The 56,935-nt window shown below is 70.3% G+C and carries 48 protein-coding genes (1 of these 48 cut by a window edge); 12 read left to right on the top strand and 36 right to left on the bottom strand.

What is annotated here, in order from left to right; all coding sequences use genetic code 11:
- From ispG to ACFQZY_RS06220, 8 genes are all read right to left on the bottom strand, one after another.
- Positions 1-990, bottom strand: partial view of a flavodoxin-dependent (E)-4-hydroxy-3-methylbut-2-enyl-diphosphate synthase gene (gene ispG / locus ACFQZY_RS06255; RefSeq protein WP_377414021.1) — the 5' portion only. 279 nt of this gene lie to the left of the window's left edge; 990 of the gene's 1,269 nt are visible here — the first part of the coding sequence; its start codon is at positions 988-990; its stop codon lies beyond the left edge, outside the window.
- 2 nt (positions 991-992) lie between these two features.
- Positions 993-1,613: a helix-turn-helix domain-containing protein gene (locus ACFQZY_RS06250; protein ID WP_377414019.1), complete on the bottom strand. Its 621-nt coding sequence runs from the start codon at positions 1,611-1,613 to the stop codon at positions 993-995.
- The gene (gene pilW, locus ACFQZY_RS06245; protein ID WP_377414016.1) at positions 1,606-2,412 is read right to left on the bottom strand and encodes a type IV pilus biogenesis/stability protein PilW; all 807 of its coding nucleotides are present in this window, start codon (positions 2,410-2,412) and stop codon (positions 1,606-1,608) included. Before pilW ends, ACFQZY_RS06250 begins: the two co-directional genes overlap by 8 nt.
- Complete coding sequence (gene rlmN / locus ACFQZY_RS06240; RefSeq protein ID WP_377414014.1) at positions 2,409-3,545, bottom strand: 23S rRNA (adenine(2503)-C(2))-methyltransferase RlmN; 1,137 nt, start codon at positions 3,543-3,545, stop codon at positions 2,409-2,411. The genes pilW and rlmN overlap by 4 nt, the downstream gene beginning before the upstream one ends.
- A 21-nt stretch (positions 3,546-3,566) precedes the next feature.
- Positions 3,567-3,992 carry a nucleoside-diphosphate kinase gene (gene ndk, locus ACFQZY_RS06235; RefSeq protein ID WP_377414012.1) on the bottom strand — a complete coding sequence of 142 codons (426 nt, stop codon included), beginning with the start codon at positions 3,990-3,992 and terminating at the stop codon, positions 3,567-3,569.
- Positions 3,993-4,080: 88 nt separating this feature from the next.
- Complete coding sequence (gene rluB / locus ACFQZY_RS06230; RefSeq protein ID WP_377414010.1) at positions 4,081-5,364, bottom strand: 23S rRNA pseudouridine(2605) synthase RluB; 1,284 nt, start codon at positions 5,362-5,364, stop codon at positions 4,081-4,083.
- Positions 5,361-6,185, bottom strand: a complete 825-nt coding sequence (gene scpB / locus ACFQZY_RS06225; protein ID WP_377414008.1) for an SMC-Scp complex subunit ScpB — start codon at positions 6,183-6,185, stop codon at positions 5,361-5,363. The genes rluB and scpB overlap by 4 nt, the downstream gene beginning before the upstream one ends.
- Positions 6,186-6,318: 133 nt before the next feature.
- Positions 6,319-7,338, bottom strand: coding sequence for an RluA family pseudouridine synthase (locus ACFQZY_RS06220; RefSeq protein WP_377414006.1), 1,020 nt, complete (start codon positions 7,336-7,338; stop codon positions 6,319-6,321).
- A 28-nt stretch (positions 7,339-7,366) separates the two neighbouring features.
- Between ACFQZY_RS06220 and ACFQZY_RS06215 the strand changes: the two genes are divergently transcribed.
- Positions 7,367-8,179: an outer membrane protein assembly factor BamD gene (locus ACFQZY_RS06215; RefSeq protein ID WP_377414004.1), complete on the top strand. Its 813-nt coding sequence runs from the start codon at positions 7,367-7,369 to the stop codon at positions 8,177-8,179.
- Here the strand turns inward: ACFQZY_RS06215 and ACFQZY_RS06210 are convergent.
- Together ACFQZY_RS06210 and ACFQZY_RS06205 are read right to left on the bottom strand one after the other, a co-directional pair.
- On the bottom strand, positions 8,142-10,163 hold the full coding sequence (locus tag ACFQZY_RS06210; protein ID WP_377414002.1) for an ATP-dependent DNA helicase: 2,022 nt from the start codon (positions 10,161-10,163) through the stop codon (positions 8,142-8,144). The two genes, ACFQZY_RS06215 and ACFQZY_RS06210, sit on opposite strands and share 38 nt — an antisense overlap.
- A gap of 25 nt (positions 10,164-10,188) precedes the next feature.
- Positions 10,189-10,392 (bottom strand): YdcH family protein, encoded by a 204-nt coding sequence (locus ACFQZY_RS06205; protein ID WP_377414000.1) that lies wholly within the window; start codon positions 10,390-10,392, stop codon positions 10,189-10,191.
- 45 nt (positions 10,393-10,437) lie between these two features.
- On the opposite strand from ACFQZY_RS06205, the gene ACFQZY_RS06200 reads away from it, so the two are divergent.
- On the top strand, positions 10,438-11,199 hold the full coding sequence (locus ACFQZY_RS06200) for a PP2C family protein-serine/threonine phosphatase (protein WP_377413997.1): 762 nt from the start codon (positions 10,438-10,440) through the stop codon (positions 11,197-11,199).
- A gap of 18 nt (positions 11,200-11,217) precedes the next feature.
- Here the strand turns inward: ACFQZY_RS06200 and ACFQZY_RS06195 are convergent, their stop codons facing one another.
- The 7 genes from ACFQZY_RS06195 to ACFQZY_RS06165 form a co-directional block, all read right to left on the bottom strand.
- Complete coding sequence (locus tag ACFQZY_RS06195) at positions 11,218-11,796, bottom strand: hypothetical protein (protein WP_377413994.1); 579 nt, start codon at positions 11,794-11,796, stop codon at positions 11,218-11,220.
- Positions 11,793-12,911, bottom strand: a complete 1,119-nt coding sequence (gene zapE, locus ACFQZY_RS06190) for a cell division protein ZapE (RefSeq protein ID WP_377413991.1) — start codon at positions 12,909-12,911, stop codon at positions 11,793-11,795. The genes ACFQZY_RS06195 and zapE overlap by 4 nt, the downstream gene beginning before the upstream one ends.
- Positions 12,912-12,918: 7 nt before the next feature.
- Complete coding sequence (lpdA, locus tag ACFQZY_RS06185) at positions 12,919-14,346, bottom strand: dihydrolipoyl dehydrogenase (RefSeq protein WP_377413988.1); 1,428 nt, start codon at positions 14,344-14,346, stop codon at positions 12,919-12,921.
- 65 nt (positions 14,347-14,411) lie between these two features.
- The gene (gene odhB, locus ACFQZY_RS06180) at positions 14,412-15,671 is read right to left on the bottom strand and encodes a 2-oxoglutarate dehydrogenase complex dihydrolipoyllysine-residue succinyltransferase (RefSeq protein WP_377413985.1); all 1,260 of its coding nucleotides are present in this window, start codon (positions 15,669-15,671) and stop codon (positions 14,412-14,414) included.
- Between the two features lie 37 nt (positions 15,672-15,708).
- Positions 15,709-18,579: a 2-oxoglutarate dehydrogenase E1 component gene (locus tag ACFQZY_RS06175; protein WP_377413982.1), complete on the bottom strand. Its 2,871-nt coding sequence runs from the start codon at positions 18,577-18,579 to the stop codon at positions 15,709-15,711.
- 217 nt (positions 18,580-18,796) lie between these two features.
- Positions 18,797-20,830 carry a propionate--CoA ligase gene (locus ACFQZY_RS06170; protein WP_377414543.1) on the bottom strand — a complete coding sequence of 678 codons (2,034 nt, stop codon included), beginning with the start codon at positions 20,828-20,830 and terminating at the stop codon, positions 18,797-18,799.
- Positions 20,730-21,332, bottom strand: coding sequence for an isochorismatase family protein (locus ACFQZY_RS06165; protein ID WP_377413979.1), 603 nt, complete (start codon positions 21,330-21,332; stop codon positions 20,730-20,732). The genes ACFQZY_RS06170 and ACFQZY_RS06165 overlap by 101 nt, the downstream gene beginning before the upstream one ends.
- Positions 21,333-21,484: 152 nt before the next feature.
- Here ACFQZY_RS06165 and ACFQZY_RS06160 point away from each other — a divergent pair, with 152 nt between their 5' ends.
- Positions 21,485-22,543 (top strand): histidine kinase, encoded by a 1,059-nt coding sequence (locus tag ACFQZY_RS06160; protein WP_377413976.1) that lies wholly within the window; start codon positions 21,485-21,487, stop codon positions 22,541-22,543.
- Between the two features lie 31 nt (positions 22,544-22,574).
- The gene (locus ACFQZY_RS06155) at positions 22,575-23,222 is read left to right on the top strand and encodes a response regulator (protein WP_377413973.1); all 648 of its coding nucleotides are present in this window, start codon (positions 22,575-22,577) and stop codon (positions 23,220-23,222) included.
- Positions 23,223-23,234: 12 nt separating this feature from the next.
- Here ACFQZY_RS06155 and ACFQZY_RS06150 read toward each other — a convergent pair whose 3' ends face one another.
- Entirely contained in the window at positions 23,235-24,380 is a 1,146-nt protein-coding gene (locus ACFQZY_RS06150; RefSeq protein WP_377413971.1) for a PQQ-dependent sugar dehydrogenase, read from the bottom strand.
- A gap of 142 nt (positions 24,381-24,522) precedes the next feature.
- Here ACFQZY_RS06150 and ACFQZY_RS06145 point away from each other — a divergent pair, with 142 nt between their 5' ends.
- On the top strand, positions 24,523-25,098 hold the full coding sequence (locus ACFQZY_RS06145; RefSeq protein ID WP_377413968.1) for a C40 family peptidase: 576 nt from the start codon (positions 24,523-24,525) through the stop codon (positions 25,096-25,098).
- A gap of 84 nt (positions 25,099-25,182) precedes the next feature.
- Here ACFQZY_RS06145 and lpdA (ACFQZY_RS06140) read toward each other — a convergent pair whose 3' ends face one another.
- From lpdA (ACFQZY_RS06140) to aceE, 4 genes are read right to left on the bottom strand one after another with little or no spacing between them, the layout of a single operon-like run.
- The gene (gene lpdA / locus ACFQZY_RS06140; protein ID WP_377413966.1) at positions 25,183-26,973 is read right to left on the bottom strand and encodes a dihydrolipoyl dehydrogenase; all 1,791 of its coding nucleotides are present in this window, start codon (positions 26,971-26,973) and stop codon (positions 25,183-25,185) included.
- Positions 26,970-27,563, bottom strand: a complete 594-nt coding sequence (locus tag ACFQZY_RS06135; RefSeq protein ID WP_377413964.1) for an MFS transporter — start codon at positions 27,561-27,563, stop codon at positions 26,970-26,972. Before ACFQZY_RS06135 ends, lpdA (ACFQZY_RS06140) begins: the two co-directional genes overlap by 4 nt.
- 23 nt (positions 27,564-27,586) lie before the next feature.
- Positions 27,587-29,236, bottom strand: a complete 1,650-nt coding sequence (aceF, locus tag ACFQZY_RS06130; protein ID WP_377413961.1) for a dihydrolipoyllysine-residue acetyltransferase — start codon at positions 29,234-29,236, stop codon at positions 27,587-27,589.
- A gap of 36 nt (positions 29,237-29,272) precedes the next feature.
- A complete protein-coding gene (gene aceE, locus ACFQZY_RS06125; protein ID WP_377413959.1) occupies positions 29,273-31,984 on the bottom strand; it encodes a pyruvate dehydrogenase (acetyl-transferring), homodimeric type in 2,712 nt (903 codons plus the stop codon).
- 183 nt (positions 31,985-32,167) lie between these two features.
- Between aceE and ACFQZY_RS06120 the strand changes: the two genes are divergently transcribed.
- From ACFQZY_RS06120 to ACFQZY_RS06095, 6 genes are all read left to right on the top strand, one after another.
- Positions 32,168-34,702 (top strand): PAS domain S-box protein, encoded by a 2,535-nt coding sequence (locus tag ACFQZY_RS06120; protein ID WP_377413957.1) that lies wholly within the window; start codon positions 32,168-32,170, stop codon positions 34,700-34,702.
- On the top strand, positions 34,699-35,325 hold the full coding sequence (locus ACFQZY_RS06115; RefSeq protein ID WP_377413954.1) for a response regulator transcription factor: 627 nt from the start codon (positions 34,699-34,701) through the stop codon (positions 35,323-35,325). Before ACFQZY_RS06120 ends, ACFQZY_RS06115 begins: the two co-directional genes overlap by 4 nt.
- Before the next feature lie 64 nt (positions 35,326-35,389).
- The gene (gene folD, locus ACFQZY_RS06110; protein WP_377413951.1) at positions 35,390-36,241 is read left to right on the top strand and encodes a bifunctional methylenetetrahydrofolate dehydrogenase/methenyltetrahydrofolate cyclohydrolase FolD; all 852 of its coding nucleotides are present in this window, start codon (positions 35,390-35,392) and stop codon (positions 36,239-36,241) included.
- A gap of 89 nt (positions 36,242-36,330) precedes the next feature.
- Complete coding sequence (locus tag ACFQZY_RS06105) at positions 36,331-38,361, top strand: M3 family metallopeptidase (protein ID WP_377413948.1); 2,031 nt, start codon at positions 36,331-36,333, stop codon at positions 38,359-38,361.
- A gap of 60 nt (positions 38,362-38,421) precedes the next feature.
- On the top strand, positions 38,422-39,714 hold the full coding sequence (locus ACFQZY_RS06100) for a hypothetical protein (protein ID WP_377413946.1): 1,293 nt from the start codon (positions 38,422-38,424) through the stop codon (positions 39,712-39,714).
- A gap of 318 nt (positions 39,715-40,032) precedes the next feature.
- Complete coding sequence (locus ACFQZY_RS06095) at positions 40,033-40,527, top strand: type III secretion system chaperone (protein WP_377413944.1); 495 nt, start codon at positions 40,033-40,035, stop codon at positions 40,525-40,527.
- A 55-nt stretch (positions 40,528-40,582) separates the two neighbouring features.
- Here the strand turns inward: ACFQZY_RS06095 and rpiA are convergent, their stop codons facing one another.
- Complete coding sequence (gene rpiA / locus ACFQZY_RS06090; RefSeq protein WP_377413942.1) at positions 40,583-41,254, bottom strand: ribose-5-phosphate isomerase RpiA; 672 nt, start codon at positions 41,252-41,254, stop codon at positions 40,583-40,585.
- A gap of 42 nt (positions 41,255-41,296) precedes the next feature.
- Here rpiA and ACFQZY_RS06085 point away from each other — a divergent pair, with 42 nt between their 5' ends.
- Positions 41,297-42,352, top strand: coding sequence for a quinone-dependent dihydroorotate dehydrogenase (locus ACFQZY_RS06085; protein ID WP_377413939.1), 1,056 nt, complete (start codon positions 41,297-41,299; stop codon positions 42,350-42,352).
- Positions 42,353-42,410: 58 nt separating this feature from the next.
- On the opposite strand, the gene ACFQZY_RS06080 is transcribed toward ACFQZY_RS06085, so the two are convergent.
- The 13 genes from ACFQZY_RS06080 to ACFQZY_RS06020 form a co-directional block, all read right to left on the bottom strand.
- Positions 42,411-43,526 (bottom strand): NAD(P)/FAD-dependent oxidoreductase, encoded by a 1,116-nt coding sequence (locus tag ACFQZY_RS06080; RefSeq protein WP_377413936.1) that lies wholly within the window; start codon positions 43,524-43,526, stop codon positions 42,411-42,413.
- 1 nt (position 43,527) lies between these two features.
- Entirely contained in the window at positions 43,528-44,076 is a 549-nt protein-coding gene (gene rfbC / locus ACFQZY_RS06075) for a dTDP-4-dehydrorhamnose 3,5-epimerase (protein ID WP_377414541.1), read from the bottom strand.
- Entirely contained in the window at positions 44,073-44,972 is a 900-nt protein-coding gene (rfbA, locus tag ACFQZY_RS06070) for a glucose-1-phosphate thymidylyltransferase RfbA (RefSeq protein WP_377413933.1), read from the bottom strand. Before rfbA ends, rfbC begins: the two co-directional genes overlap by 4 nt.
- Positions 44,973-45,011: 39 nt before the next feature.
- Positions 45,012-45,668, bottom strand: coding sequence for a polar amino acid ABC transporter permease (locus tag ACFQZY_RS06065; RefSeq protein WP_377413930.1), 657 nt, complete (start codon positions 45,666-45,668; stop codon positions 45,012-45,014).
- Positions 45,665-47,245 (bottom strand): transporter substrate-binding domain-containing protein, encoded by a 1,581-nt coding sequence (locus tag ACFQZY_RS06060; RefSeq protein WP_377413927.1) that lies wholly within the window; start codon positions 47,243-47,245, stop codon positions 45,665-45,667. The genes ACFQZY_RS06065 and ACFQZY_RS06060 overlap by 4 nt, the downstream gene beginning before the upstream one ends.
- 27 nt (positions 47,246-47,272) lie before the next feature.
- On the bottom strand, positions 47,273-48,085 hold the full coding sequence (locus tag ACFQZY_RS06055) for a class I SAM-dependent methyltransferase (RefSeq protein ID WP_377413925.1): 813 nt from the start codon (positions 48,083-48,085) through the stop codon (positions 47,273-47,275).
- Entirely contained in the window at positions 48,082-48,972 is an 891-nt protein-coding gene (locus tag ACFQZY_RS06050) for a transporter substrate-binding domain-containing protein (RefSeq protein WP_377413923.1), read from the bottom strand. Before ACFQZY_RS06050 ends, ACFQZY_RS06055 begins: the two co-directional genes overlap by 4 nt.
- A complete protein-coding gene (locus tag ACFQZY_RS06045; protein ID WP_377413921.1) occupies positions 48,969-51,014 on the bottom strand; it encodes a SpoIIE family protein phosphatase in 2,046 nt (681 codons plus the stop codon). The genes ACFQZY_RS06050 and ACFQZY_RS06045 overlap by 4 nt, the downstream gene beginning before the upstream one ends.
- A 74-nt stretch (positions 51,015-51,088) precedes the next feature.
- On the bottom strand, positions 51,089-52,069 hold the full coding sequence (locus ACFQZY_RS06040; protein ID WP_377413919.1) for a Bug family tripartite tricarboxylate transporter substrate binding protein: 981 nt from the start codon (positions 52,067-52,069) through the stop codon (positions 51,089-51,091).
- Between the two features lie 69 nt (positions 52,070-52,138).
- Positions 52,139-52,591 carry a hypothetical protein gene (locus ACFQZY_RS06035; RefSeq protein WP_377413916.1) on the bottom strand — a complete coding sequence of 151 codons (453 nt, stop codon included), beginning with the start codon at positions 52,589-52,591 and terminating at the stop codon, positions 52,139-52,141.
- Positions 52,588-54,516 (bottom strand): caspase family protein, encoded by a 1,929-nt coding sequence (locus ACFQZY_RS06030; protein ID WP_377413914.1) that lies wholly within the window; start codon positions 54,514-54,516, stop codon positions 52,588-52,590. The genes ACFQZY_RS06035 and ACFQZY_RS06030 overlap by 4 nt, the downstream gene beginning before the upstream one ends.
- Positions 54,513-56,141, bottom strand: coding sequence for a CHASE2 domain-containing protein (locus ACFQZY_RS06025; RefSeq protein WP_377413912.1), 1,629 nt, complete (start codon positions 56,139-56,141; stop codon positions 54,513-54,515). The genes ACFQZY_RS06030 and ACFQZY_RS06025 overlap by 4 nt, the downstream gene beginning before the upstream one ends.
- Positions 56,142-56,144: 3 nt before the next feature.
- A partial coding sequence (locus tag ACFQZY_RS06020; RefSeq protein ID WP_377413910.1) for a hypothetical protein occupies positions 56,145-56,935 on the bottom strand: 791 nt, incomplete at its 5' end.

Below are 56,935 nucleotides of genomic sequence, written 5' to 3'. Positions count from 1 at the left end.
GTCGATCTGCTTGGCCAGCTCCTGGAAGGTGGTGCTGGTGGTGCGCCCGCAACCGGGGCAGGCGGTGACGCTGGGCACGAACACGCGCAGGCCCAGGGCCTGCAGGATCTCGGAGGCGATCACCACCTCCTGCGTGCGCGACTCGCCCGGCTGCGGCGTGAGCGAGACCCGGATGGTGTCGCCGATGCCTTCCTGCAGCAGGATGCCCATGGCCACGCTGGACGCCACCGTGCCTTTGGTGGCCATGCCGGCCTCGGTCAGGCCCAGGTGCAGGGCGTAGTCGCAGCGCGCGGCCAGTGCGCGGTAGACGGAGATCAGGTCCTGCACGCCGCTGACCTTGCAGGACAGCAGGATCTGGTTCGGGTCCATGCCCAGGGACTCGGCCAGCTTGGCCGAGTCGATGGCGGAAGTGACCAGCGCCTCGTACATCACGGCCTTGGCATCCCAGGGCTGCGCGCGGCGGCTGTTGTCGTCCATCATCTGCGCGAGCAGGTCGGGGTCCAGGCTGCCCCAGTTCACGCCGATGCGCACCGGCTTGTCCCAGCGCATGGCGGCCTCGACCATCTGCGCGAACTGCTTGTCCTTCTTGTCGCCGCGGCCCACGTTGCCGGGGTTGATGCGGTACTTGGACAGCGTCTCGGCGCAGGCCGGGAACTCGGTGAGCAGGCGATGGCCGTTGTAATGGAAGTCGCCCACCAGCGGCACGTCGATGCCCATGCGATCGAGCTGCTCGCGGATGTAGGGCACCTGCTGGGCGGCTTCGGGCGTGTTGACCGTGATGCGCACGACCTCGGAGCCGGCCTGGGCCAGCTCCTTGACCTGGATCGCGGTGGCGATGGCGTCCTGCGTGTCGGTGTTGGTCATCGACTGCACGCGCACCGGCGCATCGCCGCCCACCGTGACCACGCGGGAGCCCCAGGCGATGCGCGCCTGGCGCGAGCGGCGCGGCGCGGGCGCGGCGGCGGTGATGGGCAGGCAGGGCTGGTCCATGCTCACCTCGAGGCGGCGGGCAGCGCCGGCGTGACGGTCTCGACCGCGAGGCCGGGCGTGCTGGCGGCCGGCAGGGCCGGCGTGACGGATTCGGAGACCTGGCCCGCCGTGGCGGCCGGCTCGGAGGCGGCGGGCTGCGGCGCGGAGGCGGCCGGGGACGTCACCGGCGCCTCGCGGCGCAGCGGCACCGCCAGCAGCACCACCGCGGCCACGAGCAGGGCCAGCGCCACCAGCACCGGCGGGCGGCCCAGCCACTCGCGCCAGCCGCCGGAGGCGACCTCGCCCGGTTCCTCGAAGCGCTCGTTGAGCGAGTCGCGGTCGGTGCGCAGGTGCGGCGCGCCCTGCGGCAGGGCCGCGAGCAGCGGCGCCGGGTCGACCTTGAGCTGGCGGCAGATGCTGGCCGTCAGCGCGCGGGCGAAGGTCAGGTCGGGCAGCTGGTCGAGCCGGTCGGACTCGAGGGCCTCGAGCTGGCGGCTGGGGACCTTGAGGGCCGCGGCCAGCGCCGTCACGTGCACGCCCTGGGCCTCGCGGGCCGCGCGCAGCATGGCGCCTGCGCCGCCCGCACCGAAGGTGCTGCTGGCGGCGGAGGGGGTCAGGTTGTCGGCCTGGGCCGAATCATTCATCAAAGGCTCCACGGTCGTACGCCACCAGTTCTCGGGACTGGGGGTAGCGTTTTCTGAGTTGGTCGCCGAGCTGCTGCATGGCGACGCGGTCGCCGATGCGCTGCTCGACCCGGATGCCGAGCCACAGCGATTCAGCATTCGCGAATTCGCTGTTGTTCAGGCGCCGGATGTAGAACTGGGCCCGCTCGAGCTCGCCGCGCAGGAGCAGCAGGCGCGAGAGGTTGTAGCCGGTCACCGGGTTGGCCGCGTCCAGCTCGTAGGAGCGGGCGAGGCTGCGCTCGGCGTCGCCATTGCGCCCGGCGCGGGCCAGGCACAGGCCCTGGGCCATGAAGGTCTTGGCGCGGCCGGTGTAGGTGGGGTTGGCCAGCGCCTGCTCGAACGCCTGCAGGGCCTCGGCATGGCGCGCCTGCTGGCACATGAGCCAGCCGTAGTTGTGCAGGGTGTCGCCGTCGCGCGAGTCCAGGGCCAGGGCGCGGCGGAAGCTGTCCTCGGCCTGGCGCAGGTCGGCCAGGCGCATGTAGATCAGGCCGCGCAGGTTGTAGGCCGGGGCGAAGCTCGGGTCGCTGGCCAGCACCTGCTTGATCTCGTCGAGCGCGATCGGCGTGCGGCCCTCCTCGAAGTAGCCGACGGCCAGCTCCAGGCGGATGCGGGCGCGGCGGCGCTCGGGAGATTCGTCGGACTCGGTGACCGGGTCGTTGCGGGCGCCCGCGCCCTGGGGGACGTTGCCGCAGCCGGTCAGGCTGCCCAGGATCGCGGCCAGGCCCAGGACCAGGGCCACGGTACGCGTGCGACGGATCATGCAGAACCCTCCTTCACCGGCTTGAGCATCACGGTGCGCTGCTGCGCGATGCGCTCGCCCACGCGGGTGCGGTCCTTGACGTCGCCGGCCAGCTGGCCACAGGCGGCGTCGATGTCGTCCCCTCGTGTCTTGCGCACGGTGGTGACGATACCAGCATCGCTGAGCATCTTGGCGAAGGCGAGCACCTGTTTCTGCGGCGAGCGCGACAGGCCGGAAGCCGGGAAGGGATTGAACGGGATCAGGTTCAGCTTGCACGACACGCCGCGGCCGCCGTGGTGGCGCACCAGGTCGATCAGGGCGCGGGCGTGCTCGGGCTGGTCGTTGACGCCCTCGAGCATGCAGTACTCGAAGGTGATGAAGTCGCGCGGGGCGTGCTCGAGGTAGCGGTTGCAGGCGTCGAGCAGTTCGGCCAGCGGGTACTTGCGATTGAGCGGCACCAGGTTGTCGCGCAGCGGGTCGGTGGGCGCGTGCAGGGAGACCGCCAGGGCGACCGGGCAGTCCTGCGCCAGCCGGTCCATCATCGGCACGACGCCCGAGGTGGAGACGGTGACGCGCCGGCGCGACAGGCCGTAGCCGTGGTCGTCCAGCATGGTGCGCAGCGCGGGCACCAGGGCGGCGTAGTTCTGCAGCGGCTCGCCCATGCCCATCATCACGACGTTGGAGATGACGCGCTCGCTCGTGCCCAGGTGCTTGCGCAGGAAGTGCTCGGCGAACCAGAGCTGGGCAATGATCTCGCCGGTGCTCAGGTTGCGGGCAAAGCCCTGGTGGCCGGTGGAGCAGAAACGGCAGCCCACGGCGCAGCCGGCCTGGGAGGAGATGCACAGCGTGCCGCGGTCGTCCTCGGGGATGAACACGGACTCGACGGCATTGCCACCGCCGACGTCGAACAGCCACTTGATGGTGCCGTCCGAAGACTCTTGTTGGGTGATGACCGGCAGGCCCTCGATGCGGGCGGCGGTCTGGAGCTTGCCCCGCAGGGACTTCGCCAGATCGGTCATCTGGTCGAAGCTGGAGGCGCCCCGCTGGTGGATCCAGCGATACAGCTGGGTGGCGCGGAAGCGCTTCTCACCCAGCGTTTCGCAAAACGCGGCCAAGCCCTCCAGGTCGAAGTCGAGAAGGTTGGCCGTCGTCATTGCATTGCGGTCGCCCGCGGATTAACGCGAGTAGACGTTCATGCCGGGGAAGAAGAAGGCAACTTCCACAGCGGCGGTTTCGGGGGCGTCGGAGCCGTGCACGGCGTTGGCGTCGATGCTGTCGGCGAAGTCGGCGCGGATGGTGCCCTTCTCGGCCTTCTTCGGGTCGGTCGCGCCCATCAGGTCACGGTTCTTGGCGATGGCGTTCTCGCCTTCCAGGGCCTGGATCATGACGGGGCCGGAGACCATGAAGTCCACCAGGTCCTTGAAGAACGGGCGGGCCTTGTGCACGGCGTAGAACTGCTCGGCTTCGCCGCGCGACAGGTGCACCATCTTGGCGGCGATGATCTTCAGGCCGGCGCCTTCGAAGCGGGAGTAGATCTGGCCGATGACGTTCTTGGCGACGGCGTCGGGCTTGATGATGGACAGGGTGCGTTCGATAGCCATTGGATTTCTTTCCTGAGCGTGGATGAATGGAATTGCCGCGGACCCGAAAGTTCGGCAAAGCCCGCAATTTTAACCTTGGGGAAAAACCTTAGCGGCCGCGGCCGCGACGATTGCCGCCACCACCGCCCTGGCCGCCGCCGCGCGGGCCGCCGGGGCCCTGCTGGCGCTGGCGGGTGAAGCTGTCGGCGCCGATGTAGCCGAAGGAGGTCTTCATCGGGTCGGGCTGGCCGCCGCCGGACTTGCCGCCACCGGCGCCGGCACCGCCGCCCCCCGCCTTGCCGCGGCGCTGCTGCCCGCCGCCGTCGCGCGGCATGCCGCCGGGCTGGCCGCCCCGGTTGCGGCCCTGGGGACCGCCGCGGCGGTCCGGCGGCGGGCGCTTGCCGCGGCGCGCGGCGTCGCCGCCCTCGCCCCGGGCCGGCGCCTCGGCGCCCGCGGCCTTCATCAGCTCGCGGATGTCACGCTCGTCCAGCTCCATCCAGGCGCCGCGCTTGAGGCCGCGCGGCAGCACCATGGCGCCGTAGCGGATGCGGATCAGGCGGCTGACCGCATGGCCCACGGTCTCGAACAGGCGGCGCACCTCGCGGTTGCGGCCCTCGGAGATGGTGACGCGGTACCAGGCGTTGGCGCCCTCCCCGCCCCCGTCCTCGATGGAGCCGAAGGCGGCCGGGCCGTCGTCCAGCTGGACGCCGTCGAGCAGCTTCTGCTTCTCCTCGTTGCTCAGGGCGCCCAGCACGCGCACGGCGTACTCGCGCTCGAGGCCGAAGCGCGGGTGCATCAGCTTGTTGGCCAGCTCGCCCGAGCTGGTGAACAGCAGCAGGCCCTCGGTGTTCAGGTCGAGGCGGCCGACCGACTGCCACTTGCCCTGCTGCAGACGCGGCAGCTTGCGGAACACGGTCGGGCGATTCTGCGGGTCGTCATGGGTGACGACCTCGCCCACCGGCTTGTGGTAGGCGATCACTCGGGCCGGCGGCGGCGCGATGCGCACGCGGATCGGCTTGCCGTTGACCTTGATCTGGTCGCCCCACTGGATGCGCTGGCCGATGTGGGCGGGCTCGTTGTTCACCGAGATCCGGCCCTCCATGATCAGCTGCTCCATCTCCAGGCGCGAGCCCAGGCCGGCCTGGGCCAGCACCTTGTGCAGCTTGGGGGAGTCGGCCTGGGGGGCGAGCACGCGCTTGGCGGGGCCGGCGTCGTCGGCCGCCGCGTCCTGGGCGTCGAACTCACCGGACACCACGTCCTCGAAACGCACGGCCTCGGCCGGCTGGCCGGGCGCGGCGCCCGCAGGCTGGGCCGGCGCGGCTTCGGCGGCGGGCGTGGAGTCGGCCTCGGGCAGGTCGGGCGTGGAGCCCTCGTCGGGCAGGGTATCGGTCATGGTGTTCCAGGTTCGGTCGCGGGCGCGGAAGGCTCCGCGTCGGGCACGGGCCCGGCGGCCCGCGCAGTCTCAGGGTTATCGGGGGTGTCGGGCGCGGCCTCGTCGCCGTCGGCATCGACCAGCGCGAGCTGCGCGCCGGCCTGCGCCGGGTCGGCACCGGAGCCGGCGGCCTGGGGCTCGGGCGCCTGGGCGGCTTCGACGGTCCCGGCGGGCGCGACGGCCTCGGGCCCGCCCTCCGCGGACAGCCCCAGGTCGCCCTGCGCGGGCGGCTCGTCGCCGGCCAGCTGCGCCATCAGCTGGGCCTGGTGGGAGGGGCTCTCCAGCTCGGGCAGCTGGTCCAGCGAGGACAGGCCCAAATCGTCCAGGAACTGGCGGGTGGTGGCATACAGCGAGGGGCGGCCCGGGGCCTCCCGGTGGCCGATGACCTCCACCCAGCCGCGGTCCTCCAGCTGCTTGAGGATCAGGGAGTTGATGGTCACGCCCCGGATGTCCTCCATGTCCCCGCGCGTCACCGGCTGGCGGTAGGCGATGATGGCCAGCGTCTCCAGCGCGGCGCGGGTGTACTTGGGCGGCTTCTCGGGGTGCAGGCGGTCGAGGTACTCGCGCATCTCGGGACGGCTCTGGAAGCGCCAGCCGCTGGCCACGCTGACCAGCTCCACGCCGCGCGGCGTCCATTCGTCCTGCAGGTCCTGCAACAGGGCCTTGACCGTGTCGGCGCCGAGCTCGTCGTCGAACAGGGTACGCATCTCGCGCAGCGTCAGCGGCTGGTGCGAGCAGATCAGGGCCGTTTCCAGGACGCGCTTGGCATCCGAGGTGTTCATGTTCGCGTCACGAAGGAAGGTGCCGCGGGGCGCGGCGGGCCGAGGAGCGAGGGCCTCGGGCATCCGGGTGGCGGGAGGGCTGCCCGCGGGGCGTCGGCCGCCTGGGATCGGGGCCGCTCAGGCGCCTTGCGGGTCAGGGCGAAAGCGCCGGGGCATTGTAACGCAGCCCCCAGGCGGCGAGGCCCGCCGCGAGGTCCGCCGGCAACGGGGCGTGGAAGGCCAGCGGCTGGCCCGTCGCCGGGTGGGTGAAGGCCAGCCGGAAGGCGTGGAGAGCCTGCCGCGCCAGGCCCGCGGCGGGCGCACCGCCGTACAGCGTGTCGGCCACCAGCGGGTGCCCGATGTGGGCCATGTGGACGCGGATCTGGTGGGTGCGGCCGGTGCGCAGGCTGGCACGCACCAGGCAGCCCGTATCCGCATTGCCCAGGAGCTCGAACAGGGTCTGGGCCGGCTTGCCGGCGTCGCGCGCCAGGTCGACCACCGCCATGCGCAGCCGGTTGGCCGGGTCGCGGCCGATCGGCGCGTCGACCTCGCGCGCCTGCGGCCCCGACCAGGGCCGGTGGGCCAGCGCCAGGTACTGGCGCGACACCTCGCGCGCGGCGATCAGCCGCACCAGCGCCTCCATCGTCGCCCGGTCGCGGGCCACCACCATCAGGCCGCTGGTGTCCTTGTCGAGCCGGTGCACGATGCCGGCGCGCGGCAGCTGCGCGGCGCGCGGGTCGCGCGCCAGCAGGCCGTTGAGGAGGGTGCCGCGCCAGTTGCCGGGCGCAGGGTGCACCACCAGGCCGGCGGGCTTGTTCACCACGAGCAGGTGGGCGTCCTCGTGCACCACGTCCAGGTCCATGGCCTCGGGCACGAAGGCCTGGCTTTGCGGCGTGGGGCGCAGTTCCACCTCGCCCAGGTCGCCGGCCCGCACCTTCTGCGCGCTGCGTGTGACCGGCCGGCCGGCGATGCGCACCGCGCCGTCCTCCACGAGCTGCTGCAGGTAGCTGCGCGAGAACTCCGGCACCAGCGCGGCGAGCGCGCGGTCCAGGCGCTGGCCGTGCCATTCGGGGGCGATGCGAAAGGGCCGGATCTCGCTGTCCGCGCCCGCGTCCGGGGCCTCGCCGGAGGCCGTTTCCTCCCCGGTGTCGAGGGGGTCGGTCGATATAATCAAAGTGCCCTTTTTCTTGAAAGCCTGCGCGATGCTGCGTGCGAAATTATCGGCGGTCCCCGCCCTGTTGCTGGCCGCCGGCCTCACGTTGCTGGCCGGGTGCGCGTCCACCTCGGACGACAAGACCGCCAACTGGAGCCCGAACCGCATCTACGCCGAGGCCAAGGACGAGATGGCGGCCAACGCCTACGAGAAGGCGATCCAGCTGTACGAAAAGCTCGAGGGCCGCGCCGCCGGCACGCCGCTGGCGCAGCAGGCCCAGGTGGAAAAGGCCTACGCGCAGTGGCGCGCCGGCGACGCGGCCGAGGCCATCGCCACGCTGGACCGGTTCATGCGCCTGCACCCCGCCAGCCCCGGCGTGGATTACGCGCTGTACCTCAAGGGCCTGGTGAACTTCAACGACAACCTCGGCCTGTTCTCCTGGATCGCGCGCCAGGACCTGTCCGAGCGTGACCAGAAGGCCGCCAAGGAATCCTTCGAGGCCTTCAAGGACCTGGTGACGCGCTTTCCCCAGTCCAAGTACGCACCCGACGCCCAGGCCCGCCTCGTCTACATCGTGAACTCGCTGGCGCAGTACGAGGTGCATGTCGCCCGCTACTACTACAGCCGCGGCGCCTACGTGGCCGCCATCAGCCGGGCCCAGGCCGCCGTCTCCGAGTACCAGAACGTGCCCGCCGTCGAGGAGGCCCTGGCCCTGCTGGTCAAGTCCTACGAGGCCCTGAAGCTGACCCAGCTGGCCGACGACACCCGCCGCGTGCTCGCCGCCAGCTTCCCGGCCAGCGTCCACCTCGGCGGCCCGGGCGCCGTCACGGCGCCCAAGGATCCGTGGTGGAAGCTCTGGTGAGCGCCAGCGCGTCGAGCGCCGCCGCGTAATCCTCCGGCGTCGACAGGCGCCGCATCGGCGGCAGCGCCGCCAGCAGCCGCCGGCCATACCCCATCGAGACCAGGCGGCTGTCGCACAGCACCAGCAGGCCGCGGTCGGACTCGCGGCGGATCAGCCGCCCCGCCCCCTGCTTGAGCGCCACCGCCGCCTCGGGCACGTAGTAGGCGTTGAAGGCGTTGCGGCCTGTGGCCTCGAGCCGCTGGGAGCGCGCCTCCACCAGCGGGTCGCCGGGCGGCGGGAACGGCAGCTTGTCGATCAGCACCAGCTCCAGCGCGTCACCGGGGATGTCCACCCCCTCCCAGAACGAGGCCGACGCCACCAGCACGCACCCGGGACGGCCCTGCGTCGCCCCCTCGCGGAACCGCTCGATCAGCCGCCGCTTGGGCCACTGGCCCTGCACCAGCACCTCCAGCTCGCCATCCAGCCGCACCTGCAGCGCGTCGCCGATGGCGCGCAGCGCCCGCAGCGTGGTGGTGAGGACCATGGTGCGCCCGCCCAGGCGGCGTGCGCCCTCCATCGCCAGCGCCGCCACCCGCCCCGGGTGCGCCGGGTCGGCGGGCTTGGGAAAGGGCGAGGGCACGTACAGCGCGGCCTGCCGGGCGTAGTCGAACGGGCTGTCCACCCGCAGCACCTGGGCGTCATGCAGGCCGCAGGGTTCGGTGAACCAGGACAGGCGCGCGTCGTCGCCCAGCGTGGCGGAGGTGAAGACCCAGGCGCGGGAAGTCGCCATCGCACCGCCCTCCTCGTCCACCTTCAGCAGGCGGGTGCGCACCGCCTGCGCGATGTCGAGCGGCGACTCCACCAGCCGCAGCTGCAGGCCGGCGTCGGCCCAGCGCACGGCCTCGTGCGCACAGGGCGCGGCGAAGCGCTCGGCGCGCTGCGCCAGCGAGGCCGAGCGCTCGTGCAGCCGGACGAAGTCGGGGGCGAGCTCGGTGACGGTGTCGAGGGCATCCATGGCCTGGTGGCAGGCCTCGGCCAGGGTCTCGAGGGCCCGCGGCCAGGCGAGCGGGTCGGCGGTGTCGGGGTGCTCGCCGTTCCATGCCAGGCGCAGGGCCGGCCCCGAGGGGGCCACCGCCTGGCGCAGGTCGCGCGCGGCGCGGTCCAGGCGGGCCGCCACCTGCTGCCAGTCGACCAGGCCGCGCGCGAGCTGCAGGCCGGTGGCCAGGAGGTCGCGGCACAGGTCCAGCACCTGCCCGGTCGACAGCTGCGTGCCGAGGAACTGGACGCCAGTCTCATTGAGCTGGTGCGCCTCGTCGAACACCGCCACCCGCACCGTGGGCAGGAGTTCGGCCATGCCCGACTCGCGCACCGACAGGTCGGCGAAGAACAGGTGGTGGTTGATCACGACCACGTCCGCGGCCAGGGCCTCGCGCCGCGCGGCGTTGACGTGGCAGGCGTTGAACTTCGGGCACTGCGCGCCCAGGCAGTTCTCGCGGGTGGAGGTGACCAGGGGAATGACCGCGGAGCGTTCGTCCAGCCCGGGCAGCTCGGCGAGGTCGCCGGTGCGGGTGACCTGCGACCACTCCTCGATCTTGGCCAGGGTCCGCACCGCGGTGCGGTCGGGGAGCATGGCGTCCTCGCGCGCAGCCTGCATGCGGTGCAGGCACAGGTAGCTGGCCCGCCCCTTGAGAAGCGCGGTGCGCACCGGCAGGCCCAGCGCCTCGACCAGGCGCGGCAGGTCGCGCCCATACAGCTGGTCCTGCAGGGTCTTGGTGGCGGTGGACAGCAGCACCCGCTCGCCCGAGAGCAGCGCGGGCACGAGGTAGGAGAAGGTCTTGCCGACGCCGGTGCCGGCCTCGACCACCAGCACCCCGCCGTGCTCGATGGTGCGGGCGACGGCCAGGGCCATCTCGGTCTGGCCCGGCCGGGGCAGGAAATGGTCCGCCGCGCGCGAGAGCGCGCCGCCGGCGGTGAAGGCCTCCAGGACGGCCTGCTCGAGACTCATCGGGGTGCGGCGCCCCTGCGGGCGGTCATGCCGGCTCTTTGGGATCGAGCTGGAGTTCGAGGACCGCGATCTGGTCCCGCAGGGCCAGCCGGCGCTTCTTCAGGCGCCGGAGCATCAGTTCGTCGGTCGGGACCTGCAGGCAGGCGCGGTCGATCAGGGCATCCAGGTCGGCGTGCTCCATCCGCAGCTCGATCAGGTGTCGCTCAGGGGAATGCAGGTTGGTATCCAAGGCGCTTGATAATACCGTGAGGGCAGGAATAATCCCTGCCATTCCATGCCCCAAGGACTCAGACTCACCGCGGCCACCGGCCTGCACAAGGGCGACCGGGACTACCAGCAGGACCAGCTCGCCCTCCTGACCCACCCGCGCACGCCGGGATGCCTGCTGGCGGTCGTGGCCGACGGCATGGGCGGCCGCAGCGGCGGGCGCAAGGCTTCCGACCAGGTCATGCTCACGGCGCGGCAGCTGTTCGAGCGCTTCACCCCCACGCACGACGAGCCGGCCGACCTGATGCGCCAGCTGGTGCGCGAATCGCACATGGTGATCCGGCTGACCGCGATCTCCGCCGAGCAGGAGCCGCACAGCACCATCGCCGCCTTCCTGGTCATGCCGGATCGCAGCTGCCACTGGGTCCACGCCGGCGACTCGCGCGTCTACCACTTCCGCGGCCGCAGCCTCCAGGCGCGCACGCGGGACCACTCCTGGGTGCAGGCGCTGGTGGACCGCGGCGAGCTCTCCGAGGAGGAGGCGCTGAACCATCCGCAGTCGAACATCCTGGTGAGCTGCCTCGGCTCGCCGGAGGACCCGCCGGCCGACCTGCACCGCATCGAGGAGCTCGTTCCCGGCGACACGCTGCTGGCCTGCAGCGACGGCCTGTGGCACTACTTCAGCACCCAGGAGCTGGCCGCGGCACTGGACTCCCTGCCGCCGCGCGAGGCGGCGCATTTCCTGGTGGACAAGGCCCGCGCCCGGGCGGGCGGCACCGGCGACAACCTGTCGCTGGTGATCGTGAAGGTCGGGCGGATCGAGGACTGAGCCGCCCGCGGCACCGCCTCAGGGCGGCACGGGCAGCGGCCGCGCCGCCTCCCGCTTGCGCTCGGCCTGCCGCCGCTGCACCGCCTCCTTGTGCTCGCGGGCGCTGTCCACGCGGGCCGCCCGGGCACGGGCGTTTTCCGCCTCCTGCTGCGGGGTGAAGCGGGGACCGGAGGCCGGCGCGGCGGGCGGCCGCGGCGCGCCGCCCGGGGTGGGGCCTGCCGCCTTGGCCGCGGCGCGCTCCTCGCGCTCGCGCTGCTCGGAGGCGACGCGCGCGCGGCGCTGCGCCTGCTCCTGCTGCGCCTCGGCCTGGCGCTGCTCGACGTCAGCGCGCTGCTGCGCGCCGCGCCGCTGGCGCTCGGCGTCGTCGAGGGCAACTTCCTGGCGGCGCAGGTCGGCCAGCGGGCCGCGCCAGCGCCGGCGGACGTCCTCGAGGCAGTCGGTGACGGCGAAGCGCGTGCGGCAGGCGGCCTCCTCCGAGGCCCGCTGGGCCTCGATGCGCCGGCGCTCGGCCTGGATGCGGGACTTCTCCGAAGCGGGGTCCTGCGCGAGCGCGCCGGCACCCAGCGCCAGCAGCACGATCGCGAGGACGGACTTCATGTGAGCCGCGTGTCGACCACCCGGCGCTCCTCCGCGAGGAACTCGGCGGACTGCATCTCGTTGAGGCGCGAGACCGTGCGCGGGAATTCATGCGACAGGGGCCCTTCGGTGTACAGCTGCTCGGGCGGCACGGCGGCCGACATCACCAGCTTGACCCGGCGGTCGTACAGCACGTCCACCAGCCAGGTGAAGCGGCGGGCCTCGGAGGCCATGTTCACCGGCATGTGCGGCACGTCCGACAGCATCACGGTGTGGAACTGGCTGGCGATCTCCAGGTAGTCGTTCATGGACCGCGGTCCGCCGCACAGCGCCCTGAAGTTGAACCACACCACCCCGCCGGCCTTGCGGCGGGCCTGGATCTCGCGCTTCTCGATGTGCAGCACCGGGTCCTCGTCGTGGCTCTCGGCCAGCTCGGTGAACGCGGCATCCATCTCGGCGTCGGCCTGCGGGCCCAGCGGCGTGTGGTACAGCTTCACATGCTCGAGGGTGCGGCGGCGGTAGTCCGTGCCGTTGTCGACGTTGATGACCTCCAGCTTTTCGTTCAGGAGCTTGATGGCCGGCAGGATGCGGTCACGGTGCAGCCCGTTCGGGTACAGCTCGTCGGGCTTGAAGTTGGAGGTGGTGACCAGGCCCACGCCGTTGTCGAACAGCGAGTCCAGCAGCCGGTGCAGGATCATCGCGTCGGTGATGTCGGCGACGTGGAACTCGTCGAAGCAGATCAGGCGGTAGCGCTTCGAAATGCGCTCACCCAGCACCTGCAGCGGGTTGACGGTCCCCTGCATGTCGGCGAGCTCGCGATGGACCTCGCGCATGAACTCGTGGAAATGCAGGCGCGTCTTGCGGCGCAGCGGCACGGCATTGAAGAAGCAGTCCATCAGGAAGCTCTTGCCGCGGCCGACGCCGCCGTACATGTAGACGCCCCGCGGGATGGCGGGGCGGTTGATCAGCTTCTTCAGCGCGTTGGAGCGCTTCTCCTTGAAATGCGCCCATTCCAGGGCGCACCGCTCCAGGGCGTCCACCGCCCTCAGCTGCGCGGGGTCAGCGGTGTAACCCCGCGCCGCGAGTTCGGCCTCGTAGGCCGCGCGGACGCCGGACGCCTTGGGGACTGCGGACACCGGCTTCTTAGAAGTTCAGCGTGCGCTTGTCGACGGCCAAGGCGGCTTCCTTGGTCGCCTCGGACAGCGAGGGGTGCGCGTGGCAGATGCGGGCGATGTCCTCGCTGGAGGCGCGGAACTCCATCGCCACCACGGCCTCGGAGATCAGCTCGCTGGCCATGGGGCCGACGATGTGCACGCCCAGGATTTCATCGGTGGCGGCGTCGGCCAGGAACTTGACCATGCCGGTGGTGTCGCCCAGGGCGCGCGCACGGCCGTTCGCCAGGAACGGGAAGGTGCCGGCCTTGTACTTCACGCCATCGGCCTTGAGCTGCTGCTCGGTGCGGCCCACCCACGCGATCTCGGGGCTGGTGTAGATCACCCAGGGGATGGTGTTGAAGTTCACGTGGCCATGCTGGCCGGCGATGCGCTCGGCCACCGCCACGCCCTCTTCCTCCGCCTTGTGCGCCAGCATCGGGCCGCGCACCACGTCGCCCACCGCCCACACGCCGGGCAGGTTGGTCTTGCAGTCGGCATCGACCACGACGGCGCCGCGCTCGTCCAGCTGCAGGCCCACGCCCTCGGCGTTCAGGCCGATGGTGTTGGGCACGCGGCCGATGGAGACGATCAGCTTGTCGGCGTCGATCTTCTGGGCTTCGCCCTTGGCGTTGGTGTAGGCCACGGACACGCCCTTGGCGCCGTTCTTGATCTCGCCGACCTTCACGCCCAGCTCGATCTTCAGGCCCTGCTTGTCGAAGGCCTTCTTGGCTTCCTTGGCGATCTGCTCGTCGACCGCGCCCAGGAACGTGGGCAGGCCTTCCAGGATGGTGACGTCCGCACCCAGGCGGCGCCACACCGAGCCCATCTCCAGGCCGATCACGCCAGAGCCGATCAGGACCAGCTTCTTGGGCACGGCGCCCACGCGCAGCGCGCCGTCGTTGGACAGCACGTTCTTCTCGTCGAAGGGCACGCCGGGCAGCGCACGGGCGTTGGAGCCGGTGGCGATGATGACGTGCTTGGCGACCAGGGTCTCCTCGGTGGCGCCGGTGACCTTGATCTCGTTGGCGCCTTCGGCGGCTTTCACGAAGGAGCCGCGGCCGTGGAAGAAGGTGACCTTGTTCTTCTTGAACAGGTACAGGATGCCGTCGTTGTTCTGCTTCACGACCGCGTCCTTGCGGGCGATCATCTTCGCGACGTCCATCTTCACGTCCTTGACGGAGATGCCGTGGTCGGCGAAGTGCAGGTTGGCGTGCTCGAAGTGCTCGGACGATTGCAGCAGGGCCTTGGAGGGGATGCAGCCGACGTTGGTGCAGGTGCCGCCGGGGGCCGGGCCGCCCTTGTCGTTCTTCCACTCGTCGATACAGGCGACGTTGAAACCGAGTTGCGCGGCGCGGATCGCCGCGATGTAGCCGCCGGGGCCGCCGCCGATGACGACGACGTCGAATTGTTTGCTCATGGTGATTCTTCCTGGATGCCTCAAAAGGGACGCGGCCCTGAAGGCCGCGTCCACTGGCGTATGCCTTAGATGTCGAACAGGAGGCGGGCCGGGTCTTCCAGCGCCTCCTTCATGGCCACCAGGCCCAGCACGGCTTCGCGGCCGTCGATGATGCGGTGGTCATAGGACATGGCGAAGTAGTTCATCGGGCGAACCACGACCTGGCCGTTCTCGACCACGGCGCGGTCCTTGGTGGCGTGCACGCCCAGGATGGCCGACTGGGGCGGGTTGATGATGGGGGTGGACATCATCGAGCCGAAGGTGCCGCCGTTGGAAATGGAGAACGTGCCCCCGGTCATCTCCTCGATGCCCAGCTTGCCGTCCTTGGCCTTCTGGCCGAACTCGGCGATCTTCTTCTCGATGTCGGCGAAGGACATCTGGTCGGCGTTGCGCAGGATCGGCACCACCAGGCCGCGGGGCGAACCCACGGCGATGCCGATGTCGAAGTAGCCGTGGTAGACGATGTCGTTGCCGTCGACCGAGGCGTTCAGCACCGGGAACTTCTTCAGCGCGTGGACGGCGGCCTTCACGAAGAAGGACATGAAGCCCAGCTTGACGCCGTGTTCCTTCTCGAAACGCTCCTGCATGCGCTTGCGCATCTCCATGACCGGGGCCATGTTGATTTCGTTGAAGGTGGTCAGGATGGCGTTGGTGGCCTGGGACTGCAGCAGGCGCTCGGCGACGCGGGCGCGCAGGCGGGTCATGGGCACGCGCTGCTCGGGGCGGTTGCCCAGGTCCAGGACGGCCGGGGCAGCCACTTGGGGCAGCGAGGCCTTGGGAGCCACGGAGACCGGCACCGAGGCGGCGACCTTGGCGCCACCGGCCACGGCGGCCAGCACGTCGCCCTTGGTGACACGGCCGTCCTTGCCGGAACCTGCCACGGAGCCGGCGGCGAGGTTGTTGTCGGCCATCAGCTTGGCGGCGGCGGGCATGGCCACGCCGGCCATGGCGCCACCGGTCGCGGCAGGGGCCGCAGCGACAGGTGCGGCAGCGGCCGCGGCGGGGGCCGGGGCAGCGGCGGCGGGCGCAGCGGCGCCGGCCTTGCCTTCGGTGTCGATCTTGGCGATCAGCTGATCGGAGACCACGGTGCCGCCATCGGCGACGACGATCTCGCCGAGCACGCCGGCGGCGGGCGCCGGCACCTCGAGCACGACCTTGTCGGTCTCGATTTCGATCAGGATCTCGTCCTGGGCGACGGCCTCACCGGCCTTCTTCTTCCACTGCAGCAGGGTGGCTTCCGCGACCGATTCGGACAGTTGCGGGACTTTGACTTCAACGATAGCCATTTGAGTTCTATTCCTTGGATGTTCGTTCGGAGGCGGGTTACTTGGTCAGCACGAAGCCCTTGAGCTTGGCGAAGGCGGCGTCGACCAGCGCCTTCTGCTGCTCCTGGTGCAGGTGCGAGTAACCCACGGCGGGCGACGCGGAGGCGGCGCGGCCGGCATACCCCAGCTTCTGGCCGTCCAGCATGTTCTCGTGGATGTTGTGCTGGATGAAGAACCAGGCGCCCTGGTTCTGCGGCTCGTCCTGGCACCACACGATGTCGGTGGCGTTCGGGTACTTCTTCAGCTCCGCGGCGAAGGCCTTGTGCGGGAACGGATAGAGCTGCTCGATGCGGATGATGGCGACGTCGTCGGCGCCCTTCTCCTCACGCTTCTTGACCAGGTCGTAGTAGACCTTGCCCGAGCAGGCGATGACGCGCTTGACCTTGTCGGCCTTGAGCTCCTTGTTCTCGGGGATGACGGTCTGGAACGAGCCCTTGGTGAACTCGGACAGCGGCGAGGTCGCGTCCTTGTTACGCAGCAGGGACTTGGGCGTCATGATGATCAGCGGCTTGCGCAGGTCACGCAGCATCTGGCGACGCAGGACGTGGAAGATCTGGCTGGCCGTGGTCGGCTGGACGATGCCCATGTTGGTGTCGGCGGCCAGCTGCATGAAGCGCTCCAGGCGGGCCGAGCTGTGCTCGGGGCCCTGGCCTTCGTAGCCGTGCGGCAGCATCAGGGTCAGACCGTTGACGCGGCCCCACTTCACTTCGCCGGAGGCGATGAACTGGTCGATCACCACCTGGGCGCCGTTGGCGAAGTCGCCGAACTGGGCTTCCCAGATCACCAGGGTGTTGGGGTCGTTGGAGGCGTAGCCGTACTCGAAGCCCAGCACCGCCTCTTCGGACAGGATGGAGTCGATGACCACGAACGGGGCCTGGTTCTCGGCCACGTTCTCCAGCGCCACGTAGGTGCCCACGTCCCACTTCTCGCGGTTCTGGTCGTGGATCACGGCATGGCGGTGCGTGAAGGTGCCGCGGCCGCAGTCCTCGCCGGACAGGCGCACGCCGTAGCCGGAGGCGACCAGCGAAGCGAAGGCCATGTGCTCGCCCATGCCCCAGTCCACGTTGACCTCGCCGCGGCCCATGGCGGCGCGGTCGTCATAGACCTTCTTCACCAGGGTGTGCGGGGTGACGGTGGACGGGATGGTCGTGATCTTCTCGGCCAGGCGCTTCCACTCGGTCAGCGGGATCGAGGTGTCGCAGGCGTCGGTCCACTTCTTGTTCAGGTACGGCGACCAGTCGACGGCGTACTTGCTCTTGAAGTTGGTCAGCACCGGGTCGACCGTGTGCTTGCCGGCGTCCATGGCGGCGCGGTAGGTCTTGACCATGGCGTCCGGGCCGTCGGCGGGCAGCACGCCCTGGGTGACCAGGCGGTCGCCGTACAGCTTGCGGGTGCCGGGGTGGGCCGAGATCTTCTTGTACATCAGCGGCTGGGTCAGGCTCGGGGTGTCCTGCTCGTTGTGGCCCAGCTTGCGGAAGCAGATGATGTCGACCACCACGTCCTTGGCGAACTCCATGCGGTACTCGAGGGCCAGCTGGGTGGCCAGCACCACGGCTTCGGGATCGTCGCCGTTGACGTGCAGCACCGGGGACTCGACGCCCTTGACGATGTCGGTGCAGTACAGGGTGGAGCGCAGGTCGCGCGGATCGGAGGTGGTGAAGCCGATCTGGTTGTTGATGATGATGTGGACCGTGCCGCCGGTGGTGTAGCCGCGGGTCTGGGCCAGCGCCAGGGTTTCCTGGTTCACGCCCTGGCCGGCGAAGGCCGCGTCACCGTGCACCAGCACAGGCAGCACCTGCTTGCCCTGGGCATCGCCGCGGCGGTCCATGCGGGCGCGCACGCTGCCCTCGACCACCGGGTTCACGATCTCCAGGTGCGAGGGGTTGAAGGCCAGGCTCAGGTGGACCGGGCCGCCACGGGTGGAGACGTCGGAGCTGAAGCCCTGGTGGTACTTCACGTCACCGGCGGGCAGGTCCTCGGGGGCGGTGTGGTCGAACTCGGCGAACAGGTCGCCGGGCATCTTGCCCAGGGTGTTCACCAGCACGTTCAGGCGGCCGCGGTGGGCCATGCCGATGACGATTTCCTGCACGCCCTTCTCGCCGGCGGACTGGATCAGTTCGTCCATCGCGGCGATGAAGCTCTCGCCGCCCTCGAGCGAGAAGCGCTTCTGGCCGACGTACTTGGTGTGGAGGTAGCGCTCCAGGCCCTCGGCGGCCGTCAGGCGCTCCAGGATGGCCTTCTTGCGCTCGGCGCTGAAGGACGGCTTGCTGCGGATCGCCTCCAGCTTCTGCTGCCACCAGCGCTTCTGCGTCTGGTCGGTGATGAACATGTACTCGGCGCCGACGGTTCCGCAGTAGGTCTCGCGCAGCGCGTTCAGCAGCTCGCGCAGGGACATCTTGTCCTTGCCGAAGAAGGTGTTGCTGGTGTCGAACACCACTTCCTGGTCGGCATCCTTGAGGCCGTAGAACGACGGCTCGAGCTCGGGAATGGCGGGGCGCTCGGTGCGCTTGAGGGGGTCCAGGTCGGCCCAGCGCTGGCCCACGTTGCGGTAGGCGGCGATCAGCTGCTGCACCGCGGTGCGCTTGCGGCCCATCTCGGCGTCTTCGCTGGCCATCACCGTCTTGGTGCCACCGGCCTTGGCGCGCTCGGCGAAGGCGTTGATCACCGGCAGGTGGGGGACGTCCTTGGCATCGGAGCCGTCGACCGCGGGCACGTTCTGCAGCGCGTCGAAGTACTCGCGCCAGGTGTCGGGCACGCTGCCGGGATTGGCCAGGTAGTTTTCATACATCTCTTCGACATAGGGCGCGTTGCCCCCGAAGAGATAGGAGTTGCCGTTGTACGCGGCGTAGACGTTGTTCGTCTCACTCATGGTGCGCTACTTTCCGCTCCCCTTCAGGGAGCATTGAGCTGGTTAAGAAAACCTTCCGCGACACGGCTGAACCGGTTGGCGGATGCGACTGTGGCTGGAAGGAACCGAAGTTGCCGCGCGATTGTGCCATCGAACGCGGCCTTTGCGCGCAACTTCGGTTTGCCTTCGTGCGACACCAGTGCGGCATCCACCGCACGCGATTAGCACGAATGGCGTATCAGCCTGCCTGGACGAGGTCCTTGATCTGCTGCAGGGTGGACGGGTCCTCGATGGTGGTGAGGTCGCCCGGGTCGCGCCCCTCGCACACGGCCTGGATGGCGCGGCGCAGGAGCTTGCCGCTGCGGGTCTTGGGCAGCAGCGTCACGAAACGCACCCGCGCGGGGCGGGCCACCGCGCCGAGCTGGCCGTCGACGACCTTCATGATGTCGCCTTCCAGCTTCAGCTTCGCCGCGTCGTCCGGGAAGGCCGCGGGGTCACGCAGCACGGCGAAGGCCATGGCCACCTGGCCCTTGACCTGGTCGGCCACGCCCACCACCGCCACCTCGGCGACGGCCGAGTGGCTGGAGATGCTCTCCTCGATCTCGCGGGTGCCCAGGCGGTGTCCGGCGACGTTGATCACGTCGTCGGTGCGGCCCAGGATGAAGAAGTAGCCGTCCTCGTCGCGGATGCCCCAGTCGAAGGTGCTGTAAAGCATCTTGCCGGGGATGGATTCCCAGTAGGTCTTGACGAAGCGGGCGTCATCGCGCCAGATCGTCTGCATGAAGCCCGGGGGCGTGGGGGACTCGATCACCACCACACCCTTCTGGTTCGGCGCCTTCAGCTCCTCGCCGGTGGACTCGTCGACCACCTTGGCGCGCCAGCCGAACATGGGCACGCCGGGACTGCCGAACTTGGAGCGCTTCTTCTCCACGCCGTTGGCGATGGTGAGGATCGGCCAGCCGGTCTCGGTCTGCCAGTAGTTGTCGATGATGGGCACGCCCAGCGCGTCGTTGATCCAGCGGGCGGTGGGCTCGTCCAGCGGCTCGCCGGCAAGGAACAGCGCCTTGAGGCTGGACAGGTCGTATTTCTTCATGAAGCTCAGGTCGTGCTTCTTCAGCACCCGCACCGCGGTGGGCGCGCTGAACATCACGCTGACCTTGTACTTCTCGACCAGGCTCCACCAGATGCCGGCATCCGGGCGGATCGGCAGGCCCTCGTATAGGATGGTGGCCATGCCCGCGATCAGCGGGCCGTACACGATGTAGCTGTGGCCCACCACCCAGCCGATGTCGCTGGTGCAGAAGTAGGTGCCGCCGGCCTCGCCCATCATGATGTGCTTCATGCTGGAGGCCAGGGCCACGGCGTAGCCGCCGACGTCACGCTGCACGCCCTTGGGCTTGCCGGTCGTGCCGCTGGTGTACATGGTGTAGCTGATCTCGGTGGCATCGACCCAGGCGCAGGGCACAGCGGTACCGGCGCACTCGGCGGACAGCGCGGCCCAGGCCACGTCGCGGCCGGTGGTGGATTCGAACGGCGACAGGCCGCGGTCGACCATCAGCACCGACTCGGGCTTGTGGCTGGACAGGCGGATCGCCTCGTCGAGCAGCGGCTTGTAAGGCACGACCTTGCCGCCGCGCGAGCCGGCGTCGGCGCTGACGATGACCTTGGGCGAGGCGTCCTCGATGCGGGTGGCCAGCGAGACCGAGGCGAAGCCGCCGAACACCACCGAGTGGATGGCGCCGATGCGCGCGCACGCCAGCATGGCGAACACGGCCTCGGGGATCATGGGCATGTAGATCAGGACGCGGTCGCCCTGCCCCACCCCGAGCTTCTTCAGCATGGCCGCGGCCAGCTGCACCTTCTCGTGCAGCTGCGCGAAGCTGTAGGTTTCCTCGATGCCGGTCTCGGTGGAGACGTGGATCAGCGCGGGCTGGTCCGCGCGATCCGGGAGGTGACGGTCGACGGCGTTGTGGCACAGGTTGGTCTTGCCCCCCACGAACCAGCGCGTGAACGGCGCCTTGTCGTTGTCCAGGATCCGCTGCGGCGGGGTCTGCCAGTCGATCAGCTTGGCCTGCTCGGCCCAGAAGGCCTCAGGCTGCTCGACCGACTGCCGGTAGAACTCCTCGTACGTCATCTTCTCCGTCTCCTCACTCTGGAAGTTGAAATTCAGGTCATTTGATCCACCCGAGCACCTCCTTGAACAGCGGATGCTCGGCGGACCGCAGCCACTCGAAGGCCACCATCTCGGTGGTGACCAGCTCCGCGCCGGCACCAGCCAGGCGGTCGAAGGCGGCATCGCGATTGCGCTCGGTGCGCGAGGTGCAGGCGTCGGTGACGACCCAGACCTCGAGTTCTTCCTCGATCAGCTCGAGGGCCGTCTGCAGCAGGCAGACATGGGCCTCGCAGCCGGCCAGCACGATGGCCTCGCGCGTGGCGGCCGGCTCGGCCGGCTTGCGCAGGTGCTTGGGCAGGCTGCGCACGTTGCCGCCCTGCTGCGGCCGGGCCGGCGGGCGAAGGCGCGGCAGCGCGACGCCGGCGGCGCTGAAATCCATCTTGGTCAGGACCTGGCCGGCCAGCGGCCGCAGCTCGGGCACGGTGGGCCCCAGGCCCTGCGGGTTGTGTTCGGTGGCGAAGCACGGCACTTCGAGCGCCTGGGCGATCAGGGCGAGCCGGCGCGCATTGGCCAGCGCGCCCGCGGCGTCGTGCATCGCGGGCATGAGCTTCTGCTGGTAGTCGACCAGCAGCAATTGGGAGTCGTCGGGGTCTAGCAACATGCGGGCGATTATTTCAGCCGCCGCCGCTTTCCTCGAACTGACACGCTCGCGGCCCAGTGCGGCCGGGTTAAGGAAATTCCTTAAATTGACTCGGAAATATCCGGCTACGTTCGGGGCGTGCTCAGTGGTTCATCGCCCCAACAATAATCACAATGACCTACGCAAGCGCAAGGACGACCCGCCTGCTCTGTGTCGACGACAACGCCGACGACATCGAACTGCTCCAGCTCGCGCTGGAGCGGGCCGCGCCCGCGCGGGCCTGGCTGGTCCAGCGTGTCGAGGAAGCCGAGGCGTTCGCGGCCGCCCTCGAGCAGCCGGTCGACTTGGTCCTGTGCGACTACCACCTGCCCCGCTTTTCGCCGGTGGCCGCACTGAAGATGCTGCAGGCGCGCGACGATCCGCCCCCCCTGGTCGTGGTGACGCGGGCCATCGGCGAGCAGGCCGCCGTCGACCTGCTGCGCCAGGGCGCCCAGGACTACGTCACCAAGGACCGGCTGGCCACCCTGCCCCAGGTCATCGACCGGGTGCTGGAGGCCCGCGCCCGCGCCCGCGAGCAGGCCCGCCTCGCCGCCGAGCTCGCCACCGCCCATGCGCGCCTGCGCGAGATGTCGGCGCGCCTGGTGGCCGCCCAGGAGGACGAACGCGCCCGGCTGGCCCGCGAACTCCACGACAGCCTGGGCCAGGCCATGGCCGGGATGATGCTCCACCTGCACGCCGCGCGGCAGCTCAAGGATGCAGACAAGGCCAACGCCCACACCGACATCGCCCTCTCGATGGCCCAGGGCGTGGTCGACCAGCTCAAGACCCTGTCCTTCGCCCTGCGGCCGGCCCAGCTCAACCTGCTGGGCCTGGCCACCACCGTCGAGACGGCGGTGCAGGAACTGGCCGGACCGGCCGGCATCCCCTGGTCGGTCAGCACCCGGGGCGCGCAGGACGGCGACCTGGGCGACCGGGCCCCGCTGGCAGTACGCGTGGTGCGCGAGGCGGTGCGCCAGGCCGTGAGCGGGTCCGGCGCCCGCCAGCTGCGCGTGCGCCTGCGCTTCCTGCCGGGCCACCGGCTGGCGGTCGCCGTCAGCACCTGTGGCGGCCACGCGCCCGCCGCGGCGAGCGGAGAGCTACAGGCCCTGCAAGAGCGCTGCGAACTGGCGGGCGGCTCGCTGAGGATGCGCGGTTGCGACGGCAACGGTGCCACGGTGCGTGCAATGCTGTAGGCTAGAGCACCGGCACCGCTAAACCTTTTGCATGAAACACAAGGACCCACCTTCCACGATCCGGGTCGTGCTCGCTGACGACCACGACCTCGTGCGTTCGGGCATCAAGGCCCTGCTGGCCCTGATCGACGGCGTTGAAGTGATCGCCGAGGCCCATGACGGCCGCGAACTCGTCACCCTGGTCGAGGACCTCAAGCCCGACGTCGTCATGACGGACATTTCCATGCCCGGCATGGACGGCATCGCCGCCATCTCCGAGATCCACGGCAAGCACCCCGAGGTGCGCCTGCTGGTGCTGTCGATGTACGACACCGTCGACTTCGTCAAGCGCGCCGTCGCCAACGGCGCCTGCGGCTACCTCATGAAGGACGCGCCGCCCTTCGAGCTGGAACAGGCCCTGCGCAGCGTGATGGCCACCGGCAGCTACTTCAGCCCGGTCATCGCGCAGCGCCTGCTGCAGCCGTCCGAGCCCACGGTGGACGACGAACTCACCCACCGCCAGGTGGAGATCCTGCGCATGATCGCGCAGGGCAAGGCCTCCAAGGAGATCGCCTACGACCTGGGCCTGTCGCCCAAGACGGTCGATGTGCACCGCGCCCGCATCATGGAGCGGCTGCAGATCAACGACATCGCCAGCCTCACCCTCTACGCCGTGCGCAAGGGGCTGATCAAGCCCTGATCGCCGGCGCCCTCATCGCCCCGGAGCCACCCGCAGCAGGCGGCCCTGCGGGCTGTCCGTCAGCAGGTAGAGGAGGCCGTCCGGCCCCTGGCGCACGTCCCGGATGCGGTCGCCCGCGTCCATCCGCTCCTCCCGCAGCACCCGCGGCGGCTCGCCCGGGCCCGACACCTCCAGCCGCACCAGCAGCCGCGCCCTCAGGGCGCCGACGAACAGGCTGCCGCGCCAGGCCGGCCCGTAGCGGTCACTCGTGAGGAAGGCCATGCCGGACGGCGCCACCGACGGCGTCCAGTGGTGCAGGGGCGGCTCCATGCCCGGGGCCTGCGTCAGGCCGGCGCCGATCCTGCCGCCACCGTACTGCTCCCCGAAGGTGGCCACCGGCCAGCCGTAATTGCGCCCGGGCTGCGGCAGGTTGACCTCGTCGCCCCCCTGCGGGCCGTGCTCGTGGAGCCACAGCGCGCCGTCGGGCGCCAGCGTGGCGCCCTGCGGGTTGCGGTGTCCCAGGCTCCAGATTTCCGGCAGCGCCCCGGGCCGCTGCGCGAAGGGGTTGCCCGGCGCCGCGGCGCCATCGCGGGTGAGGCGCAGCACCTTGCCGAGGTGGTTGTCCAGGCGCTGGGCGTCCTGCATGCGGTGGAAACGCTCGCCCAGGGCGAGGAACAGGGTGCCGTCGCGGGCCGGCACGATGCGGCAGCCGAAATGCAGCTGGCTGGACACCTGCGGCTGCTGCCGGAAGATGACGCGGACCTCCTCGAGGCGCGTCAGGTCGGCCGCCAGCCGCGCCCGCGCCAGGGCCGTGGCGTTGCCACCGGCGCCGCCTTCCGCGAAGCAGAAGAACAGCTGGCGGGATCGGGCGAAGTCCGGGTCCAGGGCCAGGTCGAGCAACCCGCCCTGGCCGCGCGCGTCCACGGCCGGCACCCCGGCCAGGGGCGGGCCGAGGCGCCCGTCGGCCTCGATGACCCGAAGCCGCCCCGGCCGCTCGGTGACGAGGAACTGCCCGCCGGGCAGGAAGGCCACCGCCCAGGGGTGCTCCAGGCCCCGGGCCACGGTTTCCAGGGTCAGGGCGTGGACGGCGAGCGGCAGCCCCGACAGGCAGGCCAGCAGGCCGGCCACGAGCCGCGGCAGCAGGCGGCCGCGCGCATGCGGAATCAGGGAATGGGTCATGGGTGCATTGTGGCGACGGCACGGGCCGCACCGCCGGATCTCTGCGGGATTCCCCGTACGCTGTCAAAGATTGAATTGAATCAACAGGTTACGTGCGCTTTTTCCGGTTGACGCGGCGTGCCAGCCTGTTAAGCTCGACCGGATGTCCCGATGGCTCCCCACCCTCCTCCTGGCGATCAGCCTGCCCGCCTTTGCGGCGCCGGGTCCCGGTGAGGACGACATGGGCCGGCTGCTGTCCGAACGCGGCCTGCTGGGGCGCATCGAGCAGGTCGGCGTCAACGTCAAGGACCGCGCCTCCGACCTGGTGGTCAACGCCATGGGCTTCCTGGGCGTGCCCTACCGCCGCGGCGGCGTCTCCGAGGACACCGGCTTCGACTGCAGCGGCTTCGTCCGCGCCCTCTACGAGCAGACCATGGGCATGGTGCTGCCCCGCCGCGCCAACGAGCAGGCCGCCGCGACCGAGGTCATCGACAAGAAGGAGCTCAAGCCCGGCGACCTGGTCTTCTTCAACACCATGCGCCGCGCCTTCAGCCACGTCGGCATCTACGTGGGCAACGGCAAGTTCATCCATGCGCCCAAGCCCGGCGCCGAGGTCCGTGTCGAGGACATGTCCGGCAGCTACTGGGTGCGCCGCTTCGACGGCGCCCGCCGTGTCCTCACCGGCGGCTCCGCCGAGGCCCCGCCGGCCAAGCCCGCCAAGCCCCTGGCGTCGCCCTGAGACCCGGCTTCGGTAGCGGCCGCCCTCGGCGGCCATGAAAAAAGGCGGCCTGCGGGCCGCCTTTTTCGTTGCGGCCTCGCCGCCTTACTTGCGCGCCGGGGGCACGTCCGTGCAGGTGCCGTGCGCCACCTCCGCCGCCATGCCGATGCTCTCACCCAGCGTGGGGTGCGGGTGGATGGTCTTGCCGATGTCCACCTCGTCGGCGCCCATCTCGATGGCCAGGGCCACCTCGCCGATCATGTCGCCGGCGTGCGTACCCACGATGCCGCCGCCCAGGATGCGGCCGGACTCCTTGTCGAACAGCAGCTTGGTGAAGCCCTCGTCGCGGCCGTTGGCGATGGCGCGGCCGGAGGCCGCCCAGGGGAACAGGCCCTTCTTGACCGCGATGCCCTGCGCCTTGGCCTGGTCCTCGGTGAGGCCCACCCAGGCCACCTCGGGGTCCGTGTAGGCCACGGAGGGAATCACGCGGGCGTCGAAGAAAGCCTTCTCGCCGGCCGCCACTTCCGCCGCCACGTGCGCCTCATGCACCGCCTTGTGCGCCAGCATCGGCTGACCCACGATGTCGCCGATGGCGAAGATGTGCGGCACGTTGGTGCGCATCTGCACGTCCACGGGAATGAAGCCGCGCTCGTTCACCGCGATGCCCGCCTTCTCGGCGCCGATCTTGCGGCCGTTGGGCGTGCGGCCCACGGCCTGCAGCACCAGGTCGTACAGTTGCGGCTCCTTGGGCGCGTTCTCGCCCTCGAAGCGCACCAGGATGCCGTCCTGCGTCGCTTCCGCGCCGACGGTCTTGGTCTTGAGCATGACGTTGTCGAAGCGCGGCGCGTTCATCTTCTGCCACACCTTGACCAGGTCGCGATCCGCGCCCTGCATCAGGCCGTCCATCATCTCCACCACGTCCAGGCGCGTGCCCAGCGTCGAGGAGTACACCGTGCCCATCTCCAGGCCGATGATGCCGCCGCCCAGCACCAGCATGCGCTTGGGCGAGGAGGCCAGCGCCAGTGCGCCGGTGGAGTCCACCACGCGCGGGTCGTCCGGCATGAAGGGCAGGCGCACGGCCTGCGAGCCGGCGGCGATGATGGCCTGCTTGAACTTGATGGTCTGGGTCTTGCCCGTCTTCTCCTGGCCGTCACCGGTGGTCTCCTCGACCTGCAGGTGGAACGGATCGATGAACGAGCCGTAGCCGCGCACCACGGTGACCTTGCGCATCTTGGCCATCGCGGCCAGGCCGCCGGTCAGCTTGGAGACCACCTTGCCCTTGTGCGCGCGCAGCTTGTCGATGTCCACCGTCGGCTTGCCGAAGCTCACGCCCAGCGACTCGAAATGCGAGACCTCGTCCATCACCGCGGCCACGTGCAGCAGCGCCTTGGAGGGAATGCAGCCCACGTTCAGGCACACGCCGCCCAGGGTGGCGTAGCGCTCGACGAGGACCACCTTCATGCCCAGATCGGCAGCACGGAAGGCGGCGGAATAACCGCCGGGGCCGCCGCCGAGGACCAGCATCTCGCACTCGAGGTCGGCGCCACCGGCGTAGCTGGCAGCGGGGGCGGCAGCCACGGCGGGAACCGGCGCGGCCGCAGCGGGAGCAGCCGCAGGCGCTGCCGGCGCGGCCGCAGGCGCGGAAGCTCCGGCGCCCTCCTCGGCCTCCACCACCAGCACCACCGAGCCCTCGGCCACCTTGTCGCCGAGCTTGACCTTCAGCTCCTTCACCACGCCCGCATGGCTGGACGGGATCTCCATCGAGGCCTTGTCGCTCTCCACGGTGATGAGGGACTGCTCCTTCTTGATCACGTCGCCGGGCTGGACCAGCAACTCGATGACCGCGACTTCGGAGAAATCGCCGATGTCCGGCACCTTGACTTCAACCCGACTCATTTATTGGTTTCCTTGGTTTTCACGGTGAATACGTCCCACGGGCCGGCCGAATTGCGGTCGAACTCGCAGCCGGCGGCGATGCCGGCCTCGGCCACTTCCTTGGCCGACCTGGCTTTGCCGTAGATGGCATGCATGGCGCCCAGCGCGAAGCTGCGGCCGGAGCCGATGCCCCAGAACTCCTTGAACTCGAAGACCTCGCGATAGCTGTAGAGCCCGTAGATGCCCGAGGCGTTGGCGATGACCACGCTGAACTGGCTGGACTCGTAGGGATCGCTGTCTTCCTCCTTGGTCTGGAGGAAGAAGTTGTCCTTGAGGTAGGGGTGCAGCTTGGTGAAGGTGTCGAAGACCTCGTCCTTGCTGCTCAGTTGCAGGATCTCCCGCGGCATGCCGGCCAGTGCCTTGCGCAGCACCGGGAAGTGGGCCACCGTGCCGGCCATGCCGATGTAGCTCGGCCCGGCCTCGGTGTCGACGCGGAAGATCTTGGTGTTCTCCTCGTACCGGTGGGCCAGCCGCGTGTCGCCGAAGGTCACCAGCGTGTCCGCCGCAATGGCGACCTGGCCGGCTTTCCTGGCGACGACGACGGTGGTCATGGCACGAGGTCAGGGGCGGCGCGTCAGAGCAGCACGCGGCGGAAGTCCGCCAGGATCTGCCCCAGGTAGGCGTTGAAGCGGGCCGCGGCCGCGCCGTCGATGACGCGGTGGTCCCACGACAGCGACAGCGGCAGCATGAGGCGCGGCTGGAACGCCTTGCCGTCCCACACCGGTTCCATCTGGCTTTTGCACACACCGAGGATAGCGACTTCGGGCGCGTTGATGATCGGCGTGAAGTAACGGCCGCCGATGCCGCCGAGCGACGAAATCGTGAAGCTCGCGCCCTGCATGTCGGCCGGGGCGATCTTGCCCTCGCGCGCCTTCTTGGCGAGCTCGCCCATCTCCTGGCTGATCTGCAGCACGCCCTTCTTGTCGGCGTCCTTGATGACGGGCACCACCAGGCCGTTGGGCGTGTCGGCGGCGAAGCCGATGTGGTAGTACTGCTTGTAGACGAGGCTGTCGCCGTCCAGCGAGCTGTTGAACTCGGGGAACTTCTTCAGCGCGGCGACGCAGGCCTTGATCAGGAAGGCCAGCATGGTCACCTTGACGCCGCTCTTCTCGTTCTCCTTGTTGGTGGAGACGCGGAAGGCCTCGAGCTCGGTGATGTCGGCATCGTCGTGGTTGGTGACGTGCGGGATCATCACCCAGTTGCGGTGCAGGTTGGCGCCCGAGATCTTCTTGATCCGGCCCATTTCCTTGCGCTCCACCGGGCCGAACTTGGTGAAGTCGACCTTCGGCCAGGGCAGCAGGCCCAGGGCCTCGCCGCTGCCGCCGCCGGCGGGGGCCTTGGCGGCCGCGGCCTTGGTGAAGGTCTCGCCCTTCATGACGGACTTGGTGAAGGACTGGACGTCCTCCTGGGTGATGCGGCCCTTCTGGCCGGTGCCCTTGACCTCTTCCAGCGGCACGCCCAGCTCGCGGGCGAACTTGCGCACGGAGGGCGAGGCGTGGGGCAGCGCGCCGGTGGGCGTGCCCGGCTGGTGCGGGGGCAGCGAGGCGGTGGGCGCGACACGCTCGGCGGGCGCGGAGGCCACGGCCGCGGCGGGCGCAACCGCGGCGGCCGCCGGTGCGGGCGCGGCAGGCGCCGGGGCGGCGCCTGCGCCACCGGACACGCCCTCCAGCACGGCGATCAGGTCACCGATGTTGATCTTGTCGCCCAGCTTGACCTTGAGCTCCTCGAGGGTGCCGGCGGCCGGCGACGGGATCTCCATCGAGGCCTTGTCGGACTCGACGGTGATGAGGGACTGCTCCTTCTTCACCGCCTCGCCCGGCTGGACCAGCAGCTCGATCACGGCCACGTCCTTGAAGTCGCCGATGTCGGGCACGCGCACGTCCACCGGGCCGGCGGCGGCCGGGGCCGCGGCGGGCGCAGGCGCAGGCTCGGGAGCGGCGGGCGCGGGGGCCGGGGCCGCCGCAGCGGGTGCCGGCGCGGCAGCGGCGCCGCTTTCCAGCACCAGCACCACCGAACCCTGCTTGACCTTGTCGCCGAGCTTGACCTTCAGCTCCCGGACCACGCCACCGGCGGACGAGGGGATCTCCATCGAGGCCTTGTCGGACTCGACGGTGATGAGGGACTGCTCGGGCTTGACGGTGTCACCCGGCTTCACCAGAAGCTCGATGACAGCGACTTCGTCGAAGTCCCCGATGTCGGGGACCTGCACTTCGATCAACGCCATGTGTCGTTCTCCGTTTTCTTCTTTCTGCGTGGGCGATCAGGCGTAGAGCGGATTCACGCGATCGGTCTTGATGCCGTACTTGGCGATGGCCTCGGCCACCTTCGCGACGGGCACGGCGCCCTCCTCGCTCAGTGCCTTCAGGGCGGCCACGACGATGTAATGGCGGTTCACCTCGAAGTGCTCGCGCAGCTTGCTGCGGAAGTCGCTGCGGCCGTAGCCGTCGGTGCCCAGCACCTTGTAGTTGCGGCCCTTGGGCATGAACGGGCGGATCTGGTCGGTGTAGGCCTTGATGTAGTCGGTCGAGGCGATCACCGGGCCGGCATGCTTCTCGAGCTGCTGCGCCACATAGGGCACCCGCGGCGTCTCGGTGGGATGCAGCAGGTTCCAGCGGTCGCAGTCCTGGCCGTCACGGGCCAGTTCGTTGAAGCTGGGGCAGCTCCAGACGCTGGCGGACACGCCCCACTCCTTCTCGAGCAGATCCTGGGCGGCCAGGGACTCACGCAGGATGGTGCCGGAACCGAGCAGCTGCACCGTCGGGGCCTTGGCCAGGGCCGCACCCGGCTTGAACAGGTACATGCCCTTGATGATCCCTTCCTCGGTGCCGGGCTGCAGGCCGGGCATGGGGTAGTTCTCGTTCAGCAGGGTGATGTAGTAGTAGACGTTCTCCTGCTTCTCCACCATGCGCTTGAGGCCGTGCTGCATGATCACCGCCACTTCGTGGGCGAAGGTCGGGTCGTAGGAGACGCAGTTGGGGATGGTGCCGGCCAGGATGTGGCTGTGGCCGTCCTCGTGCTGCAGGCCCTCGCCGTTCAGCGTGGTCCGGCCGGAGGTGCCGCCCAGCAGGAAGCCGCGCGCCTGCATGTCGCCAGCCGCCCAGCACAGGTCGCCCACGCGCTGCAGGCCGAACATCGAGTAGTAGATGTAGAACGGCACCATGATGCGGTTGTTCGTCGAGTACGACGTCGCAGCCGCGATCCAGCTGGCCATGCCGCCGGCTTCGTTGATGCCTTCCTGCAGGATCTGGCCGGACTGGTCTTCCTTGTAGTAGGAAACCTGGTCGCGGTCCTGCGGGGTGTACTGCTGGCCGGCAGGGTTGTAGATGCCGATCTGGCGGAACAGGCCTTCCATGCCGAAGGTGCGGGCCTCGTCGACCAGGATGGGCACGGCGCGGGGGCCGAGCTCCTTGTCACGCAGCAGCGCGTTCAGGAAGCGCACGTAGGCCTGGGTCGTGGAAATCTCGCGGCCCTCGGGCGTGGGCTCGAGCACGGCCTTGAAGGCTTCCAGCGGGGGCACGTTGAGCTGTTCGTCGGCCTTGGCGCGGCGCGCGGGCAGGTAGCCGCCGAGGGCCTTGCGGCGCTCGTGCAGGTACTGCATCTCCGGGGTGTTCTCTTCCGGCTTGTAGAACGGGATCTCGGCCAGCTTGTCGTCCGGGATCGGGATGTTGAAGCGGTCGCGGAAGGCCTTGATGTCCTCGTCGGACAGCTTCTTGGCCTGGTGGGCGATGTTGCGCGCCTCGCCGGCCTTGCCCATGCCGAAGCCCTTGACGGTCTTGATCAGCAGGACGGTGGGCTGGCCCTGGTGGTTCACGGCCTTGTCGTAGGCGGCGTACACCTTCTGCGGGTCATGGCCGCCGCGGTTGAGGCGCCAGATGTCCTCGTCGGACATGTGGGAGACCATCTCCAGCAGCTTGGGATGCTTGCCGAAGAAGTTCTTGCGAACGAACGCGCCGTCGTTGGCCTTCATGGCCTGGTAGTCGCCGTCCAGCGTGTCCATCATGACCTTGCGCAGGATGCCGTCCTTGTCGCGGGCCAGCAGCGGGTCCCAGTAGGAGCCCCAGATCAGCTTGATCACGTTCCAGCCGGCACCGCGGAACTCGCCTTCGAGTTCCTGGATGATCTTGCCGTTGCCGCGCACCGGACCGTCAAGGCGCTGCAGGTTGCAGTTCACGACGAAGATCAGGTTGTCCAGCTTCTCGCGGGCGGCCACGCCGATGGCGCCCAGGCTTTCCACCTCGTCCATCTCGCCGTCACCCAGGAAGGCCCAGACCTTGCGGCCGGAGGTGTCGGCGATGCCGCGGGCGTGCAGGTACTTCAGGAAGCGCGCCTGGTAGATCGCCATCAGCGGGCCCAGGCCCATGGACACCGTGGGGAACTGCCAGAACTCCGGCATCAGCTTGGGGTGCGGGTAGGAGGACAGGCCCTTGCCGTCCACTTCCTGGCGGAAGTTGAGCAGCTGCTCCTCGGAGATGCGGCCTTCCAGGAAGGCGCGGGCATACACGCCGGGGGCGCTGTGGCCCTGGATGTACAGGCAGTCGCCGCCCTTGTCGCCCTGCTCGGCTTTCCAGAAATGGTTGAAGCCGGCGCCGAACATGGTGGCCAGCGAGGCGAAGGAGCTGATGTGGCCGCCCAGGTCGCCGCCGTCCTCGGGGTTCAGGCGGTTGGCCTTGACCACCATGGCCATGGCGTTCCAGCGCATGTAGGCGCGCAGGCGCTCCTCGATCTCGAGGTTGCCGGGGCAGCGGGCCTCGTCCTGCGGCTCGATGGTGTTGACATAGGCGGTGGTCGCGGAGAACGGCATGTCGATGCCGGACTGGCGGGCCTGTTCGAGCAGCTGCTCGAGGAGGAAGTGGCCGCGCTCACGGCCTTCGGTCGCGATGACGGCCTGCAGCGCGTCAATCCATTCGCGGGTTTCCTGAGAGTCCGCGTCGTTCGCGGCCGATCCGAACAGATTGTCGGGCTGTGCAGACATGAGAGCTGTCTCCTCGAAGGGAAGTGAATTTAGTACGGTGGGCTTGTGGCCGGACGCGAGTGTGTCACATTTTGCGCGCATTTCAAAATACGGCGACCCATTTCATATTGCAATATTTCTGTTGCGCCGCATCAATTCATGAGGCTGCCAGTCCCCACCCCTGCGCCGCCTACACTCCAAGCCATGCAGGACTCGGTGCTCCCTTCGGAATCGCAGGATACGGTGCCGCCCGCGCCTTGGATGCGGCGCTGGTGGCGGCGCCAGTCCGCCAGTCGCCAGGACCGCCTGGCCATGCTCGCCCCGCTGATCGCGGTGGTGCTGTTCCTCGCGGCCATCGCCGCCTCCTTCAGCTACCTGCGGATGGAGGAGGAGGAACGCGAACTGGAGGCCGTCAAGCGCGACGTGGAGTACGCGCAGCAGCGCGTGCGCCTGCGCCTGCTCGAGCGACAGGAACAGCTGATGCGCATCGCCCGCGACATCGGCAACCGCGAGGTCGACGCCGAGGAGTTCGTCGGCCGCGCCGAGTCGCTGGTGGTGCAGTACCCGGAACTGCAGTCCCTGACCTGGATCGACGAGCGCCGGCGCATCCGAGCGGCCTACATCGGCCCCACGGTCAGCAGCCAGCAGATGCGGGTCGCCGGCGACTACCTGCGCTCCGGCGAAACCGAGTCCAACTTCAGCCTGGCGCGCGACCTCAAGCAGCCGGTGTACTCCCAGCCCGTGGCCGGTGGAGACGGCAGCGCCCTGCTCCAGCTGCACGTGCCGCTGGCGGACCAGGGCCGCTTCGCCGGCGTGATCCTGGGCGAGTACTCGATCGACAGCCTCCTGCGCTACGCCGTCCCCACCGAAGTCTCGGCCCGCTACGCGGTGGCCCTCCTGGATGGCAACGACCAGGTGCTGGCCGGCACCTCGGTGCCGCGCCGCAACCGGGCCACGCAGCTGCTGCCCTGGAACCGCCCGACCAACGAGTACGAGGTGCCCGTCTCGCCCGTGGGCAACGGCCTCATGATCCGCGCCCAGACCTGGCGGACCTCGCAGGGGGTCATCGGCTCCGGCCTGTTCTGGCTGGTCGGCACGCTGTCGGTGATGACGGCCTGGATGCTGATCGCCAACTGGCGCCACACCCGCCGGCGCCTGCAGGCGCAGCGCGCGCTGCAGCTCGAGACCAACTTCCGCCGCGCGATGGAGAACTCCATGCTCACGGGCATGCGGGCGCTGGACATGAGCGGGCGCATCACCTACGTGAACCACGCGTTCTGCACCATGACCGGGTGGAGCGAGGCCGAACTCGTGGGCCGCATGCCGCCCTTCCCCTACTGGCCCGACGACGACCGCGACCTGCTCACCGCACGCCTGGACGACGAGATCAACGGGCGCAGCACCCCCGGCGGCTTCCAGGTGCGGGTCAAGCGCAAGGACGGCATCCTGTTCGACGCGCGCATGTATGTCTCGCCCCTGATCGACGGCCAGGGCCGCCAGACCGGGTGGATGACATCCATGACCGACATCACCGAGCCCAATCGCATCCGCGAGCAGCTGCAGGCCTCGCACGAGCGCTTCACCACCGTGCTGGAGGCGCTGGATGCGTCGGTATCGGTCGCGCCCCTGGGCAGCGAGGAGCTGCTGTTCGCGAACAAGATGTACCGGCAGTGGTTCGGCACCCGCACCGTGGGGCACCTGGGCATGGTCGCCCAGGCCGGCATGCCCACGCAGCCCTCCAGCGACGAGTCGCAGGACGAGGCCGATCCCTTCGTGGGCCTGCCCACCGACCAGCTCGAGTCGGCCCAGGCCGGCAACGCGGAGATCTTCGTGCCCGAGCTGGGGAAATGGCTCGAGGTGCGCTCCCGCTACCTGAACTGGGTCGACGGCCGCCTCGCGCAGATGGTCATCGCCACCGACATCACCGCACGCCGCGACGCCGAGGAGCAGGCCGCCATGCAGGCCGAGCGCGCCCAGTCGGCCAGCCGCCTGATCACCATGGGCGAGATGGCCTCCAGCGTGGCCCACGAACTGAACCAGCCGCTCACCGCGATCAGCAACTACTGCAACGGCATGGTCTCGCGCATCAAGGGTCGCCAGATCAGCGAGGAAGACCTGCTCGCAGCCCTGGAAAAGACCTCGCGCCAGGCCCAGCGCGCCGGCCAGATCATCCAGCGCATTCGCAGCTTCGTGAAGCGAAGCGAGCCCAATCGGACGCTGTCCGACGTGGCTCCCATGGTCACCGAGGCGGTGGAACTGGTGGAAATCGACCTGCGCCGGCGCAACGTGCGGCTGTCGCACTATGTCGCAGCGCGCCTGCCGCGCCTGCTGGTGGACCCGATCCTGATCGAGCAGGTGCTGGTCAACCTGCTGAAGAACGCCGCTGAATCCATCGACCTCGCGCAGCGGCCCGGGGGCCAGCGCCAGGTCGAACTGCGCGTGGTGCCCAAGGCTTCGGAGGGCCTGGACGGCGTCGAATTCACCGTGCGCGACTCGGGCCGCGGCCTCGCGCCGGAGGTGATGGACCGCCTGTTCGAGGCGTTCTTCTCCACCAAGGCCGAAGGCATGGGTATCGGCCTCAACCTGTGCCGCACCATCGTCGAGTCGCACCAGGGAAGGATGCAGGCGCAGAACATCTACAATGGGCCGGATGTTGCCGGCTGCGTGTTTTCCTTCTGGATTCCCGTTTCCGGCGTGATCCAGAACACGAGAGACGACAACGCGGGGGTGACAGCATGAGCCTGATTCCCAAAAGGGGCACGGTGTATGTGGTGGACGACGACGAAGCCGTTCGCGACTCCGTTCAATGGCTGCTCGAGGGCAAGGACTACCGGGTCCGCTGCTTCGACTCGGCGGAATCCTTCCTTTCCCGCTACGACCCGCGCGAGGTCGCCTGCCTGATCGTCGACATCCGCATGGGCGGCATGACCGGCCTGGAACTGCAGGACAAGCTACTCGAGCGCAAGTCCCCCCTGCCGATCGTCTTCATCACCGGCCACGGCGACGTGCCCATGGCCGTCAACACCATGAAGAAGGGCGCGCTGGACTTCATCCAGAAGCCGTTCAAGGAAGAAGAACTCCTGAACCTGGTCGAGCGCATGCTCGAACATGCCAAGGCTTCCTTCGCCGAATACCAGAGCGCCGCCAGCCGCGACGCCCTCCTGGCCAAGCTCACCTCGCGCGAGGCGCAGGTCCTCGAGCGCATCGTCGCCGGTCGCCTGAACAAGCAGATCGCCGACGACCTGGGCATCAGCATCAAGACGGTGGAAGCGCACCGCGCCAACATCATGGAAAAGCTCAACGCCAACACCGTGGCCGACCTGCTCAAGATCGCCCTCGGACAGACCCCGCCCAAGGCCTGACCGCCCGCCCCCTGCCACCCCCGCACGCCCGCATCCGCGGGCGGCTTCATTTCCAGACTGCCCCATGACCGCCCAACTGATCGACGGCAACGCCCTGTCCAAGCAAATCCGCGCCGAAGTGGCGCACCGCACCGCGGCCCTCAAGGCGCGTGGCGTGCAGCCGCAGTTGAACATCATCCTGGTCGGCGACGACCCGGCCAGCCAGGTCTACACGAAGCACAAGGTCAACGACAGCACCGAGACCGGCCTGGGCGCCACCCTGGAGCGCTACCCCGCCGACATGGCCGAGGAAGCCCTGCTGGCCCGCATCCGCGAGCTCAACGCCGACCCCAAGGTGCATGGCATCCTGGTGCAGCTGCCGCTGCCCCGGCACATGGACTCGCACAAGGTGATCGAGACCATCTCCCCGGCCAAGGATGTCGACGGCTTCCACGTGGCCAGCGCCGGCGCACTGATGGTGGGCCAGCCGGGCTTCTGGCCCTGCACCCCCTACGGCTGCATGAAGATGCTGGAGTCCATCGGCTATGACCTGAAAGGCAAGCATGCGGTGGTGATCGGCCGCAGCAACATCGTGGGCAAGCCGATGGCCCTGATGCTCCTGCAGAAGAATGCCACGGTGACCATCACCCACAGCGCCACGAAGGACCTCGCCGCCATGACCCGCCAGGCGGATGTGATCGTTGCCGCCGTCGGCAAGCGCAATGTGCTGACGGCCGACATGGTCAAGCCCGGCGCCGTGGTGATCGACGTGGGCATGAACCGCAACGACGAAGGCAAGCTGTGCGGCGACGTCGACTTCGACGGCGTGCGCCAGGTGGCCTCCTGGATCACCCCGGTGCCGGGCGGTGTCGGCCCCATGACCCGCGCCATGCTGCTGGTCAACACGCTCGAGGCCGCCGAGCGCGCCAGCGCCTGAGGCTTGCAGCGCGCGCCCGATCGCAACGATCGGGCGAATCAATCGCTCCCCGGCCTTGAGGTCGCGCCGACTGGCGCAAAATGGCCGGCATGAGCAACCCCCTTCTCGACTTCACCGACCTCCCGCTGTTCGACCGCATCCGCCCCGAGCACGTGGCGCCCGCGGTGGACCAGCTCCTGGCGGAGTGCGACCAGGCCCTGGAGGCCGTCGTCGCCCCCGCCTTCCCCGCCGAGTGGAAGGCCCTGGCCAGCACCCTGGACGTGGCGACCGAGCGCATGGGCCGCGCCTGGGGCGCGGTCAGCCACCTCAACGCCGTCGCCGACACGCCCGAGCTGCGCGCCGCCTACAACGCCGCCCTGCCCCGCGTCACCGATTTCTGGACCCGCCTGGGCAGCGACGAGCGCCTGTACGCCAAGTACAAGGCCATCGACCCCGCCACGCTGGACCCCGAGCAGCGCCAGGCCCACAGGAACGCGATCCGCAACTTCGTCCTCGGCGGCGCCGAGCTGGCCGGCGCGGCCAAGGAGCGTTTCGCGAAGATCCAGGAACGCCAGGCCGAACTGGCCCAGAAATTCAGCGAGAACGCGCTGGACGCCACCGACGGCTTCACCCACTACGCCAGCCAGGACGAACTCGACGGCGTGCCGCAGGACGTGGTGAACGCCGCGCGCGCCGCGGCCGAGGCCGAGGGCAAGGACGGCTTCAAGCTCACGCTCAAGATGCCGTGCTACCTGCCGGTGATGCAGTTCGCCCGCCACCGCGGCCTGCGCGAGACGATGTACCGCGCCTATGTCACCCGCGCCAGCGACCAGGCGCCCGAGGCGCTGCGCAAGTTCGACAACACCGCCCTGATCCGCGAGATCCTGGCGCTGCGCCAGGAGGAGGCCCAACTCCTGGGCTACCGCAACTTCGCCGCGGTCTCGCTGGTGCCGAAGATGGCGCAGTCGCCGCAACAGGTCATCGACTTCCTGCGCGAGCTCGCGGCCAAGGCGCGGCCCTACGCCGAGAAGGACCTGGCCGACATGCGCGAGTTCGCCGCCCGTGAGCTGGGCCTGCAGGACCCGCAGCCCTGGGACTGGCCCTTCATCGCCGAGAAGCTCAAGGAGGCGCGCTACGCCTTCAGCGAGCAGGAGGTGAAGCAGTACTTCACCGCGCCCAAGGTGCTGGCCGGCCTGTTCAAGATCGTCGAGACGCTGTTCGAGGTGGCGCTTCACCGGGACAGCGCGCCGGTGTGGCAGGAGGGCGTGGAGTTCTACCGCATCGAGCGGGCCGGCCAGCTCGTCGGCCAGTTCTACCTGGACCCGGCGGCGCGCGCGGGCAAGCGCGGTGGCGCCTGGATGGACGACGTGCGCGCCCGCTGGCTGCGCCCGGACGACGGCCGCCTGCAGACCCCCGTCGCCCACATGGTCTGCAACTTCGCCGACGGCGTCGGCGGCAAGCCGCCGCTGCTGACGCACGACGACGTGATCACCCTGTTCCACGAATCGGGCCACGCGCTGCACCACCTGCTCACGCGGGTCAACGAGCGTGATGTCTCGGGCATCAGCGGCGTCGAATGGGATGCGGTGGAACTTCCCAGCCAGTTCATGGAGAACTTCTGCTGGGAGTGGAGCGTGCTGCGGCACATGACGGCCCATGTGGACACCGGCGAGCCGCTGCCGCGCGCCCTCTTCGACAAGATGCTGGCCGCGCGCAACTTCCAGAGCGGCCTGCAGACGCTGCGCCAGATCGAGTTCGCGCTGTTCGACATGCTGCTGCACGCCGAGCACGACCCGAAGGACGACTTCATGCCGCTGCTGAAGGCCGTACGGGACGAGGTCGCCGTGATCCAGCCGCCGGCCTTCAGCCGCACGGCCCACACCTTCAGCCACATCTTCGCGGGCGGCTACGCGGCGGGCTACTACAGCTACAAGTGGGCCGAGGTGCTCTCCGCCGACGCCTACGCCGCGTTCGAGGAAACCATGGACACCGAGGGCCACCCGAGTCTGGAGACCGGCCGGCGCTATCGCCAGGAGATCCTCGAGGCGGGCGGCAGCCGGCCGGCGATGGAGTCGTTCAAGGCGTTCCGGGGGCGCGAGCCGACGCTGGATGCACTTCTGAGGCACCAGGGCATGGCCTGAGGGCCGGAACCGGCTTGCCGACCCGGGTTACGCAGGAGGCTCATCCCAGAGCCCCTGCGCATGACACTGCCCCTCACCCGTTTCACCCAGCTCGCGCTTGGCGCATCCCCGGCATTCGAGGGGTGCGCGATACGGCTCGACGGCGACCAACCCACCTTGCGACCGGCCCAGCCCCCTGCGGGACGCTGGGCCCGATTCATCGCGTGGTTCACGGCCTCCCCGGAGAGAAAGGCTCTCGTCGGCTTCCGCCGGAGCCTTGCGTCAGCCTTCGGTGATCAGATCGCTCGGGATGCCACCCGGCCGCTTCGCCATGCCAGCGCCCTGCGGGTCCAGGACCTTCGAACCGCGATCGAAGCGGCACGGGCACTGAAAGAGCGTGACCTGGTCGACCGAGTGGCGCCCGCACTCCTGGCACAGCGTTCCCCCGGACTGCCCGCCGCTTGTAGTGCCCTGGTCCTGGCCCTGGTGGCCTCCAGCCAGCACCTGGTCGGCCCGACGGGAGAACATGACGTGGACGCACGCGTGAAAGATTCGCTGGCGATCCTGAAGCGCCTGAGCCTCGACAGCGGGATCTCGATGCACTCGCTCGAACCGATCGCCAGCTTCGCCCTGAGGGGGCGAACGGGCCCGGAGGCTCTGGCGCTCGCTCAGCAGCTTATCGCGCCTACCGCTGACCGGCATCTCCTCGACGCCCAGGGAATCGTCCAGGGGACCCTGGCGCACGAGGGACTGAGGCCAGGCTACGCTCCCGACCGGCTACTCGCCACGCCGGCCCCTTTCAGCAACGTCCCCCTGGGCGACTGGATGCTGGACGGCATCCAGAACTCGAAGGTCATCGACATCGCTGTCGATGAGGACCCGCCCAGGGTGGTCCGCATCGCGCAACGCACGAACCGGGATGCCGGCGCGTCGGAACTGGTAGTGGGCGGCCAGCGCTGGGGGATCGTCAGGAATGAAGACAAGCCCGCCGCTGAACGCGCGTTCGCCATCGGGCTGCGCGACGCATTCCCCCCGGGTGAACAGGGCGATGCCATGGCCCTGGCCGTCAGCCGGTGCATGAACCAGGACGCATTGAACACCTTCGTCCCCGGCAGCCTGGCCCAGGCCTTCGGCACGGAGTTCCCCCCCCTCCTGAGCACTTACTCCGTACGCGCCTTCGAAGCGCGCCCCGGGCTCAACGCCAGCTGGCTCGTCGACGCCGCCTATGCCGTCGAATTCAGCTCCGGCGACGATCCCGATGGCCGCCGCCCAGCCATGTACGGGCTCTTCCGCGTCCAGTACCGCATCGAGCCTGCGGCCGCAGGGGCGCCACGGATCTCGATCGCCTTCGCCGACGTGGCGCTCTCGAACTGAGACGCGGGGGGAACGCTCAGGTGCCTCGCGTTACCGACGGGGCAGCCCGGCGCTCGAAACGGGCCTCGTTCCAAGGAGTACCCTGATGCAGTCCGCCTGTGCCGACACCCCGCATTCCCCCGCCAGCGGCCCCCGAACGGTCTGGCAAACCCCAGGGGGCTGCCCCCTGTGCCCGCCGCCTTCGGCGACGCGCATTCTCGTCAGCAAGGCTCGCCGGGCCGGCCTGCGTTGGCGCAGGGTACTGACCCGCCTGGCCGAAAGCTGCAGCCTCCAGCTGCTGCGAGCGCCCCGCTGACACGAGCCACCCAAGGAGCCCCCATGGACAACCGCCAACTCGCCGACAAGCTGATCGCCAACTTCGGCACCCTCCTCACCCTCCCCGACCTGAAGCTGGACGAGAAGACCAGCAGCTGCGTCCTGCTGTTCGACGGGGACATCGTCCTGAACATCGAGTTCGACGGGGCCTCCGGCCAGATGATCCTGTCCGTCTACCTCGACGAACTGCCCGCCGACCAGGCCGAACCCGCGCTGCGCGAGCTGATGGTGGCCAACCTGTACTGGCACCGCACCGATGGCGCCACCCTGGGCCTGGAGGAAGCCACCAACGGCGTCATCATGGCGCAGGCCCGCAGCGTCTCCGACCTGGACGACGCCTCGTTCGAGAAGTTCGTGGAAACCTTCGTCAACCAGTCCGAGCGCTGGAAGAAGCGGCTGGCGGCGCTGCGCAGCGGCCAGCCCATGCCGGGCAACGGCAGCGGCCACCCCGCCGGCGTGTTCTCGCCGCCGCACGACGGACCCCACATCTTCGGCTGACGCCCGGCCCCTGCCGATCGAAGCCCGCCTCCGGCGGGCTTCGTCATTCAGGCGCTCAGTAGGTGAGCGTCTTCACGCCGGCCGACGTACCCAGCAGGCACACCGCGGCCTTCTGGTGGGCGAAAACGCCCACGGTCACCACGCCGGGCCACTGGTTCACCTCGGACTCGAAGGCCAGCGGGTCGCGGATCGACAGGCCGGTCACGTCGAGGATGTGCTGGCCGTTGTCGGTCACCAGCGGCGCGCCGTCCTTCATGCGGACCTTGGCCGTGCCACCCATCGCAGCGAACTGGCGGGTGATGCGTGCGGCGGCCATCGGGATCACTTCGACCGGCAGCGGGAAGCGGCCCAGGGCCTCGACCAGCTTGGACTCGTCGGCGATGCACACGAAGCGGCGCGACTGGGCCGCGACGATCTTCTCGCGCGTGAGCGCAGCGCCGCCGCCCTTGACCATGTGGCCATTCGGGTCGATCTCGTCGGCGCCGTCGATGTAGACGGACAGCTCGCCCACCTCGTTCGCGTCGAACACCGGGATGCCCAGGGCGCGCAGGCGCTCGGTGGAGGCCACCGAGCTGGAGACCGCGCCGGGAATGCGGTCCTTCATCGTCGCCAGGGCGTCGATGAACTTGTTGACGGTGGAGCCGGTGCCCACGCCGACGATTTCGCCGGGCACCACGTACTGCAAAGCGGCCTGGCCGACCAGCGCCTTCAATTCATCCTGAGTCACGCGACAATCCTGGGTTCTGCAAGAAAACGCTGCCGATTATCCATGGCCCTCCTGCCCTACTCGCTCGCCCGCCCCTTCCTGTTCCGCCTCGACCCGGAGGCCGCCCACGACGCCACCCTGGCGGCGCTGGCCCGGATGCAGGGCACGGCCCTGGAATGCGCCTGGCGCAACACCCGGGTCGACGACCCGATCGAGCTGGCCGGACTGCGCTTCCCGAACCGCGTGGGCCTGGCCGCCGGCCTGGACAAGAACGCCCGCTGCATCGACGCCTTCGCCGCCATGGGCTTCGGTTTCGTGGAGGTGGGCACCGTGACCCCGCTGGCGCAGCCGGGCAACCCCAAGCCGCGCATGTTCCGCCTGCCGCAGGCCAACGCCCTGATCAACCGCTTCGGCTTCAACAACGACGGGCTGGAGGCCTTCCTGACCAATGTTCGCCGCAGCGCCGTGCGCCAGCCGGGCCGGCCCTCGCCGATCGTGCTGGGCCTGAACATCGGCAAGAACGCCGCGACCCCGATCGAGCGCGCCACCGACGACTACCTGATCGGCCTGGCCGGCGTGTACCCGCACGCCGACTACGTCACGGTGAACATCTCCAGCCCGAACACCAAGAACCTGCGCGCCCTGCAAAGCGACGAGGCCCTGGACGGCCTGCTCGGCGCGCTGACCGAACGCCGCGAGGCGCTGGCCCGCGAGCATGGCCGTCGCGTGCCGATGTTCCTGAAGATCGCGCCAGACCTCGACGAGGCCCAGATCGCGGTCATCGCCGCGACCCTGCGGCGCCACGGCATGGACGGCGTGATCGCCACCAACACCACCCTGGCGCGCGACGCGGTCCAGGGCCTGCCGCACGGCCAGGAGGCGGGGGGCCTGTCGGGCGCTCCGGTGTTCGAGGCCAGCAACAGCGTGATCCGCGCGCTGCGCCAGGCCTTGGGCAAGGACTACCCCATCATCGGCGTGGGCGGCATCCTCAGCGGCGCGGACGCGGCCGCCAAGATCGAGGCGGGGGCCGACGTGGTCCAGGTCTACACCGGCCTGGTCTACCGCGGGCCGGCGCTGGTGGAGGAAGCCGCGCGCGCCATCAAGGCACGCCGCGCCTGAAGCCTCTCCGCGGCCGCGCCTGGGCCTCAGCGCCTGGGCCTGCCCCGGCCGGCAGGCCTCAGGCCGCCAGCATCGCCGCGACGTCCTCGGCGATGGCCAGCGCGCTGGTCAGGCCGGGCGACTCGATCCCGAACAGGTTGACGAGGCCGGGAATGCCATGGCGGGCCGGGCCGTCGATGCGGAAATCGGGCGCGGGCTCGTCGGGGCGGTGGATCTTGGGGCGAACGCCGCTGTAGCTCGGCGCCAGGGCGCCATCGGGCAGCCCGGGCCAGTAGCGGCGCACCTCGGCGTAGAACCCATCGGCCCGGCGCGGGTCGACGGCGTAGTCGATGTCTTCCGGCGTGGCGGCATCCAGCCACTGCAGGTCGGGGCCGAAACGGGCCTGTCCGCCCAGGTCCAGCGTGAGGTGCACGCCCAGCCAGGCATCGGAGGGCGCCGGGTACACCAGGCGGGAGAACGGCGCCTTGCCGGTGAGGCTGTAGTAATTGCCCTTGGCATACGAGGCCACGGGCACGTGGACCGGGTCCAGCCCCTCGAACCGGCGCGCCAGATGGCACGCGTGCAGCGAGGCGGCGTTCACCAGCAGGCCCGTGGCCAGCTCAGAGCCATCCGCCAGCCGCACCACATGCGGCTCGCCACCCCGGCCCATGACCGCGCCCTGCGCCTCGGACATCAGGGCCACCATGCCGCCGTGCCGCTCCATGTCGCCTTGCAGTGCGAGCATCAGGCCGTGCGTGTCGACGATGCCGGTGGTGGGCGAATGCAGGGCCGCGGTGCAGGTCAGCTCCGGCTCCAGCGCGCGGGCCTGCGCCGCGTCCAGCCAGGCGACCGGCACGCCATTGGCCTCGGCGCGGGCCTGCAGCTTGCGCAGCGCGGCGGCCTCGTCCTCGCTGCAGGCGACGACCAGCTTGCCGCAGCGCCGGTGCTCCACGCCGTGCGACTCGCACAGCGCGTACAGCAACGCCTTGCCGCGCACGCTCAGGCGGGCCTTCAGCGAGCCGGGCGTGTAGTACAGGCCGGCGTGGATCACCTCGCTGTTGCGCGAGCTCACGCCCTGGCCGATGGCGGCCTGGGACTCCAGCACGATGACCTCGCGCCCGGCCTGCGCCAGCGCGCGGCCGACCGCGAGGCCGACCACGCCGGCGCCGATAACGATGGCGTCGACGCGGTCCATGTCAGTAGAACGCCGCGTCGGCGAAGCGTGCGGCCGCCTGGTCCTTGGCCGACAGCGCGGGCTGCTGGCCCGGCGCCAGCGGCCATTCGATGCCCACCGTGGGATCGTTCCAGGCCAGGGCCTTCTCGTCGCCGGGGTTGTAGTAGTCGGTGGCCTTGTAGAGGAAATCGGCGCTCTCCGAGAGCACCAGGAAGCCGTGGGCGAAGCCCGGGGGCACCCACAGCTGGCGCTTGTTCTCGGCGGTCAGCTCCACGCCGACCCACTGGCCGCAGCGCGGCGAATCGCGGCGCATGTCGACGGCCACGTCGAACACGCTGCCGGCCACCACGCGCACCAGCTTGCCCTGGGGCTGCGTCAGCTGGTAGTGCATGCCGCGCAGCACGCCGCGCACCGACCGGGAGTGGTTGTCCTGCACGAAGCGCACGGGGTAGCCGGCGGCCTCGCTGAACACCCGCTCGTTCCAGCTCTCCATGAAGAAGCCGCGCTCGTCGCCGAACACCTTGGGCTCGATGATCAGCACCTCGGGCAGGCGGGTCTGGACGACGTTCACCATGCGCGCGGCCCCTGCAGGACGGCCAGGAGGTACTCGCCGTAGCCGCTCTTGCCGAGGGCGGCGGCCAGCGTCTCGAGCCGGGCGTCGTCGATCCAGCCATTGCGCCAGGCGATCTCCTCGGGCGCGGCGACCTTCAGGCCCTGGCGCTGCTCCAGGGTGTGGATGAACTGGCTCGCCTCGAGCAGGCTCTCATGGGTGCCGGTGTCCAGCCAGGCGAAGCCGCGGCCCATGGTCTTGACCTTGAGGCGGCCGGCGGCCAGGTAGTGCTGGTTCACCGACGTGATCTCGAGCTCGCCACGGGCCGAGGGCTTCACGGCGGCGGCGACATCGACCACGTCCGGCCCGTAGAAGTACAGGCCGGTCACCGCGAAATTGCTTTTCGGGTTGGCGGGCTTTTCCTCGATGGAGGTGGCGCGCCCCTCGGCGTCGAAGGCGGCGACGCCATAGCGCTGCGGGTCCTTCACGCGGTAGGCGAAGACGGTGGCGTGGTCCTGGTCGTCGCTGGCTTCGCGCAGCAGCTTGACCAGGTCATGGCCGTAGAAGATGTTGTCGCCCAGCACCATGGCGCAGGGCGAGCCGGCGAGGAACTCGCGGCCGATGATGAAGGCCTGGGCCAGTCCCTCCGGGCGCGGCTGCACCGCGTAGACGATCTTCATGCCCCACTGCGAACCGTCGCCGAGCAGCTGCTCGAAGCGCGGCGTGTCCTGGGGGGTGGAAATCAGCAGCACTTCGCGGATGCCGGCGAGCATCAGCGTGGCCAGGGGGTAATAGACCATCGGCTTGTCGAACACCGGCAGCAGCTGCTTCGAGATCGCGAGCGTGGCCGGGTGCAGCCGGGTGCCGGCGCCGCCGGCGAGGATGATGCCCTTGCGGGCGGAATGGGTTGTTGCCATGCGTGGGGAGACTCCACGCCGGATCTTATCGGAGTGGCCCTACCCGCCCGCGCGGGCGTAGCGGGCAGCCAACGCCTTGCGCGCCCGCCGCAGCCCGGCCACCAGGGGCCAGCAGAAGGCGAAGAAGATCGCCATGGCGTACAGGTAGACCGGCACCATCAGGCCGGTCTGGCCGGTGGCATTGATGACCGCGTTGCTGCGAGACACCAGTTCGCCCACGCCGATGATGGAGGCGGTGCTGGAGGCGATGACGATGATCACCAGGTAGGTGCCCCAGGCCGGCACGAACAGCAGCGCCGCAGACCGGTGGCCCTGGCGCCAGTCGCCCAGCGCGGTGGCGAGGTTGTCCGAGGTGAAGCCGACCACCGCCACGGCCAGGGCCAGGGCGGCCTTGACCCAGGCCGGCACGCCGATGATCCAGTCCGTACCGGGCACCAGCCATTCGCCCGGGAGCATCAGCGCCAGGTAGAACTGGAACACGATGGTGGGCACATTGCGGCTCAGGCCGGTGAGTGCCAGGCTGGCACGGGCCAGGCGCGGGTGGCGGGACATCCGCAGCCACGCCAGGCCGGCGCCGGCCACGGTCCCCAGGACCATGGCCAGGGCGGCGATGGCGATGTTCCAGAGGAAGCCCTCGAGCAGGAACGGCGTCCACGTCGCCAGCGCCTGCAGCTCCAGGCCCAGGTCCGCGCTCATACACGCCACCCCTTCCGCTGGAGCCACAGCTGGAGCCGCTGAAGGGACCACAGCGTCCCGGCCACCAGCAGCACGAAAGTGAGGAGCAGCGCGTTCATCACCTCGCCCACATTGCCGTTGTCGACCACGATGGCCGTCGCCGCCGACATCAGCTCGGGCACCGCGATGGCCGAGGACATCATGGTGGCCTTGGTCACGTTGACCAGCGACGAGGTGACCGACCCGGCGGCCAGCCCGTAGGCCCGGCCGAGCGAGCGCAGCCTGAGGCGGAAGCCCGGCTGGTCGCCGCGCTCATGCTCGCAGGCGTCGAGCAGGGCGGCCATGACCGCTGCGCCGGTGTAGTAGGACAGGCAGGCCGTGGCCACGCCGAAGGCCGACAGGCTCACGCCCCAGACCTGCCAGGCCACGGCGCCGGCGCCGAAGAAGGCCAGGTACATCTGCAGCAGCGGCGGCGTCATCCGCCCCCAGGCAGCCAGTGCCCGCGCCAGCGGCCCGAGCAGCAGGAACCGAGATTCGGCGAGCAGCGCGCCCGCGACGCCAAGCGCCAGGCTGCCGGCGAGGCAGGCGAGCATCAGCGCCACCGAGGTCGCCAGGCCGCGCAGGAAGCGCCCGCGGTCGAAATCGTCGTAGACGAAGCTCAGGTCGATGCCGGTGGCGTCGCGCAGGGACAGCCCGAACTGGTGCAGGCCGCCGACGTCCTGCGGGGTGAGGAACAGGCGGTTTCGGCATTCCGCCGGCCACGCGCCCTGCGGGTCGCGTCGGCACACCAGGTGGCCGCCGGCCCCCCGGCGGCTCCACAGCGCCTGCGCCTCGGCCAGGAACTGGGACGGCGGCAGCCCCCACGCCCGGGTCCGTTCGGCGAGGAAGCCGCTGCGGTGCCAGTCGGCGACGGCGTTGCCGACGATGCGTTCGAGCTCGCTGCCGGCCTCCTTGCGCGAGAGCGCGATCGTCCAGGCCACGTTCATCACGGGCGGCAGCGGCGCCTTGTAGCCGGCCCAGTCGGGGTGCTGCAGGTCGGCCCAGATCGCGGTGTTGTCGAACAGCATGCCGGCGCAGCGGCCGTCGCGCACCGCGAGACGGGCGTCGCGGGCCGAGTTGAACATCAGCAGCTCGAACAGGTGGCGCTGCGCCATCGGCCGGTTGAAGTAGCTGCCCTGGACCGCGCAGACGACCTGCCCGCGCAGCTCGCTCCAGTCCCTCACCCGGGACTCCGGACGCATGAACAGCGTGGCCCCCGAGGCGTAGTAGTTCGGCTCCACGGCGGTGGCCAGGCGGCGCCGGTCCGCGGTGTCGCCCATGGTGGCGATGACGACATCGACGCTGCCGTCCTCCAGCTTCTGCAGGCGGTTGGCGCCGGTCACGGGCACCAGGCGCAGCGAGACGTTCAGGCGCCGGGCGAGGTCGCGGGCCAGGTCGACTTCCAGGCCCTGCGGCCGGCCCTGGGCGTCGAGGAAGCCGAAAGGGGGGTAGTCGGCCTTGACGCCCACGGCCAGTGCGCCGCGCGCCTGCGCAAGCTGCAGGGTCTCGCTGGGCTTGACGGCGCCGCGCGCCTGCGCCACGAGGCACATGGTCAGCATGAGCGCCTGCATCCACCGTGTCACGGCTCAAGCCACCATGGCCCTCGGACGGGCCGCCACGAGGATGCCGTAACCCAGGCTGGCGGGCAGCCAGCGCTGGAGACAACCGTCGAGCCATGCGAACCCCTGCGAGCGGCACACCAGCCGCTCGGGAAACACACTTTCGGCCCGGGCCGCCACCACTTCCCAGCCGCCCTCTGCAAGTTCAGCCTCGAGGGAGGCGAGGCCATAGAGGTGGTAATGGAAGTCCACCCGTCGCCCGCCGATCACTCGGTGGTAGCGGATATCGCTCCAGGCATCGTCTTCGCGAGGAACCTTGCCTCGATGCAGCGCTGAACGCACCAGCGCAATCGGCATGCGCCGCCACACGCTGGGAACCGACAGCAGCAGCAGGGCCTGTTCGGTAGCTCGCGCACGCATGGCCCTCAACGCCCTGATCCGCTCCGTACGCGGACCGATGTGACCCAGGACGCCGAACAGCATCAGCAGGCAGTCGAACCCGGTCCCTGCCGGGACATCCTCCGGACCGCCAAGCACCAGTTGGACCCGCTCCCTGCCAGGATGGGCCTGCAGGCGCGCACTGAATTCCGCCAGCGCGGCCCTCGAGATGTCACAGCCCACCAGTTCGCCGCCGCCCCCCGCCAGCAGGGCCAACGCATAGCGTCCATTGCCGCACCCCACGTCGAGAACCCGCGTGGCCCGGTGGGCGCCCTGCGACCACAGGAACTCGAGCGTGCCAGGATTAGGCGCAGGGTAGCGCTGGTCGTAGTGGCGCGAAGAGAAATACTGGTCATAGGCCTCTGCCATGGGGACGCGCCAGGGGCCTGCGGGCGTCGTCACAGACACTCCTCGGGCGTGGCCGGTCCGACGGCGACGCCACAGACGAATCCGCCCGGCGATCGCCGACGCCAACTGGCCATCTTGCGTTGCGCGTAATCCGAAGCCGGGATGCCCCACTTGCGCTCCAGTTCGACGATGCGCCCGGTGCGGTGCCAATCGATCACGGCCTGCGACACGGCCTGCGCGAGGCGACTGCCCGTGTCTTCGAGGTGCACGCCGATGGCCCATGGAACGACGAGTTCGGTCTTGAGCGGCATCTCGAACTCGTTCGACCAGTGCGACTCCTGGAGCATCGCGATGATGTTGGTGTCGTCGTACAGGACCGCATCGCAGCGTCCGTCCCGCAAGGCTGCAAGCGCGCGCGCGTTGTCATAGAGCGGGACGAGGTCCATGCCGGCGTTCACGGTCATCGCGCGGTTGTAGTAGGCCCCTCGGCGACCGCAGACGCGGCGATTGCGCAGGTCGCCCCACTCACGGAAAGACCATTGCCGGCGAGCCAGGATGTTCACGCCTGAGGCGTAATAGTGGGGCAAGACCATGGCCATCCGCTTGCGCCGCTCCGGCGTGTCCGACAAGGTGGCCAGCAGCAGGTCGACCCGTCGCTGCTCGAGCGCCTCCTGACGCTCGGCGCTCAGAAGCCCGACCAGCCGCAGCCGCACGCCCAGTCGCGCCGCGAGGTCACCCGCGAGGTCGGGCTCCAGGCCGACGATTCGCCCGCTCGCCACGTCGAGCTGCCCCCACAGCGGCACATCGCGCTTGACCCCCACCACCAGTTCCCCGCGTCGCTGGATGTTGTCCAGCGTATCGGCCAGGACGGTGGCACAGAGGCTGCCAGCCGCCCAGACCATGAGGCGAAGAAGGCGCCCCACGAACGGCCTGTGCATCATTCGCCCTCCCCCTGCCCCACGCAGTGCAGGACCACGCAGGTGATGTCGTCGAACTGCTCGACCTCCCCGGCGAAGGCCGCCACCGCCTGCACCACGCGGTCGATCGCCTCGTCCGGCCGCAGGGCCGCCTGCCCCTCGAACAAGGCGCCGAGCCGGTCACGGCCGAACTCCTCGCCGCGCCCGTCGACCGCCTCGGTGACGCCGTCGGTGAACACCAGCAGCGTGTCGCCAGGCGCCAGGTGCTCGACACGCTCCTCGTAATCGAGGTCCTCCATCACGCCGAAGGCGGTCCCCCCGGTGCCCGGTAGCCACTCGACGCGGCCGTCGGCGCGCAGCAGGAGCGGCGGCGGGTGCCCGGCGTTCACGTACACCAGCTCGCCGCTGCCCGGCGTGTAGCGCGCGTAGAAGGCGGTGACGAACATGCTCGACTCGTTGTCGGCGCACAGCGCATCGTTCACCTCGCGGGCGACGCTTCCCGGCGGCAGCTGGCGCTGCGTGGCGGTCAGGCGCAGCAGGGTCTTGGACACCATCCCGAACAGGCCGGCCGAGATCCCCTTGCCGCTCACGTCGGCGACGACGAAGCCGCAGGCGCCGCCGGCGAGCCAGAAGTGGTCGTAGAAGTCGCCGCCGATGTCCTTGGCCGGCCGCATGGTGCCCACCAGGGTGAAGCGCGGGTCCTGCGGCCAGTGCCGCGGCAGGATCGACTGCTGCATGCGCGCGGCGATGTCCACCTCCTTGCGCAGGCTGCCCAGTTGCACCGACTCGCGGAAAGCCCGCGAGATGGCGTCGAACCAGGGCCGCCAGCTGGCAGGCACCCGCGGCACCGGCCGGGCCGCCAGCGTGGACTCGGCCTCCACATGCGCCACCAGCTTGGCGGCGGGACCGACGAACTCGCGCAGCGTGACCGCGTAGGTCACGGCCATGAGCAGCATCAGGGCTGCCAGCACGCCGGCCATGGCGGGGCCGCGTTCGAGCAGGAGCTTGCGCCACAGCGCCTCGCGCTGCACCGCGTACACCAGCTGCCAGGGCGCCGAGACGAAGGGGCGGCGGATGAAGACCCAGTCGTCCAGCGTCACCGGCACATGCGCCTGCAGGGCCACCAGGCTGGCCGGCCTGGCCAGGACCGCCCGGTCGAAGGCGCGCTCGAACGCCGGCGCCTCCCGCACCGCCAGCGGGTCCCGGTACAGGCCGGGGTGGGCCAGCACCCGGCCCCGCGCATCGACCACCGAGACCCGGCCCAGGGGGTAGCCGAAGGCGCTGTTGATCCGGTTCAGGTAGTCCAGGCTCAGGTCGAGCGCGATGACGCCGACGAAGCGGTCCCGGTCGTAGGCCGGCACGGCCACCGGTGCGAGCAGGCCCGCATCCTCGCCGCCGAAGTACGGCGGCGCCCAGTACTTCGTGCGGTCGGGGTTGGCGGCTGGCAGGCCCTGGCGCCAGACCGGCTCATGCAGCAGCCGGGCCGGCGGGGCCAGGCCGCGCGAAGGCTGCCATGGCGCCTGCAGGTAGAAGCCCTGATCGGTGATGAAGCGGGCGCGGGCGGCGTTGGGCAGCTGGAAGGCCATCGCGCCGAGCTGGTTGTCCAGCCCGAGGGCCGCGCCGAGGTCGCAGTAGAACTCGGGGGCACGGCCGGCCAGCGGGCCGTCCCCGACCAGGTTGCCGCCGGCATCGCGCTCGGCAAGCGCGTCGCGGTGGAAGCCGCCGCCAGACGCCTGCAGGCCCGCGCCGCCGGGGGCGGCCCGGCCCGCGGCGCAACCGCGCCCCGAGGCGAGGTCCGCCGCCGCGGACATGCGCATCGCCTCGATCTGGTCGGTCGAGGAGCGCAGGACGAACTCGAGGAACTGGCCGTGGCGCTCGACCTGGCCCCGGATCAGGGCCAGCTCGTCGTCGACCCCCTGGTGGAGGAGGAAGGCAAAGAAGGCGGACAACCCCAGGAGGAGCCCGCCGTAGGCCATGCCGATGGCCCGGTTGTAGTTGTGGAAGAAGCGCTGGCGGCCGCTGCGCGCTTCGCGGATGCCAGGGCCCGGCCCGGATGGATCGCTCATTCCCGCCTCCTGCGGGATTGAGCATATCTACCTACTCAACAATTTCAAATTAATTCGTTTGGCAACTCGCGGGATCAGTCGATCTTCGCCCCGGAGGCCTCGACGATCCCCTTCCACTTGGCGTACTCGGTGCGAAGCTGGGCCTGGAGCCTGGCCGGCGTCATGGCCTCGGGCTCGGCGCCCTGGGCCTGGATGGCGGCCTGCACCTCGGGCTGCGCCAGCAGCTTGTTCACCTCGGCGTTGACCTGGTTGACGATGGCTGCCGGCGTGCCGGCGGGCGCGAAGAGGCCGTACCAGGTGCTCACGTCGAAGTCCTTGAAGCCGGACTCGGCGACGGTGGGCACCTCGGGCAGCGAGGAGCTGCGCTTGATCGAGGTCACCGCCAGCGGGCGCAGCTTGCCGGCCTTGATCTGCGCCATCGCCGACGGCACGGAGGACACCAGCAGGTCGACGTTGCCCGAGAGGGTGTCCATCAGCGCGGGGTTGGAGCCCTTGTACGGGACGTGAATCAGGTCGATGCCCGCGGCCTTCTCGAACAGGTGGCCGGCCAGATGGATCGAGGTGCCGCTGCCGGGGGAGCCGTAGGTGACCTTGCCGGGGGCGGCCTTGGCGGCAGCGACCACGTCGGCCAGGGTCTTGAAGCGGGAGTTCGCGCTGGTGGCGATGATCACCGGCGAGTAGGCCACGTGCGCCACCGCCACGAGGTCGCGCGTCGGGTCCCAGGGCAGGTTCTTGTACAGCCAGGGGCCGATGACCAGGTTGTCCTTCTGGCCCATGACCAGGTCGTACCCGGTGGGCGCGGCCTTGGTGGCTTCGGTGATGCCGATGGTGCCGCCGGCGCCGCCCTTGTTGTCCGGGACGATGGTCCACTTCGCGCTCTCGGTGAGCTTCTGCCCGATCAGGCGCGAGAGGATGTCGGTGCCGCCGCCGGGCGGGAACGGCACGATCAGGCGGATCGGCTTGTTCGGGTAGGCGGCTTGCTGCGCGAACGCGGGGACGGACAGGCCGCCGGCGACGGCGGCCGCGGCGATCGAGAGGATGTGGCGACGGAGCATGGAGTGTCTCGGCAGGAGGAAAGAGCGGGGACTATAAGCCAGCCACCGGGGCGGGCGCGCGGGTGCGCCCTATTCGACTTCGAAGCGCAGGTCGGCCTCCGCCACCCGCTGCTTGTCGTCGCGGACCTGCACCAGCAGCCGGTGCCGGCCGGGCGGGATCTGGGCATTCTCCAGGCTGAAGCCGGTGGGCGTGAGGCTCACGAACCGTTCCAGCCGGGAGGTGATGTCGAACTTCATCGCCCCATAGAACACGCGGAAGCTGGCGGGGTCGATCGGCGCGTCCGGCAACGGCACGAAGCGCACGGCGATGCTCACCGGGGGCCGGATGCGGGGCTGCGCGCCGAGGTCCGGCCGCACGAGCTCGACCCGCGGCGTCGCCGAACGACCGCGCAGCGGCATCGGGGCCTCGTAGCCCTGCGCGCCCCCCATTTCGACGGCCTCGGCGGGGGTGACCAGCCATTCGGCCGCCCCCGCCCTGGCGCATGCCAGCGCCAGGGCCATGGCCAGGATCGGGCGCCTCACCGGACTTCCTCCACGGCCACCAGCGCCGCGCCAAAGGCATCCGAGCACTCGGGCCGCGCGGACTGGCCGGCGGCGGACAGGCAGGCCATCCCGCCGGCCGCGCGGGACTGCGTCACCAGCGCCCCCAGGCGGGCCCGGCCCTGGGCGTCGTTGAGGGAGCTGACGAAGGGGCTGCCGTCCGCGCGCGCCAGCCCGGACAGGTCGCGCGGCGCGTCGGCCACCATCACCAGCAGGTGGTTGGTCCCCGCCGGGCCGGCGGCCACCACCGGCCAGGACGGCCGCGGCAGCAGCAGCTGCTGGCCCGCCTCGATGCGGTTGTCCGCGTCGAGCGCATTGGGAAAGAGCAGGTGCAGCGAGCGGTTGTCCGAGCCGGCGAGTGCCACATAGACATGGCCCGGCCGGTCCGACTGCACCGACAGGGCCAGCCGGTCCTGCCCGATCCGCAGCCGTCCCGAGGCCAGCGTGACCTGCACGCGGCGCTTGGCATCGCGCTGGTCGTGCAGCTGCTGGAGGGCCTGCACGCCGGTCAGGGGCGTGGGCGCCGCGACGGTGGCCGGTGCCGGGGCCGGCGCGATGGCCGCAGGAGCCGCAGGAGCCGCGGGCGGGAGCGCAGCCGGCTTCGCCGGCGCCGGCGGGGTGGCCGCCACCGCAGCCAGCACGCCGGTGGACGGGGCACCGGCCTGCTGCTGCGACGGCGGCGCCAGGCTGAACCAGGCCGGCACGAAGCCGCGGTTGCCGGACAGCGTCAGGTGGTGGGCGAGGAACTGCGAGTCCCCGCGCAGGCGCTGCTCGATCTTGGCCTGGGCGCACTGGCGGACCTCGTCGATGGTGACCGCGCCGGAGCCGTCCAGGTCCTTCGCCTCACGCAGCAGGCAGTCCCGCATGAACTGGGTGGCCAGGCCGCCCTTGTTCTCGTCCTCGAAGCTGATCTCGTCCGCGCGGGCCGCGGACAGGTGCACGATGTCCTGCGGCAAGGCCCCGCGGCCGGTGACCTCGTCGGACAGGCTGCGGGTGCGCACGTTGGAGGGCGCGGCGCACTGCTGCGTGGTGACGGCGAAGCGCGCCCGCAGCCGGCCCTCGTCGTTGGCGTTGGCCCAGGCGCGGTCGGCAGCGCCCGCGCGCCGGTTGGCGACAAGGCCGCCGGAGTGGCACGCGTCGTACATCACGAACAGCTTGTCGGTCTTGCGCGTGATCGGCGCCAGCAGGTCGGCCATCTCGCGGTGCGACAGCGTCCCGGGCCAGCCGCCGTCATACCCCAGCAAGGCCTCGGTGCACTCGGAGGCCCCGTTCTCGGCGTAGCGGGTGCCGTGGCCGGAGAAGTGGATGAAGACGCGGTCGCCGTCCTGCACGCGGGCGTCGAGGTCGCGGACCGCCTGCCGGATCGCCGCGCCGGAGGCCTGCTCGTCGAGCAGGTAGCGGATGTTCGAGGCCGGCACCTGCATGGCCAGCGCCATCTGGGTGGCCGACTCCCGGTCGATCCTCGCGCCGGGCAGCGGCGCGTAGGCCGCGTCGGCGTACCGCGAGACCGAGATGATCAGCGCGTGCCGGTTGGACCGGGGCAGCAGCTCGCGCACCGTGAGGGCCACCGCGGCATTGCCGCCGGCCAGCCGCCCGCTGGCCAGTTGCGACGCCGGCGCGGCGGAGGCCGGGAAGCGCAGCGTGCCCGCCCGCACCCAGCCCCGCTGGCCGCGGGCCTCGACCCAGGCCCAGCCGCCCTCGAGGCTCAGGAGGCGGACCTCGGCACCGGCCTCGAGCGGGGCGCTCACCGGCGCGGTGGGCAACTTGTCGGCACGCAATTCGGTGGGCCGCAGCGTGGTGACCGGCTCGGCCGACGCGGCCGCGAGGCTGGCGGCGCACAGCACGCCGGCCACCACGCCGCGCCACCCTCGGCCAGGGCGAGCCCGGGAGATCAGGGGACAGTTCATGCAAGGGACTCCTTGTGGGGGGCCAGGCCCTGGGCGGCCCAGGCCTGCGCGGCGGCTTCCAGCATCCGCCCGGTGCCGGCGCCCTCGGGCACGGGGTGCAAGGCGCCGGCGGCGACTTCGCCATCGAGGCCGCGGGCCAGCCGGTCAAGCGCCTGCGCGAGTTCGGCCGCCGGACCGACCACTGCCGCCAGCCGCGACAGCGCCGGCCAGGCGTGGGGACCGGACGCCGGCAGCAGCAGCCGGCAGGCCGGCGCCTGGCGCTCGAGCGCCAGGATCAGGCGGCTGACGCCCGCCTCGCTCCAGCCGGCGGCGCCGGCGCGCAGCGGCCACACCGCCAGCGGCGCGGCGGCCGCGGGCGGCGCGCACCAGTGGGCCCGCCGCCAGCCGGCCCACAGGCGCACCAGGGCCAGGAAGCCCAGGGTCCAGCCCGCCGCCATCTGCAGGTCGAGGAAGAGGCGGTCGGTGTGCAGGCTGGCGAAGCTGACCGCCATCAGCGCGCCGGGCACCGCGACCAGCGCCGCGTCGAGCGCCGCGAGGCTGCGGAACCGCATCCGCCAGGCGATGCTCGCGCACAGCGCCATGGCCAGCGCGGCCTGCACCGCCGCCGGAAGTTCGGCGACATGGCGCGCGTTGAGCTCGTTGTCGATCAGGGTGGCGAGCGTCTCGACGCCGGGCTGCCGCGCCGACAAGGCCGTGGCGTGGAGGTCGTGCAACGCGGGCGCGGTGGCCCCGATGACCACCACCTTGCCCGCCAGCGGCGGCAGCGGCGCGGCGCCGGGCTGTCCCTCGGCCGCGGCGAACAGGTCGGCGAAGGAGATGCGCGGGTAGGCGCCTTCCTTGTGCCGCCACGCCACCAGCGGCATGGCGCCCGGCGGCGCCGCGCGCAGGGCCTCGGTGCGGGCGCGGGCCGCGGCGGGGTCCAGAGAGCCCAGCACCGCCAGCGGCAGCGACTGGAGCACGCCGCCGTCGGCCAGGCGCTCGCCGGCGGCGTGGCGACGGATCACGCCATCCTCGTCCGGGGTGGCGTTCGTCAGGCCCAGGGGCGCGGCCGCCACCGCGGGCAGCGCCGGCGGGATCAGGGCCACGGTGGCCGGAGCCGCACCCTGCGCCGGCGAAGCCCACAGCCCGGGCAGTTGCGCCTGCGTGAGCTGGCTGGCGCCGTCGTTGGATGCGGGCAGCCGCACCACGGAGAAGTGGCTGCGGCGGCCCGCGGCGACCTGGGCGTCGAAGGCCGCGTCGCCGCCGGGGCTGAGGCGGTCCGGGTCGGCGAACAGGATGTCCCAGGCGATGGCGGCGGGCTGCTGGCCCTCCAGGTACGCCAGCGCCGTCGCCAGCGTGTCACGCGGCCAGGGCCAGCGACCGAATTCGCCGGACATGCGCGCGAGGCTGGCCTCGTCGATGTCGACGATGACGATGCGCGGATCGGGCGGCGCGGCCCACAGGCGCGAGCGCACCATCACGTCATAGGTGGAGCGTGACAGGCCGTTGCCGACGTGGAAGACCCGCAGGTCCATCACGATCCACGCGCAGAACAGGACCAGCAGGCCGCCGAGCACGCGCGACGTCGGCCAGCCGCCGACGCGCGCAGGCCAGGCCGCCAGGCGGGAGCGCCAGGTCTGCGGCATGCGTCAGCGGGCCAGGGCGACCGGGCCGGGCGCGACTTCGTAGCTCGTGAGCTCGACGCGGAAGCGGTCCGCCGCCCCGAGGCGGGGCCGGAAGGTGAAGTCGTTGGCGACGTAGCTGCGTACCTGCGGGACGTACCACAGCACCTGCTCGAGGGTTCCCGACCAGGTGCGGACGCTGCCCGGCTCGCGCCCATCGACCGAGGCCTTGCGCTCGATGCGCAAGGCCTCGAACTCTCCCGCCGGCACGCGCACGCGCTCGGTGCGGACCACCTCGAGGGTGCCGCTCCAGGACTGCTCGATCTCGGTGCCGTCAAGGCGCGTGGAGCGCTCGGTGAACTTGAAGTTCTCCCGGTGACCGACGCTGAGGTTGCGGGGGATCATGATGTTGGCGCTGTCGAAGGTCCGGGACTGGAACACCCGGTTCGACGTCTTCCGCTCGTTGCCCTCGGGCGACAGGAGCGTGCCTGTGGTGGTGAGCAGGCTGCCGTCCGGCGCGATGCTTCCGATCCGGCGCGACCAGTTCTCGATGACCTCGGCCTTGTACTTATCCACGGTCTGGTAATTCCAGCGGTCGCCGACACGGAATCCAAAGGCGTTGCTCGCCGGTCCCGGCTTGGCGGCCGCGGCCGGGAGGCTGGCGAGCGCCGGGGCCGCGGGAGGCACGGCAGTGGGTGCGGCGACTGGCGCCGCGGCGGGCGCGGCGACCTGCACGGGCGGACGCACCGCGCTGGCCGCCGCGGGAGCGGGCGGGGCCGCAGCCGCAGCCGGGGCCGGGGCCGGGGCCGGGGCCGGGT

The sequence above is a fragment of the Ramlibacter sp. GCM10027632 genome, from assembly GCF_042675325.1.
Lineage (GTDB): Bacteria > Pseudomonadota > Gammaproteobacteria > Burkholderiales > Burkholderiaceae_C > Ramlibacter.
The sequence above is the reverse complement of the archived record's forward strand: the minus strand, read 5'-3'. Positions and strand labels throughout refer to the sequence as shown.

Coding starts and splice junctions, on each gene's coding strand:
- ACFQZY_RS06050 (WP_377413923.1), bottom strand. CDS start 48,972: ATGATGCACAGGCCGTTCGTGGGGCGCCTTCTTCGCCTCATGGTCTGG.
- ACFQZY_RS06210 (WP_377414002.1), bottom strand. CDS start 10,163: ATGAGTCTCGAGCAGGCCGTCCTGGAGGCCTTCACCGCCGGCGGCGCG.
- ACFQZY_RS06045 (WP_377413921.1), bottom strand. CDS start 51,014: ATGAGCGATCCATCCGGGCCGGGCCCTGGCATCCGCGAAGCGCGCAGC.
- ACFQZY_RS06085 (WP_377413939.1), top strand. CDS start 41,297: ATGGCCCTCCTGCCCTACTCGCTCGCCCGCCCCTTCCTGTTCCGCCTC.
- aceE (WP_377413959.1), bottom strand. CDS start 31,984: ATGTCTGCACAGCCCGACAATCTGTTCGGATCGGCCGCGAACGACGCG.
- ACFQZY_RS06060 (WP_377413927.1), bottom strand. CDS start 47,245: ATGCTGACCATGTGCCTCGTGGCGCAGGCGCGCGGCGCCGTCAAGCCC.
- ACFQZY_RS06195 (WP_377413994.1), bottom strand. CDS start 11,796: ATGAAGTCCGTCCTCGCGATCGTGCTGCTGGCGCTGGGTGCCGGCGCG.
- ACFQZY_RS06215 (WP_377414004.1), top strand. CDS start 7,367: ATGCTGCGTGCGAAATTATCGGCGGTCCCCGCCCTGTTGCTGGCCGCC.
- ACFQZY_RS06065 (WP_377413930.1), bottom strand. CDS start 45,668: ATGAGCGCGGACCTGGGCCTGGAGCTGCAGGCGCTGGCGACGTGGACG.
- rfbA (WP_377413933.1), bottom strand. CDS start 44,972: ATGGCAACAACCCATTCCGCCCGCAAGGGCATCATCCTCGCCGGCGGC.
- folD (WP_377413951.1), top strand. CDS start 35,390: ATGACCGCCCAACTGATCGACGGCAACGCCCTGTCCAAGCAAATCCGC.
- rlmN (WP_377414014.1), bottom strand. CDS start 3,545: ATGACGACGGCCAACCTTCTCGACTTCGACCTGGAGGGCTTGGCCGCG.
- lpdA (WP_377413966.1), bottom strand. CDS start 26,973: ATGAGTCGGGTTGAAGTCAAGGTGCCGGACATCGGCGATTTCTCCGAA.
- ACFQZY_RS06165 (WP_377413979.1), bottom strand. CDS start 21,332: ATGTTGCTAGACCCCGACGACTCCCAATTGCTGCTGGTCGACTACCAG.
- ACFQZY_RS06040 (WP_377413919.1), bottom strand. CDS start 52,069: ATGCTCCGTCGCCACATCCTCTCGATCGCCGCGGCCGCCGTCGCCGGC.
- ACFQZY_RS06095 (WP_377413944.1), top strand. CDS start 40,033: ATGGACAACCGCCAACTCGCCGACAAGCTGATCGCCAACTTCGGCACC.
- ACFQZY_RS06145 (WP_377413968.1), top strand. CDS start 24,523: ATGTCCCGATGGCTCCCCACCCTCCTCCTGGCGATCAGCCTGCCCGCC.
- ACFQZY_RS06120 (WP_377413957.1), top strand. CDS start 32,168: ATGCAGGACTCGGTGCTCCCTTCGGAATCGCAGGATACGGTGCCGCCC.
- ACFQZY_RS06025 (WP_377413912.1), bottom strand. CDS start 56,141: ATGCCGCAGACCTGGCGCTCCCGCCTGGCGGCCTGGCCTGCGCGCGTC.
- ACFQZY_RS06150 (WP_377413971.1), bottom strand. CDS start 24,380: ATGACCCATTCCCTGATTCCGCATGCGCGCGGCCGCCTGCTGCCGCGG.
- ACFQZY_RS06030 (WP_377413914.1), bottom strand. CDS start 54,516: ATGAACTGTCCCCTGATCTCCCGGGCTCGCCCTGGCCGAGGGTGGCGC.
- odhB (WP_377413985.1), bottom strand. CDS start 15,671: ATGGCTATCGTTGAAGTCAAAGTCCCGCAACTGTCCGAATCGGTCGCG.
- ACFQZY_RS06250 (WP_377414019.1), bottom strand. CDS start 1,613: ATGAATGATTCGGCCCAGGCCGACAACCTGACCCCCTCCGCCGCCAGC.
- ACFQZY_RS06135 (WP_377413964.1), bottom strand. CDS start 27,563: ATGACCACCGTCGTCGTCGCCAGGAAAGCCGGCCAGGTCGCCATTGCG.
- ndk (WP_377414012.1), bottom strand. CDS start 3,992: ATGGCTATCGAACGCACCCTGTCCATCATCAAGCCCGACGCCGTCGCC.
- rluB (WP_377414010.1), bottom strand. CDS start 5,364: ATGACCGATACCCTGCCCGACGAGGGCTCCACGCCCGACCTGCCCGAG.
- ACFQZY_RS06200 (WP_377413997.1), top strand. CDS start 10,438: ATGCCCCAAGGACTCAGACTCACCGCGGCCACCGGCCTGCACAAGGGC.
- scpB (WP_377414008.1), bottom strand. CDS start 6,185: ATGAACACCTCGGATGCCAAGCGCGTCCTGGAAACGGCCCTGATCTGC.
- ACFQZY_RS06100 (WP_377413946.1), top strand. CDS start 38,422: ATGACACTGCCCCTCACCCGTTTCACCCAGCTCGCGCTTGGCGCATCC.
- lpdA (WP_377413988.1), bottom strand. CDS start 14,346: ATGAGCAAACAATTCGACGTCGTCGTCATCGGCGGCGGCCCCGGCGGC.
- ACFQZY_RS06155 (WP_377413973.1), top strand. CDS start 22,575: ATGAAACACAAGGACCCACCTTCCACGATCCGGGTCGTGCTCGCTGAC.
- ACFQZY_RS06175 (WP_377413982.1), bottom strand. CDS start 18,579: ATGAGTGAGACGAACAACGTCTACGCCGCGTACAACGGCAACTCCTAT.
- ACFQZY_RS06105 (WP_377413948.1), top strand. CDS start 36,331: ATGAGCAACCCCCTTCTCGACTTCACCGACCTCCCGCTGTTCGACCGC.
- ACFQZY_RS06160 (WP_377413976.1), top strand. CDS start 21,485: ATGACCTACGCAAGCGCAAGGACGACCCGCCTGCTCTGTGTCGACGAC.
- ACFQZY_RS06115 (WP_377413954.1), top strand. CDS start 34,699: ATGAGCCTGATTCCCAAAAGGGGCACGGTGTATGTGGTGGACGACGAC.
- aceF (WP_377413961.1), bottom strand. CDS start 29,236: ATGGCGTTGATCGAAGTGCAGGTCCCCGACATCGGGGACTTCGACGAA.
- pilW (WP_377414016.1), bottom strand. CDS start 2,412: ATGATCCGTCGCACGCGTACCGTGGCCCTGGTCCTGGGCCTGGCCGCG.
- ACFQZY_RS06080 (WP_377413936.1), bottom strand. CDS start 43,526: ATGGACCGCGTCGACGCCATCGTTATCGGCGCCGGCGTGGTCGGCCTC.